At 73.5% G+C, this 57,671-nt stretch carries 44 protein-coding genes and 4 pseudogenes (1 of these 48 running past the window's edge); 19 read left to right on the top strand and 29 right to left on the bottom strand.

What is annotated here, in order from left to right:
- Both LO771_RS22075 and LO771_RS22080 read left to right on the top strand, forming a co-directional pair.
- A partial coding sequence (locus LO771_RS22075) for a transposase (protein WP_230745280.1) occupies positions 1 to 338 on the top strand: 338 nt, incomplete at its 5' end.
- Between the two features lie 243 nt (positions 339 to 581).
- On the top strand, positions 582 to 1,238 hold the full coding sequence (locus LO771_RS22080; RefSeq protein WP_230745299.1) for a transposase family protein: 657 nt from the start codon (positions 582 to 584) through the stop codon (positions 1,236 to 1,238).
- Positions 1,239 to 1,253: 15 nt separating this feature from the next.
- Here LO771_RS22080 and LO771_RS22085 read toward each other — a convergent pair.
- Positions 1,254 to 1,487: pseudogene (locus LO771_RS22085) on the bottom strand (transposase); the annotation flags it as partial.
- A 156-nt stretch (positions 1,488 to 1,643) separates the two neighbouring features.
- On the opposite strand from LO771_RS22085, the pseudogene LO771_RS22090 reads away from it, so the two are divergent.
- Positions 1,644 to 2,913 (top strand): annotated as a pseudogene (locus tag LO771_RS22090) (IS256 family transposase).
- A 25-nt stretch (positions 2,914 to 2,938) separates the two neighbouring features.
- Here LO771_RS22090 and LO771_RS22095 read toward each other — a convergent pair.
- The 5 genes and pseudogenes from LO771_RS22095 to LO771_RS22115 form a co-directional block, all read right to left on the bottom strand.
- Positions 2,939 to 3,537 (bottom strand): annotated as a pseudogene (locus LO771_RS22095) (IS5 family transposase); the annotation flags it as partial.
- Positions 3,538 to 3,683: 146 nt separating this feature from the next.
- On the bottom strand, positions 3,684 to 5,129 hold the full coding sequence (locus LO771_RS22100) for a PIN-like domain-containing protein (protein WP_230745301.1): 1,446 nt from the start codon (positions 5,127 to 5,129) through the stop codon (positions 3,684 to 3,686).
- Positions 5,130 to 5,262: 133 nt separating this feature from the next.
- Entirely contained in the window at positions 5,263 to 10,854 is a 5,592-nt protein-coding gene (locus LO771_RS22105; RefSeq protein WP_230745303.1) for a DEAD/DEAH box helicase, read from the bottom strand.
- A complete protein-coding gene (locus tag LO771_RS22110; protein ID WP_230745305.1) occupies positions 10,844 to 11,794 on the bottom strand; it encodes a hypothetical protein in 951 nt (316 codons plus the stop codon). Before LO771_RS22110 ends, LO771_RS22105 begins: the two co-directional genes overlap by 11 nt.
- Positions 11,794 to 13,887, bottom strand: a complete 2,094-nt coding sequence (locus LO771_RS22115) for a hypothetical protein (protein WP_230745307.1) — start codon at positions 13,885 to 13,887, stop codon at positions 11,794 to 11,796. Before LO771_RS22115 ends, LO771_RS22110 begins: the two co-directional genes overlap by 1 nt.
- Positions 13,888 to 14,437: 550 nt before the next feature.
- Between LO771_RS22115 and LO771_RS22120 the strand changes: the two genes are divergently transcribed.
- Positions 14,438 to 15,187: a transposase gene (locus LO771_RS22120; protein WP_230745309.1), complete on the top strand. Its 750-nt coding sequence runs from the start codon at positions 14,438 to 14,440 to the stop codon at positions 15,185 to 15,187.
- A 187-nt stretch (positions 15,188 to 15,374) separates the two neighbouring features.
- Here LO771_RS22120 and LO771_RS22125 read toward each other — a convergent pair whose 3' ends face one another.
- The 4 genes and pseudogenes from LO771_RS22125 to LO771_RS22140 all read right to left on the bottom strand — a co-directional run.
- Complete coding sequence (locus tag LO771_RS22125) at positions 15,375 to 16,682, bottom strand: hypothetical protein (protein ID WP_230745312.1); 1,308 nt, start codon at positions 16,680 to 16,682, stop codon at positions 15,375 to 15,377.
- A 202-nt stretch (positions 16,683 to 16,884) separates the two neighbouring features.
- Positions 16,885 to 17,100, bottom strand: a complete 216-nt coding sequence (locus tag LO771_RS22130; protein ID WP_230745314.1) for a helix-turn-helix domain-containing protein — start codon at positions 17,098 to 17,100, stop codon at positions 16,885 to 16,887.
- 1,021 nt (positions 17,101 to 18,121) lie between these two features.
- Positions 18,122 to 18,760: a DedA family protein gene (locus LO771_RS22135; protein WP_230745316.1), complete on the bottom strand. Its 639-nt coding sequence runs from the start codon at positions 18,758 to 18,760 to the stop codon at positions 18,122 to 18,124.
- A gap of 343 nt (positions 18,761 to 19,103) precedes the next feature.
- Positions 19,104 to 19,460: pseudogene (locus tag LO771_RS22140) on the bottom strand (hypothetical protein); the annotation flags it as partial.
- Positions 19,461 to 19,619: 159 nt separating this feature from the next.
- Between LO771_RS22140 and LO771_RS22145 the strand changes: the two are divergent.
- Both LO771_RS22145 and LO771_RS22150 read left to right on the top strand, forming a co-directional pair.
- Complete coding sequence (locus tag LO771_RS22145; protein ID WP_230745318.1) at positions 19,620 to 20,294, top strand: hemerythrin domain-containing protein; 675 nt, start codon at positions 19,620 to 19,622, stop codon at positions 20,292 to 20,294.
- A 1,018-nt stretch (positions 20,295 to 21,312) separates the two neighbouring features.
- Positions 21,313 to 22,731: an MFS transporter gene (locus LO771_RS22150; RefSeq protein ID WP_230745321.1), complete on the top strand. Its 1,419-nt coding sequence runs from the start codon at positions 21,313 to 21,315 to the stop codon at positions 22,729 to 22,731.
- A 137-nt stretch (positions 22,732 to 22,868) separates the two neighbouring features.
- Here LO771_RS22150 and LO771_RS22155 read toward each other — a convergent pair whose 3' ends face one another.
- Positions 22,869 to 23,687: an MBL fold metallo-hydrolase gene (locus tag LO771_RS22155; RefSeq protein ID WP_230745323.1), complete on the bottom strand. Its 819-nt coding sequence runs from the start codon at positions 23,685 to 23,687 to the stop codon at positions 22,869 to 22,871.
- Positions 23,688 to 24,324: 637 nt separating this feature from the next.
- Here LO771_RS22155 and LO771_RS22160 point away from each other — a divergent pair.
- The 8 genes from LO771_RS22160 (at position 24,325) to LO771_RS22195 (ending at position 34,814) form a co-directional block, all read left to right on the top strand.
- Positions 24,325 to 25,803 carry a bifunctional cytidylyltransferase/SDR family oxidoreductase gene (locus LO771_RS22160; RefSeq protein ID WP_230745325.1) on the top strand — a complete coding sequence of 493 codons (1,479 nt, stop codon included), beginning with the start codon at positions 24,325 to 24,327 and terminating at the stop codon, positions 25,801 to 25,803.
- Positions 25,800 to 27,896: a hypothetical protein gene (locus LO771_RS22165; RefSeq protein WP_230745327.1), complete on the top strand. Its 2,097-nt coding sequence runs from the start codon at positions 25,800 to 25,802 to the stop codon at positions 27,894 to 27,896. The genes LO771_RS22160 and LO771_RS22165 overlap by 4 nt, the downstream gene beginning before the upstream one ends.
- Positions 27,897 to 27,933: 37 nt before the next feature.
- Entirely contained in the window at positions 27,934 to 29,859 is a 1,926-nt protein-coding gene (locus tag LO771_RS22170; RefSeq protein WP_230745328.1) for a glycosyltransferase family A protein, read from the top strand.
- Positions 29,860 to 30,186: 327 nt separating this feature from the next.
- Complete coding sequence (locus LO771_RS22175) at positions 30,187 to 31,980, top strand: ATP-binding protein (protein WP_255744702.1); 1,794 nt, start codon at positions 30,187 to 30,189, stop codon at positions 31,978 to 31,980.
- 198 nt (positions 31,981 to 32,178) lie between these two features.
- The gene (locus LO771_RS22180; protein WP_230745330.1) at positions 32,179 to 32,598 is read left to right on the top strand and encodes a roadblock/LC7 domain-containing protein; all 420 of its coding nucleotides are present in this window, start codon (positions 32,179 to 32,181) and stop codon (positions 32,596 to 32,598) included.
- Positions 32,595 to 32,954 (top strand): DUF742 domain-containing protein, encoded by a 360-nt coding sequence (locus LO771_RS22185; RefSeq protein WP_230745332.1) that lies wholly within the window; start codon positions 32,595 to 32,597, stop codon positions 32,952 to 32,954. The genes LO771_RS22180 and LO771_RS22185 overlap by 4 nt, the downstream gene beginning before the upstream one ends.
- A complete protein-coding gene (locus tag LO771_RS22190; RefSeq protein ID WP_230745334.1) occupies positions 32,935 to 33,543 on the top strand; it encodes an ATP/GTP-binding protein in 609 nt (202 codons plus the stop codon). Before LO771_RS22185 ends, LO771_RS22190 begins: the two co-directional genes overlap by 20 nt.
- Complete coding sequence (locus LO771_RS22195) at positions 33,540 to 34,814, top strand: cytochrome P450 (protein ID WP_230745336.1); 1,275 nt, start codon at positions 33,540 to 33,542, stop codon at positions 34,812 to 34,814. The genes LO771_RS22190 and LO771_RS22195 overlap by 4 nt, the downstream gene beginning before the upstream one ends.
- A 148-nt stretch (positions 34,815 to 34,962) precedes the next feature.
- On the opposite strand, the gene LO771_RS22200 is transcribed toward LO771_RS22195, so the two are convergent.
- The 15 genes from LO771_RS22200 to LO771_RS22265 form a co-directional block, all read right to left on the bottom strand.
- Entirely contained in the window at positions 34,963 to 36,213 is a 1,251-nt protein-coding gene (locus tag LO771_RS22200) for a cytochrome P450 (protein ID WP_230745338.1), read from the bottom strand.
- Positions 36,214 to 36,375: 162 nt separating this feature from the next.
- Positions 36,376 to 37,365 (bottom strand): hydrogenase expression/formation protein HypE, encoded by a 990-nt coding sequence (gene hypE, locus LO771_RS22205; protein ID WP_230745502.1) that lies wholly within the window; start codon positions 37,363 to 37,365, stop codon positions 36,376 to 36,378.
- Between the two features lie 97 nt (positions 37,366 to 37,462).
- Positions 37,463 to 38,662, bottom strand: coding sequence for a hydrogenase formation protein HypD (gene hypD, locus LO771_RS22210; RefSeq protein ID WP_230745340.1), 1,200 nt, complete (start codon positions 38,660 to 38,662; stop codon positions 37,463 to 37,465).
- Positions 38,659 to 38,949: a HypC/HybG/HupF family hydrogenase formation chaperone gene (locus tag LO771_RS22215; RefSeq protein ID WP_230745342.1), complete on the bottom strand. Its 291-nt coding sequence runs from the start codon at positions 38,947 to 38,949 to the stop codon at positions 38,659 to 38,661. The genes hypD and LO771_RS22215 overlap by 4 nt, the downstream gene beginning before the upstream one ends.
- Positions 38,950 to 39,098: 149 nt before the next feature.
- The gene (gene hypF / locus LO771_RS22220; RefSeq protein ID WP_308188973.1) at positions 39,099 to 41,456 is read right to left on the bottom strand and encodes a carbamoyltransferase HypF; all 2,358 of its coding nucleotides are present in this window, start codon (positions 41,454 to 41,456) and stop codon (positions 39,099 to 39,101) included.
- The gene (gene hypB, locus LO771_RS22225) at positions 41,453 to 42,283 is read right to left on the bottom strand and encodes a hydrogenase nickel incorporation protein HypB (RefSeq protein WP_230745343.1); all 831 of its coding nucleotides are present in this window, start codon (positions 42,281 to 42,283) and stop codon (positions 41,453 to 41,455) included. Before hypB ends, hypF begins: the two co-directional genes overlap by 4 nt.
- A 6-nt stretch (positions 42,284 to 42,289) precedes the next feature.
- Complete coding sequence (locus LO771_RS22230) at positions 42,290 to 42,682, bottom strand: hydrogenase maturation nickel metallochaperone HypA (protein WP_230745345.1); 393 nt, start codon at positions 42,680 to 42,682, stop codon at positions 42,290 to 42,292.
- A gap of 124 nt (positions 42,683 to 42,806) precedes the next feature.
- Positions 42,807 to 42,920 carry a hypothetical protein gene (locus LO771_RS31700; protein WP_374228216.1) on the bottom strand — a complete coding sequence of 38 codons (114 nt, stop codon included), beginning with the start codon at positions 42,918 to 42,920 and terminating at the stop codon, positions 42,807 to 42,809.
- Positions 42,921 to 43,011: 91 nt separating this feature from the next.
- Positions 43,012 to 43,542, bottom strand: coding sequence for a hydrogenase maturation protease (locus LO771_RS22235; RefSeq protein ID WP_230745347.1), 531 nt, complete (start codon positions 43,540 to 43,542; stop codon positions 43,012 to 43,014).
- On the bottom strand, positions 43,539 to 45,038 hold the full coding sequence (locus LO771_RS22240) for a hypothetical protein (protein WP_230745506.1): 1,500 nt from the start codon (positions 45,036 to 45,038) through the stop codon (positions 43,539 to 43,541). The genes LO771_RS22235 and LO771_RS22240 overlap by 4 nt, the downstream gene beginning before the upstream one ends.
- A 41-nt stretch (positions 45,039 to 45,079) precedes the next feature.
- Entirely contained in the window at positions 45,080 to 45,823 is a 744-nt protein-coding gene (locus tag LO771_RS22245) for a DUF6084 family protein (RefSeq protein ID WP_230745349.1), read from the bottom strand.
- Complete coding sequence (locus LO771_RS22250; protein ID WP_374228219.1) at positions 45,820 to 46,506, bottom strand: DUF5947 family protein; 687 nt, start codon at positions 46,504 to 46,506, stop codon at positions 45,820 to 45,822. Before LO771_RS22250 ends, LO771_RS22245 begins: the two co-directional genes overlap by 4 nt.
- Before the next feature lie 68 nt (positions 46,507 to 46,574).
- Positions 46,575 to 47,090, bottom strand: coding sequence for a hypothetical protein (locus LO771_RS22255; protein ID WP_230745355.1), 516 nt, complete (start codon positions 47,088 to 47,090; stop codon positions 46,575 to 46,577).
- Positions 47,087 to 48,880 carry a nickel-dependent hydrogenase large subunit gene (locus LO771_RS22260; protein ID WP_230745357.1) on the bottom strand — a complete coding sequence of 598 codons (1,794 nt, stop codon included), beginning with the start codon at positions 48,878 to 48,880 and terminating at the stop codon, positions 47,087 to 47,089. The genes LO771_RS22255 and LO771_RS22260 overlap by 4 nt, the downstream gene beginning before the upstream one ends.
- Before the next feature lie 195 nt (positions 48,881 to 49,075).
- Positions 49,076 to 50,155 (bottom strand): hydrogenase expression protein HypE, encoded by a 1,080-nt coding sequence (locus LO771_RS22265; protein ID WP_230745359.1) that lies wholly within the window; start codon positions 50,153 to 50,155, stop codon positions 49,076 to 49,078.
- Between the two features lie 329 nt (positions 50,156 to 50,484).
- On the opposite strand from LO771_RS22265, the gene LO771_RS22270 reads away from it, so the two are divergent.
- Positions 50,485 to 51,282, top strand: a complete 798-nt coding sequence (locus LO771_RS22270) for an N-acetylmuramoyl-L-alanine amidase (RefSeq protein WP_230745367.1) — start codon at positions 50,485 to 50,487, stop codon at positions 51,280 to 51,282.
- Between the two features lie 263 nt (positions 51,283 to 51,545).
- Here the strand turns inward: LO771_RS22270 and LO771_RS22275 are convergent, their stop codons facing one another.
- A complete protein-coding gene (locus LO771_RS22275; RefSeq protein ID WP_230745376.1) occupies positions 51,546 to 52,070 on the bottom strand; it encodes a MarR family winged helix-turn-helix transcriptional regulator in 525 nt (174 codons plus the stop codon).
- 102 nt (positions 52,071 to 52,172) lie between these two features.
- Between LO771_RS22275 and LO771_RS22280 the strand changes: the two genes are divergently transcribed.
- The 4 genes from LO771_RS22280 (at position 52,173) to LO771_RS22295 (ending at position 55,895) form a co-directional block, all read left to right on the top strand.
- Complete coding sequence (locus LO771_RS22280; RefSeq protein ID WP_230745378.1) at positions 52,173 to 53,477, top strand: PP2C family protein-serine/threonine phosphatase; 1,305 nt, start codon at positions 52,173 to 52,175, stop codon at positions 53,475 to 53,477.
- Positions 53,478 to 53,739: 262 nt separating this feature from the next.
- On the top strand, positions 53,740 to 54,318 hold the full coding sequence (locus tag LO771_RS22285; RefSeq protein WP_230745380.1) for a hypothetical protein: 579 nt from the start codon (positions 53,740 to 53,742) through the stop codon (positions 54,316 to 54,318).
- A 240-nt stretch (positions 54,319 to 54,558) separates the two neighbouring features.
- A complete protein-coding gene (locus LO771_RS22290; protein WP_230745382.1) occupies positions 54,559 to 55,143 on the top strand; it encodes a sigma-70 family RNA polymerase sigma factor in 585 nt (194 codons plus the stop codon).
- Positions 55,140 to 55,895 carry an anti-sigma factor domain-containing protein gene (locus tag LO771_RS22295; protein ID WP_230745384.1) on the top strand — a complete coding sequence of 252 codons (756 nt, stop codon included), beginning with the start codon at positions 55,140 to 55,142 and terminating at the stop codon, positions 55,893 to 55,895. Before LO771_RS22290 ends, LO771_RS22295 begins: the two co-directional genes overlap by 4 nt.
- Before the next feature lie 402 nt (positions 55,896 to 56,297).
- Here LO771_RS22295 and LO771_RS22300 read toward each other — a convergent pair whose 3' ends face one another.
- Both LO771_RS22300 and LO771_RS22305 read right to left on the bottom strand, forming a co-directional pair.
- A complete protein-coding gene (locus tag LO771_RS22300; protein ID WP_230745386.1) occupies positions 56,298 to 57,104 on the bottom strand; it encodes a DUF1295 domain-containing protein in 807 nt (268 codons plus the stop codon).
- Positions 57,101 to 57,671, bottom strand: partial view of a cyclopropane-fatty-acyl-phospholipid synthase family protein gene (locus tag LO771_RS22305; protein ID WP_230745401.1) — the 3' end only. 854 nt of this gene lie beyond the right edge of the window; only the last 571 of its 1,425 coding nucleotides appear in the window; its start codon lies beyond the right edge, outside the window; it ends in the stop codon at positions 57,101 to 57,103. Before LO771_RS22305 ends, LO771_RS22300 begins: the two co-directional genes overlap by 4 nt.

Consider the following 57,671-nt stretch of genomic DNA (forward strand, 5'->3'; position numbering starts at 1 on the left):
GCCAGGCCCTCATCCCACTGGTGCGCGGCATCCCGCCCATCCGCTCCCGCCGTGGGCCGCGGCGCCGCCGCCCGGCCAAGCTGCACGGCGACAAGGGATACGACTACTCCCACCTGCGCGCCTGGTTACGCCAGCGCGGCATCGCACCCCGGATCGCCCGGCGCGGCCAGGACTCCTCCGAACGCCTGGGCCGGCACCGCTGGGTCGTCGAGCGCACCGTCGCCTGGCTCGGCGGCTGCCGACGTCTCCACCGCCGCTACGAGCGCAAAGCCGAGCACTTCCTCGGCTTCGTCGGCCTCGCCGCAGCACTCATCGGCTACCGCCGACTCTCCAAATGAGACGTCTTGTTAGACCGTGAAGGTTATTCAGAACGGATACGTGGCAGCTGACGGTGGGTACGACAACGGCCCCTGCCGGTAGCGTTCGGGGTTCCTACACCAACCGATGCTGCGAGCGAGGGGCCGTTGCCGTGCCACCGTACTACCGGACTGGACCGACGACAGTTGGAGAGGCTGGTGGATCTCGTCGGCCGCGCCGCTCCGTCTTTCCACCGCCGCCGCGGTCGGCCCCGGGCCCTGCCATTGGCGGACGCCGTCACGCTGGTGCTGTTCGTCCTGCGCAACAACGCCACCCAGCAGCTCGCCGGTGAGCTGTGGGGCGTCTCGCAGGCCACCGCGGCCCGGCTCTGCCGCACCCTGACACCGATGATCACCACTGCTCTGGAGCAGGTCACCCGCCCGGCGAAGGTCATTCGACCGGGGACGGTGGTCCTGGTGGACGGTACGCTCACACCCAGCTGGGAGTGGAAGAACGCACCGGGCATGCACTCCGGCAAACATCGGATGACCGGCCACAACGTCCAGATCGCTGCTGACATCCACGGCTGGCTCCTGGCCGTCGGCCATCCCGCACCCGGGGCCCGCCACGACAGCACCGCTTACACCGACTCCGGCCTCGCCCACGCGATACGCGCCGGCCGCTGCGTCGCGGACCTTGGCTACCTCGGCACCGACTGCCTGATCCCGCACCGCAAGCCTCGGCACCGGCCGCTGACCGACGTCGAGCGGGCCGCGAACCGCCGCCACGCGCGCCTACGCAGCCCGGTCGAACGCGCCGTCGCCCACCTCAAGACCTGGAAGATCCTCTCCACGCCCTACCGCGGCCCACTCGAACGCTTCCCGACCGTCCTCGCAGCCGTCTCGGCACTGGAGATCTACCGCTCACGAGGACCGTTCTGAATAACCTTCCGTGTCCTATGTGGTGAGGCGGAGGAGTCGCTTGTAGCAGCAGAAGGCTGCGGCAAGGCCGAGGAAGGCCACGTAGTTGCGGGGGTGGCGTTCGTAGCGGTGGCTGAGCCGGCGGTATCCGGTGAGCCAGGACATGGTCCGCTCGATCACCCACTTGCGGCGGCCGAGTCGTTCTGACGACTCGATGCCCTTGCGGGCGATGCGGACGCCGATACGTTGCCCGCGGAGCCATGTGCGGATGGCGTCCCGCTGTGTGGTGTAGCCGATCAGGGGTGAGGTGTGCGCGGGCTCGCTCCCGAGGCGTGCACCCGCCAGGGGCGTGTGCTCCCTGCGCATGAGACAGGCCACCGTGCAACTCTCTATCGTGAAAGGGCAGTTCAACGAGGGAGGCACCCGGTGTCCCTGTCCCAGTCTGACCTACAACGCCTGCTGGAGTCACTACGCGCGGCGAACGGACTCGAACTCGTCCGCAGTGTGGCCGAGCGCATGCTCCAGGAACTGATCGAGGCCGAGGCGAGCGCGCGGATCGGCGCCCAGTGGAACGAGCACACCGACACGCGTACCGACTACCGCAACGGCCACCGCGACAAGACCCTGACCACCACCGCCGGCGACCTGGACCTCGCGATCCCCAAGCTCCGCAGCGGCAGCTTCTTCCCCAGCCTGCTGGAGCGCCGCCGCCGCATCGACCAGGCCCTGTACGCGGTCATCGTCGAGGTCTACGTCCACGGCGTGTCCACCCGCTCGGTCGACGACCTGGTCAAGGCCCTGTGCGCGGACACCGGCATCTCCAAAAGCGAGGTCTCGCGCATCTGCGCCGAGCTCGACGAGCCGCTGACCGCCTTCCGCACCCGCCCCCTGGACCACACCCGCTTCCCCTACGTCTACCTAGACGCGACCTACTGCAAGGCACGGGTCAACCACCAGATCGTCTCCCGCGCCGTGGTCATCGCCACTGGGGGCACCCCCGGCCGGAGGCTGGGGGAGCATCACCGAGGACGGCGGTCGCGAGGTGCTCGGGGTGATGGTCGGCGACAGCGAGACCGAGGTGTTCTGGACCGAGTTCCTGCGCTCCCTGCGCGGACGCGGCCTGACCGGGGTCCGCCTGGTCATCGGCGACCACCACAGCGGCCTGGGCAAGGCGATCCGCAAGGTCATGCTCGGCGCGGCCTACCAGCGCTGTCGCGTTCACTTCCTGCGCAACGTCTTCGCGGTAATCCCCAAGGAGGCCGCCGAGATGGTCGCCGCGACCATCCGCACGATCTTCGCCCAGCCGGTCCGGGCCGCGGTCCGCGACCAGCTCGAGACCGTCGCCGACATGCTCGCCGCACAGTTCCCCAAGGTCAAAGCGATGCTCTTAGAGGCCAAGGACGACCTGACCGCCTTCGCGGCCTTCCCCGAACGGCACTGGAAGAAGATCCAGTCCACCAACCCCCTGGAACGGATCAACCGCGAGGTCAAGCGCCGGACCGACGTCGTCCAGGTCTTTCCCAACGACGACGCACTCCTGCGGCTGGTCACCGCCGTGCTCTTCGAGTTGCACGACGAGTGGTTCGCCTTCCCCCGCCGCTACCTCCCCGAGGGCAGCATGGACCGGCTCTACCCCGCCGAGCTCCCCGAAAGCGCTCCCGCGTTCCCCGACACCACCAACACGACCGCCGACTGATCGGCTACACCACAGAGAGGGACATGACCCATGTGCGCAGGTGAGGGACGTCGTAGGCCTTGTCCGCGTGGAGGCGCTGGGGCTTGAGATGACGGCCGCGGTGGGGGTCGTGTCTCGTTCGGTGGCCCTGGACCATGGGCTTCAGGGCTTGGCTGTCGTGGGTGTTGACGGCCGAGAGGCCGACGAGGAGGGGCAGTCCGTTCGCGTCCGGCAGGACGTGCATCTTGGAGCCCGCTTCGCCCTGGTCTACGGGGCTCGGACCGGTGAGTTCGCCCACTTTTTGGCCCTGACGTGCGCGGAGTCCAGGACGACACGGGAGACATCGAGTAGGTCGCCGTCGTCCAGGCGGTGCAGGATCGCCTCGTGCAGCCGGCCCCACACCCCGGCCCTGGACCAGATCAGGAACCGGCGATGGGCGGTCGACTTCGAAACCCCGAAGCAGGGCGGCAAGGCCCGCCAGGCGCAGCCGGACACCAGTACGTAGACGATCGCGGCGAACAGCGTTTCATCAGGCCTGTCCTGCGTCCCGCCACCCTGCGGCCGCACCCGAGAGGGCGGGATCAGCGGCTTCGCGATTTCCCACAACCCATCCGGAGCAATCCAACTCCACACACCCCGCCCCATGACGTTCCCAACGACCGTCTCACTACATAGGACACGGTCTTACGGGGTGCTGGCACTGCTGTGGTTCTCCTTACGCCTGGATCGTAACCCAGGCTTCAAGGACTTCACGAAGATCAGTGCAGCTCACGGTCACTGCCTGGCGGTCGTCAGCTGCCGGAGCGCCTGTTGCTCTCCGCCTGCTGCGCCGCCAGTCGGCGAAGGACTGCGCGGTCGGTCTGCGGGACGGATTCCAACAGGTTTATGAACCATGGTGCGATCCATGACGAGTCCCGGTGGAGCCACTCGCCTGGCGAGAGGGCGGTACCAGAGACCCAGTCCCCGGAGGGCGGCTCGCTGCTTCTCCTGGCTGCAGCAATGCCTACAGTCGGCTCCGATTCTCCCGGAGGCCGCCGCCCGAGCTGAGCTGTCACACCGATCAGCCACCACTGGAACAACCGCTGGGCCGGCGACGCTGACTCCACAGCCGCACGCACGGTCGAAGCGGCCAGCCCCACTGAACTGGCCGCAGCAACCACCAGCCCCTCCGGCGGGTCCTGATGGGGTGCACTCTCCTCCGTGACCACCAGCGGTATGTCCGGCACCTTCGCCTCGAATGCCTCGGACACCCGTGCGATCTCCGCGTACGTGTCCTCGGCGAGCTCGGCATCCAGGAACTCCCTGATCCCACCGAAGAAGTGCGGGGGCGTCTCGATTCTCAAGCCTGCCTGAGCCCTCCGCTTCAGCTCGTCTACAAGGCTCGGCCACGGACGGGAGCTGCTTGAGCCGGAGCGCTGCTCGTACCAGTCCTCCTTCGTGTCGTTCGATACGAACAGCACGCGGCGACCGCTGGGCGATAGCTGGCCGACATGCTCGATCAGCTCCTCCCAGAGGAGGAAGTCACCAGCGGACTTCAGCGGCGTGTCCTTGCCGACGTCGGAGAATCCGGGAGGGATCTTGTTGGGAAACCGGAAGGCGGTCGCCTCTTCTAAACGCCTGCGCAGGACGTCGTCGGTCGGCTGCTCTCCAACGCCTTCTCCGTAGAGTTGCGCAATCCGAGGAAGGATGGGGTCTTCCGCATCGGTGGAGTTCAGCGCTAAGCCGTGGTCGGCCTTCAGCATGTCCAGGTGGCGTTTGAACTCGTGCCGGTACACGTCCAGGTGCGCATCGACTTCGGCATCCGCGACCAGCGCGTCCAACCCAGTTATCTCCTGCTGGGCTCGGGCGTACTTGTCGAGCTGGGCGCATACGATGTCCTTGGCCTCGACAATCGCTTTGCGGGCCGCCATGAGTTTCTTGTTGACCTCTGTGGCGGCGCTTGCGAGGGCCTTCTTGCGGGACTCCAGTGTGCTGCGGCGGCCGCGGACGAACTCCAGGCCGACCTGGTAGGGCATCCACAGCCGTCCTGCGGTCTGCTCGAGCGCCGACAGGACCTCTTCCCTGGAGGTCTCGGTGTACTCATACAGGCTCAGCAGGACGTTCGTGTCCAGCACGATGATGCCGTCTTTGAAGAAGGCGCTGCGCTCCGCGTCCTCGGCCGATGGCCCGGGCTGGAGCCAGGCTGCGAACCGCTGCAGCAGTACCGGCTCGCCCATATCCCCCTCCGGCTCGGCCATGCGCCTCCTTTAGTCGATCATCCTGACACAAGCAACTGGCCGTCGGCAGGCGTATGCGCGGATGCGGCTGCCTCGCTGCTATGGCCCTCTGCTGCTTACGGCCCCGGAGCCGCAAGCAGCAGACCGCAGACCTCTACATGCCGTCGAAGTCGGCGAGCATGGCTGACACCCGCGCCGGGGCCTTGTCGAGGAGGAAGTCGTCGACGAATACCACGTCGGAAACTCCTCGGCTGTCGGCAGCGGCAGCGTCGCGCACGGACCTGATGCGGGGGGAGGACAGCGTGGCGTCAGCCGTTTCGAACGGGCCCTTGGCCGCGACCCAGACCCGCTCCTCGAAGAGGACTGCGGGACCGGTGCCGCCCAAGTCGTCCACGAACTCTGCATCGCTGGAGGGGAAGTCGGACGCCCAGTTCCGCAGCAGTCCCGCGGCCAGACGGCCGCGCTGGCTGCCGACGGCACCCGTGCCTTGGAGGATGGCCAGGAGCTCACCGGCCAACCGCCAGTCCAGGAGGCTGTGGTACGCCATGTTCGTGTAGTCGCGCAGGCACTGGTAGCACGAGCCGCGGCAGTCGCGGCCGTGCACACCGTCCGCGAAGTCGGCCAGCATGCTGTTCGCTGTTGTCATGAGCTGTTCAAAAATCTCCCGTTCGGCGAGGTGTGTGCAGTAGCCGGCGCCGTTGTCCAGGGTGTCGGAGAGGAACGCGAAGGTGCGCGCCTTGCTGCTCCCGGAGCCTGCGCCGTGGATGCCGGACGCAATCTCGTTGGGCTGCACCTGCAGCAGCGAGCCCGCGGCCGTTCGCAGCAGTGCGGCCAGCGAGTACCAGGCCGCCCGCCTGCCCGAGCGGTCGTCGGGGAAGCCGGTGCTCTGCGGCACGGAGGTGAGGTTCAGGCGCAGACCGAGTGCCGGAATCTCGCCTGTCTGCGGTCCGAGTAGGAACAGGTCCGTGCGCTGGGTGGCGCCTATGGCGGTGATCAGTGGTTCCTCGTCGGCTGCGATGTCCTTCGCCAGCCAGGGGAACAGATCAGCCGCCCCGGTCTCCAGGTAGGCGCCGGACCAGCGTGCGGTCGGGCCTACTTTCGCGAAGTTGAAAAGTCGGCCGCCGTTGTCGTTGACGGCGTATCGCTCCCCCTTGCCGGCGTGTACCACCATGCCGGGCGCCGCGATCTTCCGCGGTGCGCCGTGCTCGAGATCTGCCGCGGTGCGGGGGGCGAGCGACCTGGCCCTCCAAGCGAAGTTGCCGTCGAAGTCGCGGGCTTTCCCCGCGGAGTAGAACCCGGCCGGTTCGCGAAGTTCGACCTCGCGGTAGGAGCCGTCGGCCGCTTCGCAGGCGCGGCAGGGTTGCGGCGGCGCGTCCTCCTGCTCTGGCAGTGCTTGCACGTCCTCTGCGAGGTGGCCGCAGGCGCGGCAGATGCCGATGAGGACCGGCCGCCCCAGCGGTTCCTCCACTGTTCGGGGGGATCGTCCGGCCGGCTCGAACGCGACGGCTCCGACCGCCGTGTGGACCTGTCCGTCCTTGACCGTCTCGGCGCCGGGAGCGAACTGCGAGATCGCTATGTCCAGCGACCGGTCGACCACTCCGCTCGGCGGCCAGGGGTAGGAGTCGTAGGGGCGCTTGGTGTACAGGTAACGGGCTGAGGTCGGGAACCCGAACATCGGCAGCAGGCCGGATTCCGCCAGCCGCTGGCTGAGTTCATGGTGGCCGCGGGGCTCGTCGGCGATGCAGGTGACGCGGTTGACGAGCTCCTGGGCCACCCATGCCGCCGCCCGCGCCGGTGGCCAGGTGCTGCGGGTCCGATCGGCGAGGGCCTCGGCGAGGCCGCGGATCTCAGCGTCGTGCGACTTGATCCATAGGCTCACCGCTTCGCTCGCAGCGGGCCAGTCCGCCGTGCGGCCGAATTGGCCGTGGACGTTGCGTGTCGGGTCGGCCGCCGTATCGTCCCCCGCTGCACCCTGGACCGCGTCGAATGCCCTGCGCAGTACCTCGGCAGCGAGGACCCGCTGGTAGATGTCCTTCATGTCGGTGGACAGGTAAGGCGGCGGAGTCGGGTCGTTGGTGATGCGCTGAGGGTCTTGGAAGTAGTGCTCGTCGTGGCTGCGCCCGCGGCACACGGTGAGTGCGAGTGCGACAGGCGAAGTCCGCCGCCCTGCTCGTCCCACGCGCTGCTGGTAGTTGAACCGGGTCGGCGGCATGTTCGCCATCAGGACAGCGGACAGAGGGCCGATATCGACTCCGGCTTCCATCGTGGTGGTGACGGAGAGGACGTCGAGGGTATCGGGAAGCTGATGTTCCTTGCCGTCGAGAAAGATCCCTTGGAAGCGGGCCTGGCGGGCCTGGGCATCCAGGCGGTCCGTCTGGCCGGTGAGTTCGGCGGCGCTTAGGCGGAAATCACCGACCCTCCTGCGCGCCATCCAGGCGTAGTAGTCGGCGTCTGCCCCCTCGAACGGCTCGGGCGCTGCGGGAAGGGGCCGTCGGCACTTCGTGCAGATTCCGACGCCGGGGTGGAGGTGCCGGCGGCGGCAGGCGGAGCAGGTCCAGGACACCTCTCGCCCGTGGCGCAAGGCGACGTGCTCGGGCTGGATAACGTACTTCTTGACTGCGTCTCCCCAGAACCGCTCGGCGGTCTTGCGGAGGTCGTCCGGATCCTGCCCCAGGTGGTCGGCTGCGCTGGCCCAGAAGTCTCGCAACTTCCTGGGCGGTTCGTCAGCCGGGCTGCGCAGTCCTGCGAAACGGCGCATGTGGCCGAGGACCCGCAGGCTTGCTCGGGCCAGCGCAGCGTCGGAGGCGCGCTCGGCTTCGAGCAGTGCTTGATCGGTCGCGAGGGTGAGCCAGCCCAGGCCCAGGGACTCGAAGTCGCGTCCGGCGCTGCCGAACAACCCGTTGAGCAGCTCGCTCGTGAGGGCTTCGCGGATGTCGTGGCGCAGCTGCTCCTGCCGTTCGCTCAGAACCAGGGTGGATTCGTCGCGCACCTTGCCACTGGGAGTCTCGGGCCACTGGTACAGGGAGGCCCAGGGCTGAGGCTGGGCGCCTCTCTGGTAGCTGGTCTGCTGAAGTGACGCCTTCGGGCCGCCTGGGTTGATGCCGCGCTGGACCAAACGTTCGGCGACGGCGGCGCCATGGCTGTCGAGGCTGGGCACGCGGCTGAGGCGGTTGTAGAGCTCGGCTTCTTCTGCCGGGTCGGGGAGGTTGTCGTCGAGGTCGTCGTCGAGGTCCGCGCCCCGAGGCTTTTGGAGCTTCTCCCAGGCGTCAAAGGTTTCCGGGTCGCGGGGGCGCAGTCGGGCGCGTGCGGCCTTGGCCGTCTCCTTGTCCACGGGGTTGTCGGGGGACTTGCGGTAGAAACCCGATACGGCCGCGAGATCGGCGACCGGATCGCCCTGGCCCTCGACCTCTTCGGCGAGCAGCAGGCGCAAGAGGTCCTGGTAGTGGCGCAGCCCCAGACCCGCAGACAGCTTCGCCGCGTCCTGGCGGCTGTCGGAGAAGATCACGGCCTGCCGGTTCGGCAGGAGGGAGAGGATCCCGGTGGTCAGAACCTGGTTGACCTTTTCGAAACCGGTGCGCATGGACCTGACCGGTGTGCGCAGGCGACGCGAGTCCTTCAGACTGAGGCGTTCGCTGCCAACCTGCTTGAGCTCCCAGTCGTCGCCGCAGTTGGGGCATTGGGTCGGAGCCGCGGGGAGGCCCTCCGCCTTGATCCGGGGGCGTCCTTTCTTGGGCTGCGGCACGCTGGTGTGGAAGGACCAGCCGGTGTGGTTGCGCTGGTTGCGGAGGATTCCGGTGCGCGGATCGTAATGGCTGCGCTTGAACTTGAAGTCGGCGCTCAGCGTGCCCTTGTCCGAGGTGGAGCTCCACTCCAGCTTCTCTACCGCGGGGTCTTCCTTGCGCGGCCAGTACACGATGTAGTTGGCCGCACTGGGCCCCAGGGCAGCGGCGTCGGGCAGCGAGTCGAGATCGGGCAGATCCGCGAGCAGGCCGGCTTCGAAGGCGCGTCCCTTCTCCGCGTTGCGGAAGGCCGATGCCGGTGCGTACCCGCCCAGGAATACGTCTCCGCAGTTCTGGCAGTAGAGGAGTTCCAGTACGCGTGCGTTGCAGCTGCAGCGCGGCGTGGGGCGCGAGAACAGCTTGCCGACGGTCCTCTCCATGCCTTCGGGGCGCGGAGCGTAGGGGCAGTGGGGGTCTGAGCAGGCCCAGACGCCGGGGATGTTGCGAAAGAAGAGGTGTCCACGCAGCTTGGGGGTCCGCGGGTCGGCCGAGCGGCGCAGAGCGGTGAGGACTCCGCGCAGTGCCTTCTCCTGAGTGGCCGTGCCGACGCCAGGGAAGAGGCGGGCGGCGATGGCGGTGTCGAAGTCGGCGATGAGCCGGTCGCCGTCGCGCAGGGCGTTGACGAAGGCGTCGCCGGCGCCGGTGTCTGCCAGGAGCTGGTCGGCCTCAGCGGGACCGGAATCGGGGTCCAGGGCGGCGTAGGTATCGGCGTGCTGTGAGATATCGGTGCGAGTGTGTGTCGGCAGCACGAGCTGGCCACCGAGGACTTCGAACCGGTTGCGGTCGACGCCGAAAAACTCCTGCAAAAAGTCCAGGTCGCGCGGGGCTTCGAGGGAGGCGGATGCGGCCAGGATGCGGAACTTGTCCGGCCTATGGTCCAGACCGAGGCGGTGGCGCAGGTTGCGCAGGAGGTAGGCGATCTCTGTGCCTGCGGTGCCGCGGTACATGTGGAGCTCGTCGACAACCAGGGTGAAGCGGGCGTCGGGCACTTCCTCCAGCCAGCGGCGCGTCTTATCGAAGATCTGCGATTCACGCGAGCGCATCAGCATGACATTGAGCATGCTGTAGTTCGTAATCAGGATGTCGGGTGGAGCCTGGATCATGTCCCAGCGGCAGCGCATCTCCGCGCCATCCAGCCGGGGGATGAAATGGCGGCCGTCGCCAGGGGCTTTCTGCGCCTGGCGCGAGCGCTCCTCGGTGGCGGCGAACTCCTTGCGCAGCGTCTTGACACCGGCTGCCGAGCCGATCTCGCCGGGGACGGGGGTCGCTCCGGTGTAGCGGCCGAAGTAGAAGCGGTGGCCCGGCCGCGACCGGGCGAGCCACGTCCTGACGGCGTCGCTGTCCAACGCCCTGCGCAGGCGCATCATCTGGTCGTCGACGAGCGCATTCATCGGGTACAGGACCAGGGCGCGTACTGCTGCGTACCGACCGGCCTCGCCTGCCCGCTGAGGCTGGTAGTCGCCGTCTGGAGAGGCCCACCAGCGGTTTGCCGACAGGGATGCGACCGGCCAGTCGGCCGACTCGCGGACGAGGTCGGCCAGGACGGGCAGCATGAACGACTCCGTCTTGCCCGACCCCGTCCCGGCCGTGACGACCACGTCGCGGCCATCCCGGACAGCGGCGGCCAGGGCCCGGTGCTGGTGCTCGTATAGGGAGGGCACACCCTGCAGGAGCCCGAGCTGCACCAGTTCCGCGAGGTCGGGGTGGGCCCCTGCTGCCTTCACTGATTCCGCGATGCCCACATCCATCTGGACGTAGCGAGGGCGGACTTCCAGCAGGGGACGCCGCCAGGCTCCGCCGTTCACATCGAACAGGTCCTGGCGCTCGCGTTCGAGGTTCTCGTCAGCGAGCCCGAACGGCGTGTTGTAGTAGCGAAAGAGCGCGTCCTTCAAATGCTCGAACGAACCAAGGATATCCACGTCCCGCTCGGCACTGCCGGGCTGCTGCACAGCGCTGTCACTCATCATCGTTCTCCCCCAGGTGTTGTCCGAGCGATTGTGCGATCTTGATGGCGATGGCGTTGGGCACGTTGTCGTAGGCGAGGTTTTCGGCATGGGCGTTGATGCGGGGCCCGAGGCCGCAGCACATCACCGCTACCCGCCGGTGCAGGTCGGGCAGTGGGTATCCCCAGTCAACAAAGAGGGTCCCGAGCCTCTCACGCCCGGAGTCCTTCTCGGGGCGCCAGCGCAGCACGTCCGCTGCCCGGCCCCGGGTCTGCAGCATGAGGTAGACGCCCTGCTCATGACTCGTCTCGTACCACTGGCCGTCGCGCAGGATCTGGCATACGCGCTTGCTGTCGCGCCGCTTGAGCCGGTACAGACTCTCGCCCTGGGGCCGAAGGACGGGGCGGTATTTGCTGCGCTCGAGGTCGTACTGTTCCAGCGGTCTACCGAACTCCGGTGCAGAGGTCGGCGCTCCAGGGCTCAAAGGCGGCAGCAGCGCTGCTGCTTGCAGTGCGAAGCACGGCGTGTACGAGACGCCGAGCTCGGTCGCCCAGCATGCGAGCCCTGCTTCGTCGTCGAACTGGACGATGAGGGATGGGGGCAAGGGGATGTCCCTGGGCGGGCGGGCGCTGGGCACCTGGAACAGTTCCAGCAAGCCGTCCTGCAGCGCTTGCTCTACGCGCGCTTCGAACGCGGCCGTCCGGCTCCCGGTGAGTACCGCCAGCCCCCGCGCCTGCGGCAGGCGGGTCAGGACTGGCGGCGCTGCGCACCAGCGTCTGTTGTGCCAGTCGATGTCCATGTAGGCCAGGGAGACTGCGTCACGCAGCCAGCGGCCCGAGGCACCCGGTTCGATGTCCGGGCAGTACTTGGATGCCAGCCACCACATGCCCTGCTTGATGTCGGACAGCGTGCCAGCGCCCTGCTCGCTCAGCCAGCGCAGCAGCAGGCCTCCTGTGTCCGTCATCAGGCTCCCCGCCTTCCGCTGATCGCTTCTGCTGCCGCTACGTAGTCCAGCCATGCGGGGTCTTGCAGGCGCGGGGCGGCGCTAAGGACAGCGTACGCCCAGGTGTAGTCGTCAGGCTCTGGAGCGGGGGCGGGTATGTGCTCTGCTGCTGCCAGCGCCCTGACCGACCAGCGGGCCGTTGTCCGGTAGACCAGCCAGACATAGCCGTCCGGTACCTCGACCTCTAGGCAGGGGCCGAGCGCCTGCTCGGGCAGGCGGGAGGTCATCCAAGCGGGGACTGGCTGCTGCTTGGCCTGGCGCACTCCACCGTAGGGATCGAGCAGCACGGCTTCCAGGACGCTTGAGCGCAGCAGCTCGATCCGCGGGGTGCGGATGCTGTCCGGCGCCGCCGCACCGCGGATGACGGTCCGAGAGCCTGCTGCGTCGCTCACCTCTGGCCAGGCGGTGCCGTCGCACGGGTACCCGAGCGTTCCGGTACCGGGCGGCAGTCCCTCATGCAGCCCATCGTGCAGCGTGAAGACCTGGCTGCTGTCCGCCGTACCCACACGGTGCTCTCCCTCTTCCAGGGGGACGATGCAGAGCGGGAAAGGCACCCGCGGGTCGCGCCGAAGCTTCTCGGTGCGGCCATCGAGGACGACTTCTACCTGACCGTCGGAAGAATCGCTGGCCGGCAGCAGGAGGTCGGGAGCGCCGCCGCGGAGGAAGTGGCCCGCTACACCCGCACCCGCCCGGTACTCGGGGGCGATGCGCAGCCCGCCGGACAGTGCAGTGCGGTGCCGGATCTGGGGCTGGAGGACGTGCGCGTGGTCTCCGCCCTGGTCGAGGGTGCGGGCGAAGGCCGACCCGTTGACGGCGCGCACGCCCTTGAACAGCTTCCACCCCGGCACCGGCGCCGACGCTTCGCGGACGGTGCGGCCGCCGAGGGCGTTTACCATGGAGCGCACTGCGCTGACTGTAGAGTCAGCGGCCAGGATCCAGTGCTGCTCGCCGGGCTCGAAGTACTCAGTGCTCACCCACTCGCCCATATGCGGGTGCAGCCGCAGCAGCACTACCTGCTGCGGCGCCCACTCAAGGACCAGTTCGTCGCCCTCGAGGCGCAGGCCGTGGCCCAGTTGCTGCCAGGAGGGGTGCAGTGACTCCAGCCCCTCGTAGACGCCCCCGTACCCCTTGTGCAGCGTGAACGTGCGTCCGCCTGGCATGGTGACGTGCGTGTCGTTGATGTCGTCGCACGCCTCGGCGAGCCATTCCAGACGCCTGCCTCGGTCTGCGACTACGAGCCTCAGTCCCAAGGCACGGCGCCGGTGCTCGCGCTCCGGCTCGTGAAGGGTGCCGTCCCAGGCATCAGCGAGCCGCTTGACCAGGCTGGCGATCAGAGTGTCGCTCGTGTCCGGGGCGCTGGCAAGCTCCTCCATGAGCCGGGGCGACAGGCGCCGGTCCCGCCCCGATGTCCATACCCGCAGGCGCCGCAGCAGCTCCCGGCCGGAGATTTCGTCGGGGTTGTGCGGACGCAAGCGGGTGGCGGCAAAGAAGCGGGTGAGGATCTGCCGGTCCGAACCCCGGACCAATGCCTGTGAGATGGGGTAGCCGGTCTTCCAGCGGAACTCGTCGGTGCTGACCGTGCTGGTGCCGTAGAGACCGCATGTCTGCTCGAGCCAGGTGTCGAGTTCCTCCCACATTACTGCGACGTCCTCGAAGGCGTGCACGAGCTTGTTCGCCCGAAAGCTGGAAGGTTGCTCGCCGAACAGCTGGATCCACCGCCCGTAGAAGTTGGTCTTCAGCATGCCGTCGGAGGACTCCATACGGGTAGCCGCCAGCACGGACAGCGCCAGCACCGGAAGGCTCGGAGGCGGGCCCTGAATCCCGAGCTTGGCCCACAACTCACACTCGCGCTGGATGCTGCTGAATAGCGGCCCGTACGGATCGCTCCAGTTCAACTCGTCAGCGACGGCCTGGGGCAGGCCCGTTCCTACACGCTCGGCCAGCTCTCGTTCGACCTCTGCGTCGATGTACAGGACGGTGCTCCGCTGCGCGTTGCCTGCACCGAAAAACTTTGCAGAAAGCACCTCGTGCCACTGCTTGTACTCAGCCCTCATCTAACCTTTCCAGCTTCCCCACCCGCGGTCGCTTGCCGGCCTAGGGCTGCGGACGCACATCCCCGAACCCCCGGTGCGCCCCCACAGGGTATGGCACGGCCTCCAGCCCAGTCTGACCACGTTACTCACGGGGCCTCTTACGCGGTAGGCATGTGTACATGCCCGCCGCCCTTGCGACTTGCTGACGCATCAGTGCCCGCACTCTTCCCTCGGCCAAAGGCGGCCAGGAAGCCCGCAGCCCTTCCTGCATCCGGGCGGTGCCTCGTTCCGCGACTGGACCGGCGATCGGAACTGGGTTGTTCAGCCCGGCTGCGGGTTGCCTTAGCTGTGCCGTAGCAGATGGGGCCTCCCCCTGAGTGGTGGACACGCTGATACTGGATCTGCTTGATCCGGAGGAAGCGAGACACCGCCGATGGCGATGAAGGAGCCGTTTCAGCGGGGGCTCGATCGGGTGACGTCCGAGCAGCGCTGCAGGAGTGCAGAACGGACGAGGCTCCCGGGCGGTTGAGCGAGGTGTCTGACGCCTCAACCCGCCCACCGGGGAGCCTCGATGCTCCTCTGTCCTGCAGCACTGGACCTGCCGCATGCGCTCGTGGAGCGGGTGACCGTGCTCATCGTCACCCGCGAGGGTGACCGGCGGTGCAAGCTCCGCCCCTCCCAGCGGGCCCTGGTCGCGCTGGTGCACCGGCGCAGGCACGACACCCTCGCCCAGATCGCGGCCGGCTTCGGCATCAGCGTCGGCACCGCCCACGCCTACGTCCGCTCCGTCACCGGCCTGCCCGCCCGCCACGCGCCCGGCCTGACCCGCGCCCTGCGCGAAGCGGAGGCCGAGGATGTCGTGGTCGACGGCACGCTCGCCGAATGCGACCGCCTCGGCGACGGCCGGGCCGACTACAGCGGCAAGCACCGCCGCCACGGGGTGAACCTCCAGGTGGTCACCGACCCCCAAGGAGAGATCGTGTGGATCTCCCGGGCGCTGCCCGAGCGCACCCACGATCTGACCTCGGCCCGCACCCACCGCATCATCACCATCTGCGAGCGCCTGGGCATCCCCGCCCTGGCCGACCTGGCCTACACCGGGGCCGGCGGCACCTTCGCCGTCCCCACCCGACGCCGCCCCGGCCAGGACCTCACCGCCAAGCAACGGCCGCTGAACCGAGCCCACGCCCGCCTGCGCTGCCCCGTCGGACGCGGCATGGCCACCCTGAAGAGCTGGCGGATCTTCCGCCACGCCCGCTGCAGCCCCAACCGGCTCACGTCAACCGTCAAGGCCATCCTCACCCTGGAGAGGCAACGCTGAAAGTGCTCACTCGCCTGGAACCGTCCCCCACGACGTCCGCACCGGCTGCGTCGACCCCTCGTCCCCACCTTTCCCGAGCCTGGCGACCTGCCGGCGACTCGACGCGGGACACGGAGGGGGCCATTACCGTATTCGAGGTTTCGAGCGACCTGGCAGGCCTCGCCAAGGGGTGCGAGCGCACCTGGGCCTACGCGGGCAGCGCGGGGAACGCGACTACCGAGCCGTCCTTGTCGCGGGCGATCTCAATCGCCACGTCTGTCGTGCGACTGCTGATCGTGACGCCGTCGCCCAGTTTGTGAATCCGGTGTGCCGCGCTCATGAGGCGATCGACCTCACTGGTCGTGAAGACGGGCAGCAGACCGTTCGGGCGTGCGATCTCCAGTGCCGACAGGCGTACCAGGACATCGGCGATGCCCGACTCCATTTCGTCGAGGCGCTGCTGGTCGCGCTTGAGTGCACGGGTGAAGCTCTCGAACGGATTGCCGGGGTTGCTCTGGGCGTGCTCGACGGCCTGGAGGATGACCACTCGCCGCATCAGCGCGATGGCCAGGGAAGCGAGTTCGATGTGGGTGCGGAAGGCGCCTCCATGGTCGTCGACGCCGGGAAACGACTTTGTCAGCGTGCCGAGTTCGACGGCCTCGCCTTCGGGCAATCTGTCGAGAGCGCTCTGCCATCGGGTCAGGCGGAGGTCAGCCTTGCTCAGTGCCGTGTCGATGGTGTGCACCGCTGAGTCGAGTCCCAGCGAGACGCCGAGCTTGCCCTGGTCGAGCAGGATGGCGGTGGCCTTGTCGATAGCGGCGCGGCAGCCGTTGAGTGCGCTGTGCTCGTCGTCGAGTCTGTCCTGCTGAAGTTGCTCCAGCAGTTCCGTGATGTGTTCGATGGCCTGCTGGCGCTTGTGGTCGGCGTGCGCGCTCACCCCCACCGCCACGGCCATGAGCACGAGCGGAGCGGCCACGGTGAGCGCCGTGCCGCCGGCGGCCGCGGCACCCGCAGTCGCACCGGCCCCACCGACTGCGCCTGCCGCTGCCGCTCCTCCGACCGGTACGAATGTCGCATTGGCGGCGATGCCCGTTGAGTTCATGAGTGCACTGTGGATGCCGCCGACCGCCGCCTTCGACGCCATCGGACGAACGATGCCCTGCCCGAACTCGGCGGCGACCTTGGCCGGGACCACCATGCGATACAGATTTTCGCCGGACGCGGTTGCTCTGGCCGCCGTAAGGGAACCTCGGGTCGATTGCGTGATGAACTGTGACAGATGCTGCGCCAGGGGGCTCGCGGCGTCGAGCGGGATGCCGCGGCTGCGGTCGAGCTTGTCGGGCAGCGGATGCACCTCAAGCGTGACGATCGGCTCGTCGGCCAGGACGGCCAGTACTCCGCGCAGTTCAGCCAGGCGCTCAGCCGTCATCGACTCGCCCGCGGTCAACCCCGGCACTCGGACGTCAGCGGTCGCCAGCGCCCACACGGGCACAGTCGTCTTGCGGTCGTCAGTCATCGTCCCCCCTTGTTCTCCGGCAGGAGCTTACGCCTGACGTCGAACGCGAACGGTCCGTGGTCGTCCTCCGTGGATCACATCGTCCTAGCGTCGCCGACCGCACGGCTCCGGAGCCGGGGCGGCTCCCTCGCATGCCCGGGGCCGAAGTGGGCCCATAGGCTCTTGCCGTGGCTGGGCGGCCCGGTGAAGACGTAGTCTCCGGTCAGCGGTGCGTCGATGCCTGATGTTCCACCCAGGCATCGATGTCCTTCCAGCGGTACCGCAGGTGGCGGCCCACTTTGATGGCGACAGATCCGCGGCGGCGGTAGCTCCAGGCGTACAGGGTCGCTACGGGAACGCCCAGGTAGCCCGACAGCTCCTCCGGAGTGGCGAGCGGTCGCCGGTTGGCCCCGGCAGGCGTGAAGAGTGCTGAGCTCACTGGACCTCCGAACCGGTTGCGGGCGGAGGGAGACCGTATTCGGCGGCCCTGACCTCGCCAAAGAGGGCTTTTCGGGACTGGTCATCGAGGCCTCTTGGCGGCAGGGGTGGGGGCGGTTGCGCTGACGACGCTTCGCCCCAGAGCTCTGGTGACTTTGTGTAGCCACTGCCGACGCGTGGCGGACCGGCGTGCTTGACCCCGACCACCCGGCCGTGGCCCACATCTGCCCCACACGAGGGTGCGAAACGATGCGCAGAGACGGCCGATGCCGAGCGCGTCCGTCTCGCCGAGACAGCGGCCCTCACCTGTAAAGAACCAGCTCAGGGCCACTCTTCCTGCTAATGGGCCAGTGAACCCGGCGTACAGGCCGACTCGTCCGCCGCCACCTGCGACTTTGCCCCGGAGAGGGCCTCCGGCCTGCGTCGGAGGCCCTCTCCGGGCTTTCAGGTGCTTGCCCGGTCCTGCACGGAAAGTCCCTGGGAGGTCCCCAGGACGGGGTGCTGACGCAGTGCCCTCCGAGTGGGTTCGGCACGCCGGTCGTGCTCGGCCTGGGCACCCTCGCCAGAACGGAGAGCGATGCCACGGAGCGCCCCGAACGCGCGAGGGGACGGAGCGGCCAGGGGACGACCGCCTGGAGGCAGGCGCTGAGGAGGCCGCGGGGAGCGGCATCGAGCGGCGGCGTGCCTGCTGGACGGCGTCGACGGGCAGGCGCCCGTCCTGGACGGGGGCTTCCAGCAGGTGCAGGTCGCCGAAGGCGGGGACTCCTTCGCTGCGGGCGACGGCGCGCAGGGCGGCACCGTCCGCTGCCAGGCTGATCCCGCGCTCGCGTGCACGGCGGATCGGCGCGCTCCGAACGCGGTGTCGGGGATCGCCGCGGTCAGCCGCGAGGGCCAGGCGGGATGGCCCGGCCATCGAGGTCACCTCCGGCTCCACCCGTTGACGCGCCGGAGTCGATGAGTCAGCCGGGGAAGGAAGTGCCTCGCCTGCTCGCCCGTGCCGCGCGGCCGGGAAGCCGGGGACATCACGATTCCTTTCGCGCCCGCCTGCGTGCGCGCCACCAGGCGCGCAGCACAAGGCACACGACCGCCAGCAGGACAGCGGCAAGCAGGACGAGCTGGTATCGGAGCGCCTGGCGGTAGAGCGGGCCGATGTCCGTGCCGGCGGTGTAGCCGAGTGCCGTCCACGCCGCGACCCATGCTGCGGCGCCGACGGCGTTCCACAGCGTGAACCGGCGGTGCGGCATCTCGTTCGAACCGGCCAGGAGACCGTTGGTCTGGCGCAGCACGTCGATGAACCTCGCGACCACGACGACCTTGGCTCCACCGCGCCGGTAGAAGTCCTCGGCCTTGGCGTAACGCTCGTGGGTGAGCCGCACATAGCGTCCGAACCGGGTGATCAACCGCGTTCCCTCGCGCCTGCCGAGCACGTACGCGATTTCGGCCCCGGCGATCGCTGCGATGCACCCGACGACGATCACCGCGAAGATGTTCATGCGGCCGGCTCCGGCGTAGACCGCCGCGACGATCAGCAGCGTCTGCCCCGGAACCGGCACCAGCATGTTGTCGAGCGCGACCAGCAGCGCGAGCGCCGCGTAGCCGTAGTGGTCCAGCATCGGCTGCAGCGCGGCCAGCGGACCGGGCAGTCCGCCGGTGTCAACCACACCACTCACCCGGCCGCGCAGGCGGCACGTGCTGGGCGCGTCGGTGTGCTGCCGGCATGTCGGCCTCCAGCCGTCGGCCGGATGGGCGGCGTTCCCGTCCGGGCGGTCCCTGTCGTGCGTTCCGACTCGCTCCGTTGGTACCCGCACATCCCAGGGTGCGCGCCCGACGGCGAAGGAGGCGAGCCTATGGCCGTGTCGCGCGTCAGGCTTTGCGGCCGGTCCCGTTCCTTGCGGGTCCGGCCGATTGCGAAGGAGTCGCGCGGGACACGGAGGGGGCCACAACCGCGTTCGACGTTTCGAGCGACCCGGCACGCCTCACCGAGGAGTGCGAGCGCACCTGCGCCTACGCGGGCAGCGCAGGGAACGCGACCACCGGGCCGTCCTTGTCGCGGGCGATCTCCATCGCCCCGTCTGCCGTGCGGCTGCCGGCCGTGACGCCGCTGCCCGGCTGGTGAACCCGGTGTGCCGCGCTCATGAGGCGATCGACCCCACCGGTCGTGAAGACGGGCGGCAGACCGTTCGGGCCTGCGATCCCCAGTGCCGACAGGCGTACCAGGACACCAAAGATGCCCGACTCCAGTGCGTCGAGGCGCTGCTGATCCCGCTTGAGTGCGCGGGTGAAGTTCTCGAACGGATTGCCGGGATCGCTCTGGGCGTGCTCGACGGCCTGGAGGACGACCACCCGCCGCCTCAGCGTGACAACTGGCGCGTGCGCGCCTCCGGGGACGGCCTCGCCGGCGGCTGCCGACCCGGTACGGCGGGGTGGTCGGCGTTTTCGGGTGGTCACGCAGGCATCCCCTCTCATCACCATAAGTATCAATATTGACAATAGTCATTTCTGATGAATATTGTCCCCTTCATGAAGGCACATACTTCTCCCGAGCCCATGTCGGTCCTCGAGACCCGGCTCGCCCACGGCGTCCACCGCGCAGCGACCACCCTCCTGGCAGAGGCTGCCGCTGACCCCTCGGTGCCGCTGAACGCCCTCGCGCAGCTGCGCGACTTCCTCGTGGCGAACCTGCACCACCACCACGAGACCGAGGACCACGACCTGTGGCCGCAGATCATCGCTGCTGTGCCCGCCGTGGCGGACTCGATGAACGAGCTCACCGGTGAGCACGAGCAGCTGGACGGAGCCCTCGACCGCCTCTCCGCCGTCGCGCTGGACGGCGGGACCGCCGACGGCGCCGCGACGGCCGGCTCCGCCGCAGAGGTCCGGGCCGAGCTGGAGGACGCGGCCGCCGTGGTGCGCGACATCATCCACAGCCACCTGTCCCACGAGGAGCCGATCCTCCTCCCCGCGCTGCGTGAGCACATCAGCCCCGCGCAGTGGAACGACTTCTCCCAGAAGGTCATCGCCACCAGCCCGACGGTGGCCGGGCACCTCATGGTCGGGTTCCTCGACCAGGTGGGCACGCCCGAGGAGGTCGGGCTGATGCTCTCGGCGCTTCCGGCCCCGGTCCAGGAGCTCATGCCCATGATGCGTCAGCAGGCCGCGCAGGACCTGCTGGTCCTCCGCGGGGACCGCGCCTGACCTTCCTCGTCGGCCGGGCGGCCCCGCACGGCGGATGCGCCGACCGCGGAGGCCTCCGCCGCGGCGGCCGCCCGCGGCCGACCGGTTGACCGTTCCGCGGCCGCCGGCGGCCGCCGGCGGCCGTACCGGCTGCGAGGCCGAACCGGTGGGCCCCACCGCCCCGTCCGGTCCTCCGGGGGCCGGAGTGCGGAACCCGGATGCTCCACCCGCCCGACCCTGCGCCCGGGCAGGGCGTCGTCCCGCGGATCCTGTGCACCGGCCGACGGCTCAGCGGCGGTCGGCCCGCGTCCGTCGTCCCGGCGCTCGTCCGGACCGGTGCGGCCCGTCGCCGTGACGGCGGACGCGGGCCGCACCGGGATCGGCCCCCTTCCGCTGCCGCCCGCGCCCGACGGCGGGCCCGGGGCCGCCCGGCAGGACGCCCGACAGGCCGTCCTGCCACCTGCGGCAGGGCGCCCCGCACCCGTGCGTTCCCGAACTGGTCGGGGGACGCCTGGCGGGACCCGTACCGCGGACCGCGCGACGGGACCGCCCGCGCGGTGGGCGGACTGCCCGTGCCGACAGGCCGCCCGTCTCCCCGGTGCCGCCCCGTGCGGTGCCGTCACAGCGGTGCCGACCGCCCGCAGGGGCTGCCTCCCGGCCCTGCCGCTCCGCCCGCCGACGTCCCGGGGGACGTGCGAGAACCTCCGACGAGGTGCACCGTGCCCGCGGGATCCCGTACCCGCCGCGGATCGCGCACTCCCTCGGCCGGCGCCGCCTGCACCGGCCTCCGCGCCCCGAGGCCGGGTGTGCCCTGCCGGGCCCCGCGCAGCGGGACCGGCTGCGGTCCCGGGCCGGCCTCGCCCCCGGAACCGGCGGCAGCACGCCGGCCGCCCGCGCTCAGCGCCGCACCCCCGGTCCGCCTCCGCCGGCCCGGGGCGTCGTCGTGCCTTTCCCCGCAAGAACCAGGAAGCACTGCACCCATGAACCCCCTGCCACGAGTTCCCCCGCGAAGAGTGCTCCACCCCGGGCGGGTCACCGCATGCCGCACCGCTGGCTGATCCTCGCCGTCATAGGTGTGGCGCAGCTCATGGTGGTGCTCGATGCGACCGTCGTGAACATCGCGCTGCCCACCGCGCAGCTGGACCTGCACTTCTCCGATGCGGACCGGCAGTGGGTGGTCACCGCCTACGCGCTCGCCTTCGGCTCGCTGCTGCTGCTCGGCGGCAGGGTGGCCGACCTGTTCGGCCGCAAGAACGCCTTCCTCGTCGGGCTGGCCGGTTTCGCCCTCGCCTCCGTCCTCGGCGGATCGGCGCACGGTTTCGGGACGCTGATCATCGCCCGTCTCGTGCAGGGCGTCTTCAGCGCCCTGCTCGCCCCCGCCGCGCTCTCCCTGCTCACCACGACCTTCACCGACCCGGTGGAACGCGGCAAGGCCATCGGCATCTTCAGCGCCGTCGCCGGATCCGGAGCGTCCGTCGGACTCCTGCTGGGCGGCTTCCTGACCGAGAACGTCAACTGGCGCTGGACGCTCTACGTCAACGTCCTCTTCGCCGCCGTCGCCTTCGCCGGCGGGCTGGTCCTGCTGCGCCGCACCCCGCGGAGCCGCACCCACCTCGACATTCCCGGAACGCTGCTGGCCAGCGCCGGCCTGTTCTGCCTCGTCTACGGCTTCGCCGCCGCCGGGACCCATGCCTGGTCCTCGCCGGACACCTGGGGTTTCCTCGTCGGCAGCGTCGTCCTGCTGGCCCTCTTCGCCCTGTGGCAGACGAGGACCACGCACCCCCTGATGCCCCCGCGCATCCTCCTCGACCGCAACCGGGGCGCGGCCTTCGCGGCACTGCTCGTCCTGGGCGCCGGGCTCTTCGGCATGCTCCTGTTCCTGACCTACTACCTGCAGCAGGTGCAGCACTTCTCCCCGGTCAGGACCGGACTCGCCTTCCTGCCGATGAACCTGTCGATGATGCTCACCGCGGCGAGCGGCGCCGGTGTCCTGGTCCCGCGCTTCGGGCCGAGGCTCGTGATGGGCAGCGGCATGATCCTCAGCGCGGGCGGAGCCCTGTGGCTGACGACCGTCGGCGCCCACACCGGCTACTCCGCGCACGTCCTGCCGGCGCTTATCGTCATGGGGCTCGGCATGGGCGCCGTCCTCGCCACCGCCATGGGGCAGGCCACCACCGGCGTCGCCCCCCAGGACGCAGGAGTGGCCGGGGCCCTGGTGAACACCATGCAGCAGACGGGCGGCTCCCTCGGGCCCGCGCTGCTCAACACCGTTTTCGCCTCCCGTGCCGCGGGCTACCTCGCCCGTCACCACGGCGGCATCCCGGGTGTCCGGTCCGCCGCGACCGTCGAGGGGTACCGGGCGGTCTTCCTCTGCGCCGCGGTGTTCTTCGCCGTGGGACTCGTCGTCGTGGGCCTTCTCTTCCGGCGCCGGAGGCCCGCCGCGGAGCTGTCGGCCTGAACAGCCCCGATCCTCAGTGACGGCCCGCCGTGCTCCCCGGCGGGCCGTTCCGGTTCGCCGGAGGCCGTTCCCGCCGGCCCGGCCGCCCGAGCCGCCTCGGCGCCGCCCGAGCCGTCATCGGGCCGGTCGGGCCGGCCCTACCGTGCGCTCCCGGGGACCAGGGGCACCGGGGTGCCGTGGGGTGCGGTCCGCAGGACGGACGACAGGCCGGCCTCGTGGAAGGCGAGCTCGATGTCCGCCAGTCCCTCGGAGAAGTGGGACCACCCGTCGTAGTGGGCCGGAACGACCACGGCCGCGTTCAGGATCGCGGCGGCGGCTGCGGCCCGGCGGCTGTCGAGAGAGAGCGGGCGGCCGTCGAACTTGGCCGGCACCCGGGCCGCCCCCGCGTGGAGAACGGCCGCACCGATGTCCGGGACGCGGCGGGAGATCTCCGCCACCGTGCGGATCGAGGCGTTGTCGCCGCTCACGTAGACGGTGGGCAGTCCCTCTCCGGAGAGGACGAAACCGATGACCTCGCAGTTGATGTTGCCGTCCGCGTCGCGGGCTCCGTCCTCGGGGCCGTGGACGGCCGGGACCGCCGTGACGGTCAGGTCGCCCCCGCCGTCGGCGCGCGGCACGCGGTGGTGGCTCCACGGGGCGATCCCGCGGGCGGGAGCCCCGAGCCGGCCGGCCGTGAGGGGCCCCGTCAGCACCAGGCCGGAGGACATCGCAAACCGGCGGCCCTGGTCGTCGAGGTTGTCCGCGTGCGCGTCATGGCTGACCAGCACGACGTCCACCGGGCCCAGCGCCTCCTGCGGGAAGGCCGGCCCCTCCGACTTGGTGAGGAAGCCGTGCGGCCCGGGCGGGTCGAACGTGGGGTCGGAGACGAAGCGCAGGCCGCCGATGTCGATGACCACCGTGGGGCCGCCCACAACGGTGGCCGTTCCTTCCTGCCGGGCGAGTCCTTCTGCTTTCATGATTCTCCGTCCGGATTCTCCTGGACATGCCTGCTGCAGGCCATTCTCGCCCGTCCCCGGCACTTCCGCTGCGGCTGCACCGGGCCTCCGCCCCGTCTCCCCGCGCGACCCGCCGGGCGGCGGCCGCTCCGGCGCCCGGGTGCGCACGGTGGGGACGGCCTCCGGCCTCCGCAGGCACGGCCTGCGCGGGCACGGCCTCCGCAGGCGCGGCGTGCCGGGTCCCGGCACGCCCGTGGGGCCCCGTGTCCTGCGCCGGGCCCTCCTCTGCGGACGGCGCCCTCCGGAGGGGGGCGGCCCCCCGGCCGCGGCCCGTGCACCGTCGCCGGCCGGCGGGCGGGGTATCGGCGCCGTCCGGGGCGCAGGGCGGAGGAGGCGCTGTCCGGTGTGATCCTCGTCACCATCGGGTTTCGCCGCCGCGGCGGGCATCGGGGCCCGCAGAAAGTCATAAAAGCCGCATGTCGCACTGCCCGGCGGGGTGTGATGGGCGAGATGGGCGATTGATCGGTTCTGGCACGAACATCTGACATGGAAGCTTTCTGTGCAGCCCGCCGTCACGTCTGTGACCTGCGCGATACGTCGCGTGGCTACGATCCCTCCACCTTTTGTTAACTTTCCTGAGCCCTGGCAGGTAGTGCGCGTGTTCGAAGTACAGGCGTCCGTGAGGACCGTCGCGGTGGTCCTCGCGGGAGGTGTCGGCCAGCGCCTCGGACTGCCGATCCCCAAGCAGTTCGTCAAGATCGCCGGCAAGCCGATCATCGAGCACACGCTCGCGGTCTTCGAGTCCAGCCCGGACGTCGACGAGATCGTGGTCGTCATGACCGGCGGCCACCTCGACGCGGTCGAGGAGATCGTGCGCCGGGCGGGCTTCGCGAAGGTCAGCCGGGTGGTGCAGGGCGGCGCGACGCGCAACGAGTCCACCGAGCGGGCGCTCGCCGTGCTGGGCGACGGGGAGTGCAACGTCCTCTTCCACGACGCCGTCCGCCCCTTCGTGACCCACCGCATCATCGCCGACTGCGTCCGGGCGCTGGCCGCCCACGAGGCGGTGGACGTGGTCATCCCCTCCGCCGACACGATCGTGGTGGCCGACGGCGACCTGCTGTCCGGCATCCCCCGGCGCGCCAGCCTGCGCCGCGGCCAGACCCCGCAGGGCTTCCGCCTCTCCACCATCCGCAAGGCCTACGAACTCGCCGCGGACGACCCCGACTTCGCCGCCACCGACGACTGCGGCGTCGTGCTGCGGTACCTGCCGGACACCCCGATCATGCTCGTCCACGGCGACGAGCAGAACATGAAGGTGACCGAGCCGGTCGACCTCTTCATCGCGGACAAGCTCTTCCAGCTCGCCTCGCACAGCGCCCCCGCGCCGGCCGACACCGAGGCCTACGAGCGGGGCCTGGGCGGTCGCACCCTCGTCGTCTTCGGCGGCAGCTACGGCATCGGCGCCGACGTGGCCGACCTCGCCGAGCGGCACGGCGCCCGCGTCTTCCGCTTCAGCCGCAGCATGAACGGCGTCAACGTCGAGAACCCGGCGGACGTGGCGCGCGCCCTCGCCGAGGTGGAGGCCGAGGCCGGCTCGATCGACTTCGTCGTCAACACGGCCGGCGTGCTGCGCATCGGGGAGCTCTCCGCGACCGACCACGCGGCCATCGACGAGGCCGTGCGCGTCAACTACCTGGGCCCGGTGCACATCGCCCGCTCCGCCTTCCCCTACCTGAGCCGCAGCCGGGGCCAGCTGCTGCTCTACACCTCCAGCTCGTACACCCGGGGCCGGGCGCTGTACAGCCTGTACTCGTCGGCCAAGGCGGCGGTGGTGAACCTGACGCAGGCCCTGGCCGAGGAGTGGGCGCCGCACGGCGTCCGGGTGAACTGCGTGAACCCCGAGCGCACCCGCACGCCCATGCGCGAGCGCGCCTTCGGCGAGGAGCCCGCCCAGTCGCTGCTCCTCTCCGAGGACGTCGCCCGGATCTCCGTCGACACCCTGATCTCCTCCCTCACCGGCCACGTGATCGACGTGCGGCGCGAGGACCCCACCCGCCCCGGGCCGATCCCGGCCCAGCGGACCGCCGACGCCCCCGGGGCGGTGTCCGAGGCCCTCCTCGGGCAGGTGGCCGGATGATCCGCCGCCTGCGCGGGATCCTCCGCATCAGGACCGCCTTCGGGTTCCTGCTCGCCCTGCTGCTCGGCGCCGCCTTCGCGGCGATACCGGTGTGCGCGCTGCTGCCGTCCCTGTGGGGCTTCGTCGCGGCGTCCGCCGTCAGCTACCTCGTCGACGAGTGGCTGCACTCCAGGGAGCCGGAGTTCATCGCCCGCCTGGCGGCCTTCCGGCTCAACCGCATCATGCGGTTCCTGGCCCGGTCGGCCATGCTGCTGGTGCTCGCCGACCGCCTCGACGCCCCCGACCCCCTGGTCATCGGCGGACTGGTCGTCTGCGGGGCGCAGTTCTCCCTCCTCATGCTGTACACAGCGCTGCACCGCAGCATCCGGCTGAGCCGGGTCCTGCCGGTCGTCGTGCGCAACATGGACATGAGCGCCCTGCGCCTGCCGAAGAGCCCGCCGGCGTTCCTGTACCACCGCTACCTGCGCAAGCTGCTCCACTTCGACCTGGCCTTCCACGCCGGCCTGCTCGCGGGGCTGGCCACGGGGGAGTGGGAGCTGGTGAAGGCCGGGTACGCGCTGACGCTCGCCCTGCCGGCCCTGGCCCTGCTCGCCCTGTCGTTCCAGTTCCGGCGGGCCCGCAGGACCCCCGGCCGCGAGCGGATCATCGCCGAGGTCAACCGCCAGCTGGCCGTGCAGCGTCCCGAGGTGGCCCTGTACTTCAGCTTCGCCGCGGTCTCCCAGGACTTCATGTACCAGGTCAACATGTGGATCGAGACCCTGGAGAGCCTGGACCTGCGCCCGCTGATCATCCTGCGCGAGCGCGCCTCCTTCCGCTTCCTCAGCCGCACCCGGGTGCCGGTCGTCTGCGTTCCCAAGGCCGACGACCTGGCCGAGCTCGACCTCCCCGACCTCAAGGTCGTGCTCTACCCGGGCAACGCCGGCAAGAACGTCCACATGCTGCGCGTGGCGGAGGCCAAGCACGTCTTCATCGGCCACGGCGACAGCGACAAGCTCGCCAGCAGCAACCGCGTCAGCAAGGTGTTCGACGAGATCTGGGTCGCCGGCCGTGCAGGCCGCGACCGCTACCAGCGGGTCCGCCACGCCATCAGCGACGACGCGATCGTCGAGGTGGGCCGCCCGCAGCTGGCGCCGATCCGGCTCCACGCCGACCACCGCCCCGGCCCGGTGCCCGTGGTGCTCTACGCGCCGACCTGGGAGGGCTGGAGCGACGACGACTGCCACACCTCGCTCATCCCGATGGGCGTCACCCTGGTCCGGATGCTGCTGGAGCAGGGCGTCCGGGTCATCTACAAGCCCCACCCGCTGACGGGACGGCGCTCCGCGAAGGCCGCCGCCGCCGACCAGGCGATCCAGGCGATGCTGCGTGCGGACAACCGCTCCCGCGAGGCCAAGCGGACGGCCGCCGCGGTCGCCGAGGCCAGGCCCCGCCTCCAGGCCCTCCAGGCCCGGATCGACGCGCTCTCCGGCCGCATGCGCACGGGCGACGACGCGGAGCAGACGCGTTCCGCGCGGCCCGCCGGCCACGAGGGCTCCGACGAGTGGCACGAGCTCCACGCCGAGTGGCACCGCGTCTTCTGGGAGACCCGCGGCCCGGTGCGGCACAACGTCATCCTCAAGACGCTGCCCACCCTGTACGAGTGCTTCAACCAGGCCGACATCCTCATCAGCGACGTCTCCAGCGTCGTCGCCGACTTCGTCGCCAGCCTCAAGCCCTACGTGCTGACCAACGCGGACAACCTGCCCGACGACGAGTTCCGCGCCGCCTACACCACCGCGGGCGGGGCCTACCTGCTCGACCGGGAGTGCACGCGCCTGCCGCAGATCCTGGACTCCGTCCGCGCGCCCTGGCACGACCCCATGCGCCCGCACCGGCGGACCCTCAAGGAGTACGTGCTGGGCCCCGACCAGCCGACGTCCATGGAGCGCTTCAACGCCGCCGTCAACGCGCTGGCCAACAAGGCCGCCGTGCAGCGGTGGGAGCGGTACCTCGGGGGCGGTCCCCAGCACCACGACTTCCCGGAGGAGGCCGCCGTCGCCGGCCTCTCCTTCGGCTGGTTCAGCAGGGAGCCCGGCTACCCCGAGTCGATGTGAGCGGCCTGACCCGGCCGCCGGAAGCGGAAGGTTGAGCATGACCGTCAAGGTCACCGTCGTCGTCCCCGTGTACAACTGCGGGGACGGCTACCTGCCCGCCCTGCGGTCGCTGCGCGACCAGACGATGGCGCGCTCCGACTTCGAGGTGGTCTTCGTCGACGACGGGTCCACCGACTCCACCCTGCAGTCGCTGAGGGGCGACACCGCCTTCGACCGGTGGGTCCGCGTCGTCGAGGCCGAGCACACGGGCGGCCCCGGCCGTCCGCGCAACGTGGGCCTGGACCACGCCCGGGGCGAGTTCGTGCTCTTCATGGACGACGACGACCGGCTCGCCCCCGAGGCGCTCGCCCGGCTGTACGACCGCGCCGTCCGGTACGACGCGGACATCGTCCTGCCGCGGACGGCCGGCCACGGACGGCCGGCCCCGCGCGAGGCCACCGCCGCGCCCCTGGACCGCGGGCACCTCCTCACCCACCCGGTCCTGCTCCGGTCGATGACGGCGCTCAAGCTCTTCCGCCGCTCGTTCCTGCTGGAGCACGGCCTGCGGTTCCCCGAGGGCCGGGTCCCGCTGGAGGACCACCTCTTCACCCTGCAGGCGCACCTGCTCGCCCGCTCGGTGAGCGTCCTGCACGACTACACCTGCTACCACTGGGTGCGCCCCGAGGACCCGGGCCCGCCGCCGCACGCCGGCACCGGCCTCGCGGACCACTGCCGCTCGGTCGCCGCGATCCTCGACGTCATCCGCCGGCACGTCCCGCCCGGGCCGGACCAGGACCGCCTCGTCGCCCGCTGGTACCAGGTCAAGGTGCTCAGCCGGCTCGACGAGCGGATCCTCGGCCAGCGCGACGACGCCCTGCGCCGGACGCACCGGACCCTGCTGGACCTCGTCGAGCAGTGCATCCCCCCGGCCGTCGACGAGCACCTGCCCGCCAACCTGCGGGTCCGCTCCGCGGTGCTGAGGGCCGGCGGCACGGACACGCTCAGGTCCCTCGCCCGCCACGAGGCGGGTGTCACCCACCAGACGCGCGTGGAGGCGCTGGACTGGGTCGACGGACGGCTCACCGCGACGCTGACCAGCGACCTGGTCCACCTGGGGAAGGACGGGAGCCGCCGGCCGGTCCGGTTCGTGCTCGACGGGGAGCGCATCCGCTGGGACCTGCCCGCCGACGTCCTGGCGGTGCCCGGCGCCGCCGCCGCCTCCGACGTCACCGACGTCCTCGGCGCGGCGTCCGTGCGCGGCCTGGTGCGCCTCCGCGACGACAACACCGACCTCTACGTCCCCACCCGCCACCGGGCGGTCAGCCTCCCCCTGGGGCGCAACGCCGCGGGGCTGTCCACCGTCGCGCTCCGCCTGGAGGCCTCCCTGGCCTTCGACCCCGCCGCCGCCGACCACGGCAGCCCGGTCACGGGCCTGTGGGACCTCAGCGTCCTGGTGGAGGCCTGCGGCTGGTCCAAGGCCCGGCGCGTCGGCGAGGACCGCAGCCCGCTGGCCGACGCCGGGCTCCGGCCCGCCTTCGGGCCCGACGGCACCTTCAGCGCGCCGTACTGGACCAAGAGCGGCAACCTCAGCGTCCGGGTGGCCCCCGCCTCGCTGGGCGCGCTCAAGGGCGCGGTGCGCGAGCCCGGCCGCTCCTGGGTCCGCGGCGCCGGCGACCTCGTGGAGGTGGCCGTCCCGGTCGAGGTCGGCCCCCTGCACCACCCGGTGCCGCTGACGGTCTCCCTGGCCGGGGAGTCCGCCGAGCCCCTCGACCTCCCCGCCCTGATCGGGCCCAACGGCGCTCCCGACCTGGCGGTGCTCACCTTCGCGGTCCCGGCGTCCGCGGCCGGCGCGGACCCCGGGGCCTCCCGCTCCTGGCGGCTCCGCGTCCGCCAGGAGCACCGGACGTCCGCGGACGCCGACCTCGGGCTGACCCTGGGCCGCCACGCCTCCGGGCACTGGTCGGTCCACCGGCCGGCCGGCTGACCCCCGTCCGCCCGTCCCGGCCCGCGCCCCGACGGCCCGGCCGCACCGCGCGAACCGCCGGAGGAAGGGCCGACGGGGCACCAGGACTGCCCCGAAGTGCCCGCGGGGCGGGGCGGAGTGTGGTGAATTGCCGGACATCGGCGGGGAGTTCGCAAACCTCCGCTGGACCTGGTGCTCCGCCACATGGGTAACATGTTCATGCCCGCGCGCGGTCTGACACTACGTCAATCGGCGTGGTCTGTGACGTGTCCAGCCGCGAAGACCCGGCAGCAGGAACCCCCGCGCGACCAGCCCGCTGCCGCACCCTCCCCCGACGAGGACCTCCTGATGCCATCCTCCCTCGCCACCCGTCGGCCGGGGGCCCGTCCGCCCGTGCGGCGGGTGCTGCCCGTGCTGCTCCTGGCGGCGGCCGTCACCGGCGTCGCCGTCCTGTGTGCGGCCCTCGCCGCCGCCGACGCGGCCAGGGCCGCCGTCGCCGTGACCGCCGCCGTCGCGGCGGTCCTGCTGACCGCCGCCGCCACCGCCGCCGCCCGTGCGGCGCAGTCCGCGCAGGAGCTGAGGCTGCGCGCCCGGACCGCGGAGGAGGAGGCGGCCCGGTCCCGCGCCGAGCTGGCGCAGACGCAGTCCGACGCCTTCCGGCTCCGCGACCGCCTGGCCCACCTCGACGCGGAGACGGCGCGGCTGCGCTCGCACACGGCCCAGCTGGACGCCCACGCCGCCGTGCTGGCCGACGACCTGCTGCCGTCCCTGGTCAAGCGGGTCCGGGACGGCGCCTCCGCCGGGACGGCGCTGGCCGAGCTGCACCTGCCCGCCGACACCGCCCACCGCCGCGTCCTGGAGGTGGTGGCCCACGAGCTCTCCGTGAGCGAGCGGTCCCGCGCGGCCGCCATGTCGGCGTGCGCCAACGCCGCCGGCCGCGTCCAGGCCCTGGCCACGAGCATGCTCGCCGACCTGCGCCGGATGGAGGAGCGCCACGGCGAGGAGGTCATGGGGGACCTCATGAAGCTGGACCACGCCACGGCGCAGGCCGGCCGCCTGGCGGACAGCATCGCGGTGCTGACGGGCGCGCGCTCGGGCCGCCGCTGGACCAAGCCCATCGTCATGGAGAGCATCCTGCGCGGGGCCATGGGCCGGATCAGCGCCTACCAGCGGGTGCGCCTGCACTCCACCTGCTCCGCCGCGGTGGCGGGCTACGCCGCCGAGGGCGTCATGCACGCCCTGGCCGAGCTGATGGACAACGCCACCAGCTTCTCCGCGCCGACGGAGGAGGTGCACGTCTACGTCGAGGAGGTCGCGGCGGGCGTGGTCGTCACCATCGAGGACGGCGGCCTGGTGATGAACCCCGAGAAGCTGGGCCGGGCCCAGCGGGCCGTCTCCGCGACCGAGCCGCTGGACTTCACCACGATGTCGAGCACCCGGCTGGGCCTGGCCGTGGTGGGCTGCCTGGCGCGCAAGCACCGGCTGACGGTGTCCTTCCGGCCCTCCTCCCGCGGCGGCACCGGCGCGGTGGTCCTCATCCCGCGCGAGCTGGTGACCCAGCAGCGGCAGGACCAGGGCGCCGCCCCCGCGGCCGTGCCCGCCCCGGCCGCCGCCCGCGCCGTGCTGCCGCGGCCCGCCACGGGCGAGCCGCGTGCCGAGCGGACCCCCCGGGCCCCGCAGGCGTCCCGGACGGCCCCGGCCCCCCAGGCGCCCCCGATGCCCCGGACGGCCCCGGCCGTCCCCGCCCCGGCCGACTCCGCTCCCGTCGCGCCCGCCCCGGCCGCCGCCCGCGGCGTCGAGGGCGCGGAGGCGGAGGTGCACGGCCTGCCCAAGCGGCCCCGGGGGCAGACCCTCGCGGCCGCGTCCCGCCACGAGCGGCCGTCCGAGCCCGTCCGGCAGCAGCCGCGCCCGGGAGCGGGCGAGCGCTTCCGCGCCTTCCGCCAGGCCGTCAGGGGCGGCGGCTCCGAGGACACCGGTTCCCACGCCCTCGGCCCCGGCGGCACGGGCCCGCACACCTTCGGCTCCCGCGACGCCGGGGTCCGCGCCACCGGCTTCGACCCCACCGGCTTCGACGACACCGGCTTCGACGACACCGGCTCCCACGGCGGACCCCGCGACGGCGGCCCCGCCGGCCGGGAGTGACCCTTCCTTCCCGAGCGGACTTCCCTCCGGGCGTCCCGGGGCCTGGCGCCCGCGGACGTGACGCCCTTCGACGCCCGCCGGCCCGCCCCGGAGGAACCCGGGGACCCTCCGGGACGGGACCGGCACCGGACAACAGATTGGAGGCGGGGGTCGGACCCGCCCGGCGGCACGTCCGCCGGGCCCGGCCCCGTGACACCCATGCAGACCACTGACCGCGACCTCGACTGGTTGCTGCAGAACCTCCTGGAGAAGACTCCGGGCACCCGGCACGCCCTCGTGCTGTCGAGAGACGGCCTCAAGCTCTGCTGGTCGCCCGGCCTGTCGACCGACCAGGCCGACCAGCTGGCGGCGATCGCCTCGGGCATCCAGAGCCTGTCGCACGGTGCGTCGATCGAGTTCGGCGACGGCACCGGCGGCGTCCGCCAGTCGATGACCGAGTTCCACGGCGGCCTGCTGTTCATCGTGGAGGCCGGCGAGGGCGCGCACCTCGCCCTGGTCGCCGCCGAGGACGCCGACCCGGGGATCATCGGCCACAACATGGACGAGCTGGTGGAGCAGCTCGGCGAGCACCTGAGCGCGCCGCCGCGCATGCCGGACGCGTCGAGCGGGACGCCATGACCCGACGACCCGTCCACAGCGAGGACCCGGACCGGCTCTACACCGTCACCGGCGGGCGGAGCCGGGCCGACGACAGCGCCTTCGACCTGGTCACGCTCATCGTGAGCGAGTCCGAGCCGTCCGCGGGCATGCAGTCCGAGCACGTCCGGATCCTCACCCTGTGCCGGCGGCCCACGGCGGTCGTCGAGGTCGCCGCGGAGCTCGGCCTGCCCGTGGGCATCGTGAAGATCCTGCTCGCCGACCTCCACGACACGGGCCGTGTCAGCGCCCGCCATCCGAGGGCGGCCCACTCCCGGGCGGACCTGCCCGACCCCGAACTCCTGAAGCAGGTGCTCGTTGGACTCCAGAACCTCTGAGCGCGCCGCCCGCGTCCCGCTGCCGGCCACCGCGGACAACGCTCTCAAGATCGTCATAGCCGGCGGCTTCGGCGTGGGCAAGACCACCATGGTCCGGTCGATCAGCGAGATCCGCCCGCTGAACACCGAGGAGACCATGACGCAGGCCGGCCTCGGCATCGACGAGACGGCGGGGGTCCGGTCCAAGACCACCACCACCGTCGCGTTCGACTTCGGCCGGATCAGCCTCAACGAGCAGATGGTCCTCTACCTGTTCGGCGCCCCCGGCCAGGAGCGGTTCTGGTTCCTCTGGGACCGGCTGTTCGCGGGCACGCTGGGGGCCGTCGTCCTCGTCGACACCCGCCGGCTGGAGGACTCCTGGTACGCCATCGACCGGCTGGAGCACCACGGCACGCCCTTCATCGTGGCCCGCAACAACTTCGGCGACCCCACGCACTCGCTGGAGCAGGTGCGGGACGCGCTGTCGCTCTCCGACGACATCCCGCTGGTCGACTGCGACGCCCGTGACCGGGAGTCCAGCAAGGCGGTGCTGATCGCCCTCGTGAACCACCTCTACGCCCTGTCCTCCGTCCGGGAGATGACCCGATGACCGACAGCCTCACCCCCGCCGGCGCCCCGGCCGCCCCCGCGGGCTGCCCGGCCCACGACGGCGCCGTGGTGCTGAGCGGGCTGCAGTTCCAGCAGGCGCCCGCCGACCTGTACCGGGACCTGCGGCGCCGCCACGGCGCGGTGGCGCCGGTCGAGCTGGACGGCGGGGTGCCCGCCTGGCTGGTGCTCGGCTACCGCGAGGTGCACTACGTCACCAGCAACGACGAGCTGTTCGCCCGCGACTCGCGGCGCTGGCACGCGTGGGACGTCATCCCGGAGGACTGGCCGCTGCTGCCGTACGTCGGCTACCAGCCGTCGGTGCTGTTCACCGAGGGCGCCGAGCACCGGCGCCGCTCCGGCGCGATCAGCGACGCCCTCTTCGGCGTCGACCAGTTCGAGCTGCAGGCGACCTGCGAGCAGATCGCCGACGAGCTGATCGACGCCTTCTCCGGGCGCGGCCACGCCGACCTGATGGCCGAGTACGCCCACCAGCTGCCGCTGCTCGCCGTCGTCCGGATGTGCGGCCTGCCCGGCGGGGAGACCGACGCCCTGGTGCGCGACCTGGCGGCCTCGCTCGACGCGGGGCCGGACGACGACCCGGTGGCGGCGTACGGGCGCGTCCAGGAGCGCATCCAGCTCCTGGTGGAGGAGAAGCGCGAGCGGCCCGGCGCGGACATCCCGTCCCGGCTGGTCCTCCACCCGGCGGGCCTGACGGACGAGCAGATCGTCCAGGACCTCATCTCGGTGATCGCCGCCGCCCAGCAGCCCACCGGCAACTGGATCGGCAACACCCTGCGGCTGATGCTCACCGACGAGCGGTTCGCGGTGAGCCTGTCCGGCGGCCGCCGCAGCGTCGGCCAGGCCCTCAACGAGGTGCTGTGGGAGGACACGCCCACGCAGAACTTCATCGGCCGCTGGGCCGCCCGCGACACCGAGCTCGGCGGCCGCCGCATCCGCCAGGGCGACCTGCTGATCCTGGGCCTGGCCGCCGCCAACACCGACCCGCAGGTGCGCCCGGACGCCGCCGCGGGCGCGGCCGGCAACCAGGCGCACCTGTCGTTCAGCCACGGCGAGCACCAGTGCCCCTACCCGGCGCCCGAGCTGGCCGAGGTGATGGCCAAGGCCGCCGTCGAGGTGCTGCTGGACCGCCTGCCCGACGTGGTCGTGGCGGTCGACGCGGACGAGCTGGTGTGGCGTCCGTCGGTGTGGATGCGCGGACTGGCCGCCCTGCCGGTGGAGTTCTCCCCCGCGCCGGCCGCCCGGACGCACTGACACCCGGCGCACCGGCACCGGACGCCCCGGCACTGCGTGCCCCGGCCCCGCGTGCGCCGGAACCCGAAGCGCCGACACCCCCCGGGCGGCCGCCGTGCCCGCGCCGGCCGCCCGGGGCCGGTGGCCCCGGCCCCGGGCGGCCCGCCCGCTACTGCGCGGCGCCGGCCGCGCCGGTCCGGCCGACGGGCGTGAAGCGCACGGGCACCGACTGGGGCCCGCGGGTGAAGACGCCGGTCTCCACGGGGGTGAAGCCGTCCGCGAGGCGGATGTCGGGCATGGCGTCGAGCAGCTGGTCGACGCCGACCTCGACCTCCGCCTTCGCGAGGAGCGCGCCCACGCAGAAGTGCCGGCCCAGGGCGAAGGCCAGGTGGTCGGCGGCCGCGGAGAACGCGTTGGTCGCCGTCAGGTCCTCGCGGAAGATGTCGAAGCTGTCCGGGTCCGCGTAGCGGCGGTCGTCCCGGTTGGCCGCGCCGATCAGGCAGGTCACGGTGGAGCCCGCGGGTATGGTGCCGCCGCTGACCTCGACGTCCGCCGACACCTGGCGCATGATCATGTGCACCGGCGGGGTGTAGCGCAGCGTCTCGGCGAACGCCCGCGCGATCAGGCTGCGGTCCTTCTGCACGGCGGCCAGCTGCTCGGGGTGCTGGAGCAGGTTCGCGAAGATCGAGGCGATCGCCTTGTCGGTGGTCTCGCCGCCCGCCGCCAGCAGCAGGCTGCAGAACGCCTTGACGTCCTCGTCGCTCATCCGGGTGCCGTCGACCTCCGCCGCGCACAGCGAGGAGAGCAGGTCGTCACCGGGGTTCTCCCGGCGCTCCTGGATGATCGGCAGCATGTACTCGGCGAACTCCTCGCGGGTCCGCAGGCCGGACGCCGTCACCTCCGGGTCCTGGCTGAGGTTGCCGAGGAAGGCGATGACCGAGGTGTACCAGCCGTGGAACCTGGCGTGGTCGCCCTTGTCCAGGCCCAGCATGTCGGCGATGACGTTCACCGGGAAGTGGGTGGCGTAGTCGGTGACCAGGTCCGCCTCGCCGGTGTCGCGGAAGCGGTCGATGAGGTCGCGGGAGTTGCCCTCGATGACCGGGAGGAACTTCTCCTGCAGGGCGCTGCCGCGGAAGGCGGGGGCCACCAGGGCACGGCGCACGGAGTGCTCCCGGCCGCTGAGCTGCAGGATCGTGCGGCCGTGCACCGGCTCCAGCTGCCAGCCGTAGTTGTCCGTCGTCCAGGCGGACTCCTTGTCCTTGAACGCGCGCTCGACGTCCTCGTACCGCGAGACGATCCAGCTCTGCATGGGCTCGTGCCAGATCAGGGGGAACTCGTCCCGCATGATGCGGTAGGCCGCGTAGGGGTCGGCCGCGAAAGCGGGGGAGAGGATGTCGGGAGCCTGCTGAGCAGTGGTCATGTGACTTACCCCAGGGAATGGTTGGGACCGTCCCACCAGGGTAGGCAGGCAAGATCATGCTGGTCTAGTCCGGCCCGACCCCGAATCTCCACGATCCGTCCCCGCGGTGTGCGCGGACGGCGGGACCCCGCCGGGCGCGCCGGCGGGGTCCGGGGCCGTCCCTCAGCAGATCCGCGGCAGCTGCTCGCCCAGCGGCAGGTCCACCACCCGCGTGCCGCCGAGCCCGGTCCGGGCCACCACCATGCCCGGGTGGTCCGCCGTGCACTCGCCGACCACCGCCGCGCCCGCGCCCAGCGGGTGCGCCCGCATCGCCGCCAGCACCGCGTCGGCCTCCGCCCGGGGCACGAACGCCACCAGCCGCCCCTCGTTGGCGACGTACCAGGGGTCCAGGCCCAGCATCCCGCAGGCGTTGGCCACCTCCGGCGGCACCGGCACGCTGCGCTCCTGCACCACCACGCCGACGCCCGCCGCCGCCGCGATCTCGCACAGCGCGGCCGCCAGGCCGCCGCGGGTCGGGTCGCGCAGCACGTGCAGGTCCCGGGTGGCGGCGAGCATGGCCTCCACCAGTCCGCCGAGGGCGGCGCAGTCGCTCTCCACCTCCACCCCGAACTCCAGGCCCTCCCGCACGCTCAGCACCGCCACCCCGTGCAGGCCCACCGGGCCGCTGACGATCACCACGTCGCCGGGGACCGCCCGCTGCGGGCGGATGTCCACGCCGTCCGGGACCAGCCCGATCCCGGACGTGCACAGGTACACGCCGTCGCCGTGCCCGGCCTCGACCACCTTGGTGTCCCCGGTGGCGACCTGCACGCCCGCCGTGCGGGCGGCGGCGCCGACCGCCTCGGCGACCCGCGCCACCACCGCTGTCTCGACCCCTTCCTCCAGGACGAAGGCGCAGGACAGGTACGCGGGGCGGGCGCCGCTCATGGCCAGGTCGTTGACGGTGCCGTTGACGGCCAGGTCGCCGATGGAGCCGCCGGGGAAGAAGAGCGGCCGCACCACGAAGGTGTCGGTGGAGAACGCCAGCCGGGCCCCGCCCAGGTCGAGCACCGCCGAGTCGGCCAGGGCGGCGAGCGTCCCGTTGCCGTAGGCGGGGGCGAAGACGTGCCGCACCAGCTCGGCGGAGAGCGCCCCGCCGCCGCCGTGGCCCATCACGACGCGGGGGTGGTCGCGCAGCGGCGCCGGGCAGGTCCAGCCGGAGACGTCGGGCGCTCCGGCCCCCGCGGGGGCGGCGGGGGCGGTCTCGGTGTCAGACAACGGGGCTCGCCTCCACGGACGGCGTGACGGGGGACGGTGCGGCGGGGGACGGTGTGCCGGGGGGAGGTGCGGCGTGGGAGGACGCGGCGGACCGGGCCGCCGGCCCGCCCAGGCGCCGGTACAGGTGGTACGCCGCGCAGGCGCCCTCGCTGGAGACCATCGTGGCGCCCAGCGGGGTGCGCGGGGTGCACGCGGTGCCGAACGCCTCGCACTCGTGCGGCTTGATCAGGCCCTGCAGCACCTCGCCGCTGCGGCACTCCGCCGGCTCGCGGGTGGCGATGCCCTCCACGGCGAAGCGCGCCTCGGCGTCGTACGCCCGGTACCGCTCCGAGAGCCGCCAGCCGCTGTCCGGGATGGTGCCGATGCCGCGCCACGCCCGGTCGACGACCTCGAAGACGTCGGCGAGCACGGCCCGCGCCGCCGGGTTGCCCTCGGGCCGCACCGCGCGGGCGTAGGCGTTGTCGACGGTGTGCTCCCCGCGCTCCAGCTGCCGCACGGCCCGCCGGACGCCCTCCAGGATGTCCAGCGGTTCGAAGCCCGTGACCACGACCGGAACCCGGTACCGCTCCGCCAGCGGCGGGTACTCCGCCACCCCCATGACGCTGCACACGTGCCCGGCCGCGAGGAACGCCTGCACCCGGCAGGAGGGGGAGCGCATGACCGCCTCGATGGCGGGCGGCACCCGCACGTGCGAGACCAGCATGCTGAAGTTGCGGACGCCGAGCCGGTGGGCCTGGAGCACCGCCATGGCGTTGGGCGGCGCGGTGGTCTCGAAGCCGATGCCGAAGAAGACCACCTCGCGGTCCGGGTTCCGCCGCGCGATCCGCAGCGCGTCCAGCGGCGAGTACACGACGCGGACGTCGCCCCCCTCGCCGCGCACCCGGAACAGGTCGCGCCCGGTCCCCGGCACCCGCAGCATGTCGCCGAAGGAGCAGAAGAACACCCCCGGCCGGGAGGCGATCTCCAGCGCCTTGTCGATGACCTCCAGCGGCGTCACGCACACCGGGCAGCCGGGGCCGTGGATCAGCTCGACCTCCTCCGGCAGCAGCTGGTCGATGCCGTGCCGGATGATCGAGTGGGTCTGCCCGCCGCACACCTCCATCAGCGCCCACGGCCGGGTCACCGCCGCCCTGATGTCCTCCAGCAGGCGCCGGGCCGCCGCCGGGTCCTGGAACTCCTCGACGTACCTCACGCCTGTGCCTCCCCCTCGTGCTCGCGCGCGGCCTGCTCCCAGGCGTCGCCGAACTCCTCCTCCAGCAGCCCGAGGCCCTCGAAGAGGGCGAGCGTCTGCCGCGCCGACTCCTCGTCCAGCCGCTGCAGCGCGAAGCCGACGTGCACGATGGCGTACTCGCCGACCCGCAGGTCCGGCAGGTACTCCAGGCAGACGTCCTTCACCACACCGCCGAAGTCGACGGACGCCATCCGCACGCCGTCCCGCTCCTCGATCTCCAGCACTCTGCCGGGTACCGCCAGGCACATCGGGCTGTCTCCTCTCGTCCGCCGGGGCGTCCGGTCGTTCCGTCGCCGTGTCGTGTCGCGTCGTGGTGTCGCTGTCGCTGTCGTCCCGTCGTCGGGCGCCGGGCCGCCCGGCCGTCCGGGGCCCCCGGGAGACCCGGGGCCCCGGCCGGTCAGGCCGTGCGCGCGGCGACGACCAGCTGGCCCAGGGCCAGCCCCCCGTCGCCCGGCGGGACCAGGCGGTGCCGCAGCACCGTGAAACCGTCGCGGCGCAGGCCCCGCGCGCAGTCGGCGGCCAGCAGCGCGTTGGCGAGGACACCCCCGCTCAGCGCCACCGTGTCCAGCCCGTGCCGGGCGCGGGCCTCGGCGCAGACCCGCCGGACCAGGCCCGCCACGGCGGCGTGGAAGCGCACCGCGACCACCCCCGCCGGCGCGCCGCGCCGCAGGTCGGAGACGGCGGCCGCCAGCACGGGCGCCGGGTCCGCGGCCAGCGGCCGCCCCGGGCCCGGCGCCCGCAGCGCGAAGCGGTACCCCGGCCCGGCCGGGCCGCCCCAGGCCGCCGCGGCGGCCTCCAGCTCCAGGGCGGCCTGCGCCTCGTACCCGGCCCGGTGGCACACCCCGGCCAGCGAGGAGACCGCGTCGAAGAGGCGGCCCATGCTGGAGGTCGGCACGCAGCCGGTGCCGCGCTCCAGCTGCCGCGCCAGCACCGGCCGCTCCTCCTCCGGGCAGGCGGCGGTGCACGGCAGGTCGGCCGCCCAGGGCAGGCCCGCCGCCCGCAGGTGAGCCAGCGCCATCCGGTACGGGCGGCGCACCGCCGCGTCGCCGCCCGGCAGCGGCACGTACGCCAGGTGCGCGAACCGCCGGAAGCCCACGTAGTCGGCCAGCAGGAACTCGCCGCCCCACACCGCGCCGTCGTCGCCGTGGCCGGTGCCGTCGAAGGCGACGCCGATCACCGGGCGGGCGCCGTCCAGGCCGTTCTCCGCCATGCAGGCCGCGACGTGCGCGTGGTGGTGCTGCACCAGCCGCAGCGGCCGGCCCGCCGCCCGCTCGCGCGCCCAACGCGCCGAGCGGTAGCCGGGGTGCCGGTCGGCGGCCAGCAGGCCGGGGGAGACGCCGGTCAGGGCCTCCAGGTGCCGCTCGGCGGCACCGAAGGCGGTCAGGGCCGCCAGGCCGTCCATGTCGCCGACGTGCGCCGACAGCCAGGCGCGGCGCCCCTCGCCGAGGCAGAACGCGTTCTTCAGGTCCCCGCCCACCGCGAGTGCGGGCGCCACCGGTACCGGCAGCGCCACCGGCAGCGGCGCGTACCCGCGCGAGCGGCGCACCGGTAGCGCCTCGCCGTCCACCACCCGCACCACCGAGTCGTCGCAGGGCACCGCGATCGGCCGGTCGTGGACCAGCCAGGCGTCGGCGATCCCCGCCAGCCGCTCCAGCGCCTCGTCGTCGCCGGTGGCGATGGGCTCCCCGGCGCGGTTGCCGCTCGTCATGACGAGCAGCCGGGGGCCGGGCGGGTCGCCGGGCAGGCCCAGCAGCAGGTGGTGCAGCGGCGTGTACGGCAGCACCACCCCCAGGTCGGCGCTGCCGGGCGCGACGGCGTCCGCCACCGGGGGCGCGTCGGCGGGGAGGGCGGCGCCGGTGCGGCGGCGCAGCAGCACGATCGGGCGGGCGGCGCCGCTCAGCAGGGCGCGCTCGGCGGGTCCGACGCGGACCAGCCGCTCCACGTCGGCCAGGTCACGGGCCATCAGGGCGAACGGCTTGTCCCCGCGCGCCTTGCGGCGGCGCAGCAGGGCCACGGCCGCCCCGTCGCCGGCGTCGCAGGCCAGGTGGTAGCCGCCCACGCCCTTGACCGCCACCACCGCGCCCCGCGCCAGCAGGCGCCGGGCCTGCGCCACCGGGTCCGCCCCGGGCACCGCGCCCGGGCCCACCAGCCGCAGCCGGGGGCCGCAGTCGGGGCAGGCGACCGGCTGCGCGTGGAAGCGGCGGTCGGACGGGTCGCGGTACTCGTGCGCGCAGCGCGGGCACATCGGGAAGCCGGCCATGGTCGTCGCCGCCCGGTCGTACGGCAGGCCGGTGACGACGGTGAAGCGGGGCCCGCAGTGCGTGCAGACGGCGAAGGGGTGCCGGTGGCGCCGGTCCGCCGGATCGCGCACCTCGGCCAGGCAGGCGTCGCAGACGGCCGTGTCGGCCGGGACGAGGGTGCGGGCGGCGCCCCCGCCGCGGGAGGCGGCGACGGCGAAGCCGGCGGCGCCCGTCGGGGGCAGCTCCTCGTGGACGACGGACTCCACGGCGGCCAGCGGCGGCGCCTCCGCGCCGATCCGGGCGCAGAAGGCGGCGACGGCCTCCGGCGGGCCCTCCACCTCGGCGACGACGCCCTCGGCGGTGTTGGCGACGTGGCCCGACAGTCCCAGTCCGACGGCCAGCGCGTGTGCGAACGGCCGGAAGCCGACACCCTGCACCACCCCGCGCACGGTCACCCGCCGCCGCTCGGCCGCGGCGGGTGCGACGGCGGGGGCGGCTCCCCCGGCCCCCGTCACGGCCGGGTGCGGGCGGGGTCGTCGCGGACGGCGGAGCCGTGGTGGTCGCCCTGGTCGTGCCCGCGCCCGCGGTCGTGGCCGTGTTCGTGGTCGCCGCCGTGCCCGTGGCCGGTCCCGTGCCCGTGCGCCCCGCCCACCGCCAGGCGGGCCATCACCGGCCGGTGCGCCGGGACGCCCCGCTGCACCGCGACCGCCCGGTCCAGCAGCAGCCCGACCCCCTCGCCGCGTCGTACGGAGGTGAACACCACCTCCACCCCCGGGTTGACCTGCTGCACCGCCGCCAGGAACGCCTCCCGGTCGAAGCCGGCCGGACCGGCGAGGTCCGCCTTGGTGACCACCACCAGCTGGGCGAGCCCGAACGCCGTCGGGTACTTCAGCGGCTTGTCCTCGCCCTCGGTCACCGACGCCAGGACCACCCGCAGCGACTCGCCCAGGTCGTAGGAGGCCGGGCAGACCAGGTTGCCGACGTTCTCCACGAACAGCAGCCGCACGCCGTCCGGCAGCCACCCGTCCAGGTGGCGGCCGAGCATGCCCGCCTCCAGGTGGCACAGCCCGTCGGTGAGCACCTGCTTCACGGGCGCGCCGGACCGCGCCAGCCGCCGCGCGTCGTTCTCCGTGGCCAGGTCCGCGGTGAGGGCCGCGACCGGCACCCCGCGCTCGCGCGCGCGGGTCAGCTCGGCCTCCAGCAGCGCCGTCTTGCCGCTGCCGGGACTGGAGAGCAGGTTGACGACGGCGGTCCCGCGCGCGGCCAGGGCGGCGCGCAGCCGCTGCGCGCCGCGGTCGTTCTCGGCGAGCACGGCCTGCTGGAGTTCGGCGACACGGCACACGGGGGATCAGCCCTCCTCGGGGACGGTGGGACGGGCCGGGCGGTCGGCCCAGTGCACGGCGGCGATCTGCAGCTCCCGCCCGGACAGCAGCTCCGCTGCGCCGCCGCCGCACCGCGGGCAGCCGAGCCGCGGCGGCATGCCGGTGTCCCACTCCCCGCCGCAGGGGCCGCAGCGGGCCCGGCCGGGCACGGCCTCGGTGCGCAGCTCGGCGCCCTCCAGGACGGTGCCCTCGCAGGCGAGCGAGAAGCAGAAGTGCAGGGAGTCGGGGACCACCCCGGCGAGTTCGCCGACCCGCAGGTGCACGCGCTCCACGGCGCGGCCGTCCGCCTCCGGCCCCCCGGCCCGCGCCGCCTCCTCGACCTGCCCCACCACGGCCAGCGCGATCGACATCTCGTGCACGGGGGATCGGCCTCTCTGCGGTGGGCGGCCCGACCGGTCCATTACAGGCCGGACCCGCGGGGGGCCCGTCCCGCCACGCCGCCGCCGGGCGGCGGCGTCCGCCGTTCGGGCCCGGGGCGGCGGCTCACATCGCACGCATCCTCAGGTAGCGCCTCAGGTCCGGCAGGTTGACGGCGACGACGGCCGCGACGGCGGCGACGGCCGCCAGGGCGGCCACGGCGACGGTGGGCTTCCGCATGGTGCTCTGCTCCTCGGTCTCGTCCGGTACGGAGGTCCCGTCCGGTGGTGTCCCGCCGCGGCCGGACCGCGGTCCGGCCGCCCGCGGGCCGTCAGCCGGCGGCGGGCGCCGGCCGGCGCAGCTCGTCCCGCACGACCCGCAGGACGAGGCGGACGGCCTCGTCCACGGCCGCGGCGACGGGTGCGCTCAGGCCGATGCCCTCCTCCAGGCAGGCGGGTTCGCACCCCACGACGAGCACCCGGCGCGGCCTGCCGCAGCCGGTGCCCGCGCTGAGGGTGTCCAGCAGCGACAGGACGGCGTCCGGGGTCATCCGGTGGCCGTCCAGGACCGCGCCCGGGGGCCCGGCCGCGCCCTCGGCGGAGGCGTCGACGAGGCGGAGGGTGCCCGGGGGGCCGCCCCGCGCGAGGGCGTCCACCAGGACCGCCGTCCGGCAGCCGTCGAGCAGCCGGTACGCCAGGTGGACGCCGCGCACCCCGGTGTCGACGACCTCGACGCCCTCCGGCAGCCGCTGCGCGGCCAGCCGCCGGACCACCTCCACGCCGAAGCCGTCGTCGCCGAGGAAGACGTTGCCGATGCCCGCGACCAGGACCTCCCCGGCCGCGCCGGTGCCGTCGGTGCTCACGCGTCCTCCAGGGGGGCCACCTCGTCGGGCCGGAAGTACAGGAAGCGGCCCTGCATGCGGCGGAGCTCCGCCCCCGGGTCGCCGTCGACCGTGACCGCCAGGTGCACGCCGCCGTCCACGTCGTGCACCACGGCCTCGACCAGGGCGCCCCGGCCGTGCAGGAAGAGGTCCTGGGCGTCGGTGCGCCGCCGCCCGGGGCGGATCACCACGCGGCTGCCCGCGGCCACCGCCACGCCGTCGACCAGCACCCGGTCGCGGGACGGGTCCACGGAGCGGTCGGCCGCCGGGTCCCACCACGGCACGCCGGGCGGGGGCCCGGGGGCACCCGGGGGGCCGTCCGGCGCGGGCGGCGACGGCTGCCGGGGCCCGGTGGCCTCCCGCAGCGCCCGCACCGCGCCGTGCAGCCGGTCCAGCACCTCGGGCGGCAGCGAGTCGGCCAGGTCGACGGCGGCCGCCGCCCGGTCGTCGGTGCCGCGCGCCTCCCGCTTCTCCTGCTCGGTGAGGGCGGCGGTGCGCAGCGCCAGGATCTCGTCGATCTCGGTCGCGTCGTACAGCGCCCCGGGGCTCTCCGGGGCGATCCGCGGGTGGTCCTCCAGGACGATGGGGGAGGCCAGCACCACGTCGGCGGTGCCCCCGGTGCCCGCCAGGACCGGCCAGGCGTGCTCGTTGCGGCACTCGGCGACGGCCGCCCGCGCCCACTCCGGGGGGTCCGTCGGCGAGACGAAGGAGCCCGCCGTCAGGCCCAGCACCAGGTGGGCGGAGACCAGGGAGCGGGTCAGCGCCTCCTCCCGGCCGCCGTCCGCGGTGTTCCGGCCCCCGTCCTCCGCGCCGCCGTACCCGCGGCCGTACCCGCCGCGGTCCACGCCGTCCCCGTCACCGGTCCAGTCGGAGGTGTTCTCCACCGACGCGGTGACCCGGAGCACCCGGCAGGGGCCGGGCACCTCCACCGCGCCCAGCCGCAGCACGCCGTCCACGCGCTCGCGCCGCCGCAGCAGCCGCCCGGCCACGGCGCCGGAGGCGTCCCGGACGGTCTCCGCCTCCTCGCCGGCCTCCCGGCGGAACGGCAGGACGGCGCCCTCCTCGCAGAGCCCGGCGACGTCCACCCGCACCTCGACCCGCTCCTCCACGCCCTCGTCCCAGGGCACCAGCACCCGGTCCGGCAGCTCCAGCGCGTCCGTGTCCTCGAAGCCGCCGCCGGGCAGCGCCCGCTGGACGGTGCGGCGCCGGGCGTGCAGGAACCGCAGCTCGGCGTGGAGGACCGCGCCGCGCCGCGGCTCCGCGAGGACCTCGGTGCGCAGCGCGGAGTGCTCGCCCGAGTCCGTGCCCCCGGCCCAGGCCGGGGGGACGAGCACCCCGAACTGCCAGCGCAGCCGGTTCTTCGCCGCCGAGGCGCGGTAGGGATAGAGGACGTAGCCCTCCAGGAGCACGGCGTCGGCCACCGCGCGGGCGGCGGCGAAGCAGGGAGCGGGGGCCCCGGTCCGGCCCGGCGCGGTCACGGCGCCGGCTCCGGGCCCGGCGGGCGGCAGGTCGGCGGTGGTCACGGTGCGGTCCCCTCGGCGGCTGCGGCGACGGTGGCGGTGGCGGGCGGTGCGGCGGGCGGTGCGGCCGATGCGGTCGCCGGTGCCGCCGCGGGTGCGGCGGCGGGCCGGTCCGGCCCGTCGGCCGCGTCGAGCAGGGCCCCGACGGCGGCCTCCCAGGACGGGAGGGCCCGCCGGGAGCGGTAGGCGAGCAGGGCGTCCAGGGCGGCCCGGGGGAGCCGGATCCAGCCGCAGTCGGGGAAGTGCAGGTCGACGGCCTCGCGCCACACCCCGGACGGCATCCGGCAGACCGCCTCCCGGTCCCACGGCACGGGGTGCACCCGGAAGCCCCCGGGACCGCTGAAGGCCGTGCCGGAGAAGAGGAGCAGCAGCGGCGCCTCGCCGTCCTCCAGGGCGGCGAAGTACCGGGCGGACGCCACGTCCATGTCGTACGTGCAGGGCACCGGCAGGTCCACCTCGGTCTCGCCGGTGAACCCTGGCACCACCACCGACACCTGCGCGAAGTGCAGCGGCCGCAGGGTCTCGCCCCACCGCTCCCGGCCGCCGAACAGGTCGTGCAGCCGGTCGGCCTCGGCGGGGGAGTAGCGGCGGCGGGCCGGTTCGATGCGGATCTGGCAGCGCAGGGCGAGGGCGTGCACCCGCTCCCCGCCGGTGGCGGTGACGCGCAGCCGGAAGACCAGGGTGGGCCCGGCCGCGTACCGGTCGGCGTGCACGCCGGTGCAGGCGAAGTCCAGTGCGGTCACGGCCGCCCGCCCTCCCGCCCCGCCGGGGCGCTCTCCCGTGCCGCCCCGTTCCGCCCTGCCGCCCCGTCCTCCCGTGCCGCCCCGTCCTGCCGCGTCACGGCGACGGCGCGCTCCGCCAGCCGGCCGAAGTACGCGTCGAGCTCCGCGCGGGCCTCGGCGCCGCCGTCGAAGCCCCGCCAGTGCAGGCGCATCCGGCCCACCAGCCCGTACGCGTCGTCGACCGGCACCAGGTAGCAGTCGCCGCGGTCGCCGGTGCGGCGGACCAGCAGCGCCTCCACGTCGGGCTGGAGCAGCCCGGCCAGCGGCGAGGAGCCGAGGACGGCCTCCCACGCCTCCGGGTCCGGCTCGCCCTCGGTGGCCCCGGCGGGGCTGGGATAACAGGCCACCAGACGGCCCAGCGCGGAGTTGCGGAAGAAGAACGCCACCGCGACCGGGACGCCCAGCGCCTCCCAGGCGGCCGCGTCGAGCCGGATTCCTGGGTCGGCGAGCCGGCGGTCGGGCACGGTGCGGAACCGGCCGCCCCCGGCCCCCGGCCGGTCGAAGAGCAGCGCGCAGGCCGTGCAGGCGCACGCCAGGGCGCGCCGCTCGGTGTCGGCCAGGTGCCGGTGGTCCTCCGCCAGGCGGCCGCCGCACAGCTCGCACCGCGGCGGTCCCGACGGCCGCGGCGCGGTGAGGCGGCGCAGCACGCCCAGCCCGGCGCCCGGCCCCGCGCCCCGCCGGACGGCCGGGGGGCCGGGGGTGCGGTGCCCCGTCACGGCGCACCCGCCGGGCGGCTGCCGATCTGCAGCAGGGCGGGCTGCCGGCCGGCGGGCCGCAGCTCCACCGCGGCCACCTCGGGCGCGAAGCACGCGAGCGCCTCCTCGATCCGCTGCCGGGTCGCCTCGGCGGTGCTCGGGCAGCCGCAGCCGCCGCCCTCGCGCGGGGCCAGCCGCAGCACGCCCTCCGCCTCGTCCAGCGACTCGACCTCGACCGCCGTCGCGGCGCGGGCCGCGCGCAGTGCCCGGCCGACGCGGGCGGCGGTGTCCTCGGGGTGCAGGTCGTGCAGGACCAGCAGGGCGGAGACCAGGTCGTCCTCGAGCAGCGCGGGCGGCAGGGCGCCGTCCGGTCCGGAGAGGAGCGCCACGGCGCGGGCCAGGCCCGCGCCGTAGAACCCGGTCAGGGCGCGGACGAGGTCCTCCCCGGCGGCGGCCGCCGCCGGGCCGCCGTCCGCGGCGAGCCGGTCCAGGGCCTCCTCGACGCGCCGCCCGGCCGCCTCGGCGGCGCTCATCCGGCCATTCCGCTCAGCCCGGTGGGCACGTGGAGCTTCTCCACGGTCCGGCCGCCGCCGACGTACATGTGCACGCCGCACGGCAGGCAGGGGTCGAAGCTGCGCACGGCCCGCATGATGTCGATGCCCTTGAAGTCCTCCGGGGGGTTCTCCTCGAAGATCGGCGTGTTCTGCACCGCGTCCTCGTAGGGGCCGGGGGTGCCGTAGGTGTCGCGGACGCTGGCGTTCCACGGCGTCGGCGGGTACGGGTGGTAGTTGGCGATCCTCCCGTCGCGGATCACCATGTGGTGCGAGAGGACGCCGCGCACGGCCTCGGTGAAGCCGCAGCCGACGGCCTCGTCCGGCACCTCGAACCTCTCCCAGGTCTGCGTGCGGCCCGCCCGGACCTCCTCCAGCCCCTTCTCGGCGAAGTGCAGCGCCATCGCGGCCGCGTACGCCTGGAAGTAGGTGCGGGCCCGGTTGCGCTCCAGGGCGTTGCTCCAGCGCGGGATCCTCCACTCGAAGGTCGTCTCCGGCTTGGTCATGGTCCGCGGCAGGTTGATGACGACGCTGCTGCCGGTGGCCTTCACGTACCCGGTGTCGACCAGCCCGGACAGGGCGGTGGACCAGAGCCGGGCGATGGGGCCGCCGCCGGTGTCCAGCGCCAGGTGGTCCTTGCCGTCGAACCAGCGCGGCGACATCACCCAGCTGTACTTCCCGTCGAAGTCGCGCTTCTGCGGCTGGGGGATGGTGTGCTGGTTCCACGGGTGGCGCGGGTCGACCGGGTTGCCCAGCGGGTCGTGGGTGACGAACAGCTCCTGGCCCTCCCAGTCCTGGTAGTAGGAGCTGCCGAGCAGGATGCGGATGCCGAGGTTGATCTCGGTGAGGTCGTTGGTGACGAGCTTCCCGTCGACGACCACGCCCGGGGTGACGAACATCCTCCGTCCCCAGTCGGACATGTTCCGGTACGTGAAGTCGCAGTGCTCCGGGTCGTTGAGCGAGCCCCAGCAGCCGAGCAGGATCCGGCGGCGGCCGACCTCCTCGTAGCCGGGCAGCGCCTCGTAGAAGAAGTCGAAGAGGTCGTCGTGGAGCGGCACGACGCGCTTCATGAACTCCACGTACCGCATCAGCCGGCTGAGGTAGTCCGTGAAGAGCTGCACGGACGCCACCGTGCCGACGCCGCCGGGGTAGAGCGTGGAGGGGTGCACGTGGCGGCCCTCCATCAGGCAGAACATCTCCCGCGTGTACCGGCTGACCTGCAGCGCCTCGCGGTAGAACGCGCCCTCCAGGGGATTGAGCGACCGCATGACGTCCGCGATGGTGCGGTACCCGTGCTCGGCGGCGTGTGGGGCCTCGGTGCGCTCGGCCAGCTCCAGGACGCCGGGGTTGGTCTCCCGGACCATGCGCTCGCAGTAGTCGACCCCCACCAGGTTCTCCTGGTAGATGTTGTGGTCGAACATGTACTCGGCCGACTCGCCCAGGTTGATGATCCACTCGCCGAGGTGCGGCGGCTTCACCCCGTAGGCCATGTTCTGCGCGTACACCGAGCAGGTGGCGTGGTTGTCCCCGCAGATGCCGCAGATGCGGCTGGTGATGAAGTGCGCGTCGCGGGGGTCCTTGCCGCGCATGAAGACGCTGTAGCCGCGGAAGATCGACGAGGTGCTCCAGCACTCGGCGACCCGCTTCTGCTTGAAGTCGATCTTCGTGTGGATGCCGAGGCTGCCCACGATCCGGGTGATGGGGTCCCAGGACATCTCGGTGAGGCCGTCGGCGCCCGCGTGCGGCGTCGTCTGCCGCGTCGTCTGAGTCATGTCTGCTGTTCGTCCTTCGTCGAGCGGGCTTCCACTGGGCTGGTCGGTGCCGGGCCGGCCGGCGCCGGGCGGATCGGCGCGGCGTGGCCGGTGCCGGCGGTGGTCGGCGTCGTCGGCGGCCGGTGCCGGCGGGGTGGTGCCGGCGGGGCGGGCCCGCCGGTCCCGAACCGGCGGGCCGTCAGGTGCGGCGGAGCGTCACCAGGGCGGCCGGTAGCCGGTGGTGAGCCGGTGGCCGGTCCGCCGCCACCTGGGCTCCTTGTCCACGGTGTCGAGCGTGATCCCGCGCAGCCGGCGGACCGCCGCCCCGTACGCGCCGCTCAGGGCGCTGGAGACCTTGGCCCCGGGCGGCTCGTCCATGAAGGGCATGAACTTGTCGGGGAAGCCCGGCATGGTGCAGGCGATGCAGATGCCGCCCACGTTGGGGCACCCGCCGATGCCGTCCATCCAGCCGCGCTTGGGCACGTTGCACTTCACCACCGGCCCCCAGCAGCCCAGCTTCACCAGGCAGGTGGGGGAGTCGTACGCGTCGGCGAACTGCCCCTGCTCGTAGTAGCTGCCGCGGTCGCAGCCCTCGTGGACGGTGGCGCCGAAGAGCCAGGTCGGGCGCAGCTTGTCGTCCAGCGGGATCATCGGGGCGGACCCGGCGGCCTGGTACAGCAGGTAGGTGAGCGTCTCGGCGAAGTTGTCCGGCTGGACCGGGCAGCCCGGCACGCAGACGATCGGGATGCCCGCCCGGGACCTCCAGTTCCAGCCCAGGTGGTCGGGGACGCCCATGGCTCCGGTGGGGTTGCCCTCCATGGCGTGGATGCCGCCGTAGGTGGCGCAGGTGCCGATGGCGACCACGGCCAGCGCCCTGGGCGCCAGGCGGTCGAGCCACGCGCTGCTGGTGATGGGCTGCCCGGTCTCCGGGTCGTCGCCGAAGCCGCTCCAGTACCCCTCGGACTTGATCTCCTCGTTGGGGATGGACCCCTCGACGACCAGCACGAACGGGTCGATCTCACCGCGCTCGGCCTTGAAGAACCACTCGATGAAGGTGTCCGCGCCCCCCACCGGGCCGGACTCGAAGTCGATCAGCGGCCAGTGGACGGCGACCGGCGGCAGCCCGGGCAGGGCGCGCAGCGCGATCTCCTCGATGCTGGGCTGGGTCGCCGCCGTCAGCGACACCGAGTCGCCGTCGCAGCTCAGGCCCGCGTTCATCCAGAGGATGTGGATCGGGGCCTCCTCGCCGGAGGCCGCGGGGGCCGGGGCCGGCGGGGTCGAAGGTGCTGCATCCATGCGGATGCCTCCTCGGGGAGGGGAGCGCCGGAAGGCGTGCACCGGCGCTTTCCCACCCTTGTTACCCCGGCGCCGGGGGAGCGGCAGGTCGAGGGCGCCCGATCCGGTGACGCGCCCCCCGAACGGCCCGTCCGCGCCTCCGCGGCGCCGGGCCGGCCGGGCCTCCCCCCGAACGGACCGGGGGGCGCGCGCGTCGTTCCGTGCACGGACCACCGCTTCCGCGCGCCGGGCCCGCCGCCTCGTCGGCGGGCCGTGGCGGGGAACGATCTCCGTGTGCCGGGCCGCGGGCCCGGCTCCCCCCGTCGAGCACCACGCGAAGGGACCGAGCCATGGTCCGCATGCCCGGAGCGCAGTGGCGCCCCGTCGTCAACGTCCATCCCGACGGCGTCCGCGAGCGCCGCGGCCTCGTCCTGCACGTCCAGGACGACACCGGGAGCCCGTACGGCTGGTTCGACAACCCCGCGTCGCAGGCCAGCAGCGACTTCTGGGTGCGCCGCGACGGCCACGTCGAGCAGTACTGCGACACCGGCACCGACTACGCCTGGGCCCAGGGGGCGGGGAACCCGTACTACGCCTCGGTGGAGACCGAGGGCCACCCCGACACCGCCCTCACCGCCGCGCAGGTGGAGGCGGTGGCGCACATCTACGCCTGGGGCCACTCCGTCTTCGGCTGGCCGCTGGCCGTCGTGGACTCCACCACCGAGCACGGCTTCACCTACCACGGCGTCGGCGGCCGGGCCTGGGGCAACCACCCCGGCTGCCCCGGGGCGCTGCGCCGGGCGCAGCGCCCCGCGGTCATCGCCCGCGCGGCGGAGATCCTCGGCGGCGGCGCCGGGGGCGCCTCGGTGAGCCTGGCGCACGTCGTGGACGCGGCCCGGCGCGACCCGGCGGCCGGACAGGGGCACACCACGCACCGGGCCGAGGTCCTGGTGGTGGAGCGGGCGCTGCGGGCGGAGGGGCTGCTGGCGGCGGCCTGGGTGGACGGCAGCTTCGGCACCCGGACGGTGACGGCGTACGCCGCGCTCCAGCGCCGGTACGGCTACAGCGGCGCCGCCGCGGACGGCATCCCGGGCCGGGACAGCCTGACCCGGCTCGGCCGGGCGCACGGCTTCGAGGTCACCGCCTGAGGGCCGGGGCCGTGGCCCGGGGGCGGCGGCGCACCCTGCAGTCCGAGCGGGAGGGCCCCGCCGCGCTATTCGTGCCATAGGGCAACTAATTGCGAGAGTCCTGGCCCTGCTGTTCGGGAGTGACTCGCTTGGACCGTTGCCCTAGGTAAACTATAGCCTTCCCCCATGTTCACAGCTGGTCAGGAAGCGAGGCGGCACGGGGCCCCACAGGGCGCCCGACGCCTCCTGGTGCGCGCGGCGCACCGCGCGCCCCTCGGTGGCGCTCAGGCGGGTTCCCGGTCCGCCACGGCCCGGTCGGTGCCGGCGGCGGGCTCCGGGACGGGGACGCCCTCCGCCACCCGGTGGAACTCCTCCAACCCCACCAGCAGCGACGCCCGCGCGGACGGCGGCATGCCGGCCAGGGTGGCGCGCAGGTCCTCGCGCCGCAGCTCCCGCAGCTCCGCCAGCAGTTCGGCGCCCTCCCGGGTCAGGTGCAGGATCACCTGCCGGCGGTCCGACTCCCCGGCGTCCCGGTCGATCAGCCCCGCCGCCTGCAGCCGGTCGCAGAGCCGGCTCGTCACCGAGGCCGCGGTGCCCAGCTCCTCCGCGAGCCTGCGCAGGTGGATGCCGCGGTGCCGGTCGATGGCGATGAGTGCGCGCATCTGCGACGTCGAGACCGTGGTGCCCAGGGCCTCGTGCGCCCTGCCCCACAGCACCACCAGGGACTCGACCGCGGCCAGCATGGCGGCGGCCACCTCGTCCGGCGACGTCAGGTGGGCGGTCCGTGAGCCGGGGCGCAGGTACGTCATGCGGGAACACTCCTCCCAACTCCGAGCTTTGCACAACAGTGTGCCTCACCCGTCCGACCGCTCCGCGGCAACCGCCCCAGCGCGCTCCGCCCGGGAGGGGCGATGACCGTCCACAACCGGGTCTGCACCGCCCGGCGCGCGCTGCAGGACGCGGCGCCCGACGTCCTGGCGGGCGCCCTCGACGGCGTACTGGCGGAGCACTACCAGGCCGCCGGGAGCCGCCTGCTGCTCGTCGACCACAGCATGTCACTCCTCTGCCCCGTACGGTCCGGCGACCCCCGCGCCCCGTACGGCGGCACCCTCCTCGGCGGCCCCGCCGCGGGCGGCCCCGCCGGCCGGGGACTCCGGGCCGAGGACGCGCCCCCGCCCGAGGAGGCCGGGTCCCGCGGCGTGCCGGAGGGGGCCCAGCCGGTCAACGACTCGCCGGCCGGCCGCGTCTTCTCCTCCCAGCGGCCGGAGGTCCTCCGGGACCCCGCCGCCGGCCCCGCGGCGCACACCGTGCTGCTGCCGGTCACCGTCCGCGGCGACCGGCAGGGGGTCCTGGAGGTGCGCCTGCCCCGGCTCCCCGGCGCCGCCGACCTCGCCGACCTCGCCGAGACCGCGACCGCCCTCGGCCACGCCCTGGTCGTGGCCGACCGGGACACCGACCGCTACCTGCGGACCCGCCGCCGCAGGCGGCTCACCCTCGCCGCCGAGATGCAGTGGCAGCTCCTGCCCCCGCGCTCCTGCGAACGCCCCGAGTTCAGCCTCGGCGCCCACCTGGAGCCCGCCTACGGCGTCCACGGCGACCACTACGACTGGACGGCGGAGGCCGACCGGCTCGTCGTCGCGGTCACCAACGGCATGGACCGCGGCGAGCGCGCCGCCTCCCTCACCGGCCTGGCCGTCGGGGCCCTGCGCAACGCCCGCCGGCTGGGCCCCCGCGTCCCCATCGCCCACCAGGCCAGCCTCGCCGACCAGGCGATCTTCGGCATGCACGGCGGCAAGAGCCACGTCTCCACGCTGCTCATCCAGTTCGACCTGGCGACGGGCCGGGTGACGGCGGTGGACGCCGGCTCGCCCCGGCTGCTGCGGCTGCGCGACGGCCGGGTGGAGGTCCTGGAGCTGGAGGCGCAGCTGCCCCTCGGCATGTTCGAGGAGACGCCCTACATCTCCCAGGAGCTGCCGGTGCTCCCCGGTGACCGGCTCGTGGTCGTGAGCGACGGCGTGCACGGCGCGCGCTCCCCCCGCGGGGAGGTCTTCGGCGACCGGGTGCTCCTCAACACCATCAGCGGCAGCCGGATGGCGCCGCCGGTCGAGGCCGCCCGGCTGATCGTCCGCGAGGTCGCCGCGCACGAGGCGGCCGAGCCCGCCCGCGGCCCGGCCGACGACGCCGTCGTCCTCGTCGTCGACTGGCGCGGCCGCTGAGGGGCCTCCGGGCGGAGCGGCCCGCCCGGGGCGCCGGGCCCGGGCGGCAGGAGCCGGAGGGACGGCAGGAGCCGGAGGGACGGCAGGAGGCAGCGGGACGGCAGAACGGCGGAGGGCGGGCGGCGGGCGGCCCGGGAGCGGGGTGCCGGTCACCCGAAGGACGCTGCCGCGTCGCGGCGGCGTCCGCCCGGTGCGAGGTTGGGGCCGAGTCGTGCACCCGCCGGGCGCACCCCCGCGCCGGCCCGTCCCGGGAGGACATCCGATGCCCCGATCCCGCCGCCTGCCCGCCCTCGTCGCGGCGCCGCTCCTCGCGGCGCTGCTCCTCGTGTCGGGCTGCTCCAGCTCCGGCTCGTCGTCGTCGGGCAGCAGCCCCGGGGCCACCTCCGCGGCCAACCCCGCCTCCCCCTCGCCGACCGGCAGCCAGGAGAAGGTGAAGCTGGCCAAGGCCAAGTTCGTCGCCAACGCGGGCCTGGCCGCCGGCGCCACCTACCAGTGGCTGTACAAGCCCTACAAGGCCGGGAAGTTCAAGAAGGGCGCCGACGGCCGTAAGCTCGCCCTGGTCAAGGCCGGCCTGGCCGGCGCCTTCACCTACAACCGGCTGAAGGCGGCGATCAACGACGCCAAGGGCGACCCCCTGCTGTCCAAGGCCGTCGCCCCGCTCACCGCGGGGGTGGAGAAACTCAAGCAGACCGCCGCGAACATCCGCAACGGCAGCGACCCGGAGGGCGGCGCCGGCCAGTTCCAGGGAGTCATCGACAGTTTCAAGCAGGCCGGCCAGTCCGCCGGGGCGACCGTCACCGACCAGGTGCCGTCGACCGGCCAGCTCACCTCGGGCGGCTGACCCGGGGATCCGCGGGCGGCCAATCCGCAGGCGGACCGGCCCCGAATACAGGGGGAGCGGCGGGCCCGTGCCACGGCACGGCCACCGCGCCCCCTGCCCGCATCCGACCGGTCCGACGTCCCGGAGGGACAGCATGCCGCCCCACCGCCACCACCCCGCCCGGCGCCGCGCCGGCGGCCCGGCCCATCCGTCCGCCGCCCCCCGGCGCACCGCGCCCCGCCTCCGCGGGGAGGCCGCGCTGTGAGCGAGGTCGTGCACCTGGCCGGACCCAGCCGCAGGGGGCCTGGTCTGGAGGAGCTGGTCGGGCGGGTCTCCCGTGGGGACCAGCAGGCCTTCGAGCAGGTCTACGACGCGGTCGTGGGCCCCGTGCTCGGCCTGGTCCGGCGCATCCTGCGCGACCCGGCGCAGTCCGAGGAGGTCGCCCAGGAGGTCATGGTCGAGCTGTGGCGCACCGCCGCCCGCTACGACCGCGACAAGGGCACCGTGATGGCCTGGGTGATGACCCTCGCCCACCGCCGCGCCGTCGACCGGGTCCGCAGCGCGCAGGCCGCCGCCGACCGCGAGCAGAAGGCCGCGGCCCTCGGCCACTCCACCGCCTTCGACGAGGTCGCCGAGCAGGTGGAGTCCCGGCTGGAGCGCGAGCAGGTCCGACGCTGCCTGCGCGGCCTCACCCAGCTCCAGCGCGAGTCCGTCAACCTCGCCTACTACCGCGGCTGCACCTACCGGGAGGTCGCCGAACTCCTCGGGGTGCCGCTCGGAACCGTCAAGACCCGCCTGCGGGACGGCCTCATCCGCCTCCGCGACTGCCTGGGGGTGACCGCATGAACCACGCGCCCGACCTGCACACCCTGACCGGCGCCTACGCCGTGCACGCCCTCGACCCCGAGGAGCGCGCCCGCTTCGAGGAGCACCTCGCCGGGTGCGAGGCCTGCGCCCAGGAGGTCCGCGAGCTCGGCGCCGCCGCCGCCCGCCTCGGCGAGGCCGAGGCCGTCTCCCCGCCGCCGGACCTGCGCCGCCGGGTCCTCGCCGAGATCGCCACCGTGCGGCAGATGCCGCCGCAGGTCCCGCAGACCGGCCTCGACGAGCGGCCGTCCGGCGTCCTGCCGCGCCTCGCCCGGCAGTGGCCGCGCCTGGCGCTCGCCGCCTCCGTCGCCGGAGCCGCCGTGCTGGGCGGCCTCGCCTGGCAGTTCCACCAGGACGCGGACCGCGCCGACCGGCGGGCCGCGGTCGCCCGGCAGCAGCAGGACGACTTCGCCCGGCTGATGGCGGCCCCCGACGCCCGTACCGCCACCGCCCGCACCGGCGGGGCGTCCGCCGCCGTCGTCTGGTCGGCGGGGGCCAACCGCGCCGCCTTCCTCACCAGCGGCCTGCCCCACCTGCCCGAGGGCAAGGTGTACGAGCTCTGGTACAACGACGCCGGCACCATGCGGCCCGCCGGTCTGCTGCCGCCGGGCGGCGCCGCCCGGATGCTGGACGGCGCCGTCGACGGCGCCGCCGGGATCGGGGTGACCGTGGAGCCGTCCGGCGGCTCCGCCCGCCCGAGCGGCCAGCCGGTGCTCCTGCTCCCCTTCACCTGAGCCGACCGGCCCGACCCGCCCGGCCCGATCCGCCCGCTCCACCCGGCCGCCCCCGGTTCCCCCCGGGGGCGGCCGACGCGTGTCCGGGGCGGCGCCCCCGGAGGCCCGGCACCCTCCCGGCGGCCCGCCCGCCCGCTGGTACGGGCCCCGCGCCCCGACCAGCCACGGACCAGGGCGGCCCGCCCGCCCGCGCGCGCCCGGGCACGGGCGGGCCGCCGCTGCCGGGGCCGTCCGGCGGGCCGCCGCCCCGGACGGGCGCAGGCGCGCGCGGGTCCGGCCGGTGCGTCCGTCCCGCCGTTCCGGACCGGCCCCCGGACACGCGTCGGCCCCCGCCGCGGTGGCGGGGGCCGACGGTCCGGAACGGCCCGGAACGGTCCGGGAACCGGCGGTGCGCGGCGCGGGTCAGGCGCGGCGCGGCGGCAGGGGGAAGAAGCCGCTGGTCCGGGCGACGTACTCGGCGTAGCCGGGCTTCGTCGCGTGCATCTGCTTCTCCAGCATCGGCTTGCCGCTGCCGTTGACCAGCAGGTACGTCATCACCAGCACCGAGGGCAGGGTGGCCCACCCCGCCGGCGCGTCCGCCGCGAGCAGGAACAGGCCCCACCACACGCACGCGTCGCCGAAGTAGTTGGGGTGCCGGGTGAACCGCCACAGGCCGCGGTCCATGACCTGGCCGCGGTTGGCCGGGTCGGACCGGAAGCGGGTGAGCTGCCAGTCGCCCACCGCCTCGAAGAACACCCCGACCGCCCAGACCGCCGTGCCGGTCCAGGCGAGGACGCCCGGCGGGTGCGGCACGTAGCAGGCGAACTGCACGGGCAGCGAGACGAACCAGACCAGCAGCGCCTGGAGCCCGTAGACCATCCGCAGGGCGTACGCGGTGCGCCGCTCCGGCGGCGCCTTGGAGAGCAGCTTCTCGTACCGGGGGTCCTCGCCGTGGCCGCGCGAGCGGGCCGCGATGTGCCCCGACAGCCGGAGCCCCCAGACCAGGACGAGCACCAGGGCCAGGAGCCGCCGCCCGTCGTCGCCGTGCCCGGCGGACAGCGCGTACGAGACGCCCGCCACCGCGCAGAAGCCCAGGCCCCAGGCGATGTCCACCACCCGGTGCAGGCCCTTGCGGACACCGAACGCGGCGGCGCCCAGCAGCACCACGAGCGCGGCCCCGGCCGACGCGGCGACGTTCACGGCGAACGCGCCGCCGTCGACCCCGCTCACGCGGCGCCCTCCCCGGTGCCGCTGCCCGTGCCGGTGCCCTTGCCGCTCCCGCTCCCGCTGCCGGCCCCGGCCTCGGTCCCGGAGCCCCGCCCGCCGCCGTACGCGGCGCCGTGCCAGCCGCCCGGCGTCGCCGGGAAGGTGCTGGTGCCGTCCGCGGCCGGCCGCACCGCGAGGATCTGGTCCACGCCCATCCGCCGCTCGGCGAACGCCAGCGCCCCGCCGACCAGGTAGAGCCGCCACACCCGGCAGGTCTCCTCGCCGACCAGCGCCGCGAACTCCGCCCAGCGCTCCTCCAGGGTGCGCCGCCAGGCGTCCACGGTGAGCACGTAGTGCTCCCGCATCGCGTGGACCTCGCGGACCTCCAGCCCGGCGTCCTCCAGCAGCGCCACCGTGTCGCCCACCGGCCGCATGTGCATGTCGGGGGCGATGTACGTCTCGATGAACGCGCCGCCCCCCGGCGCCCGCGACCCGCGCGACATCTGCTGCACCAGCAGCCGCCCCCCGGGCCGCAGCAGCCCGCCGAGCTGCCGGGCGAACGCCGGGTACTGCGCGTCGCCGACGTGCTCG

This window comes from Streptacidiphilus sp. ASG 303 (assembly GCF_020991365.1).
Taxonomy (GTDB): Bacteria; Actinomycetota; Actinomycetes; order Streptomycetales; family Streptomycetaceae; genus Peterkaempfera.

What these genes read in the sequence shown, in the direction of transcription:
- LO771_RS22100 (WP_230745301.1), bottom strand. Translation starts at nt 5,129, where the DNA reads ATGGCCGAGCCGGAGGGGGATATGGGCGAGCCGGTACTGCTGCAGCGG.
- LO771_RS22105 (WP_230745303.1), bottom strand. Translation starts at nt 10,854, where the DNA reads ATGATGAGTGACAGCGCTGTGCAGCAGCCCGGCAGTGCCGAGCGGGAC.
- LO771_RS22110 (WP_230745305.1), bottom strand. Translation starts at nt 11,794, where the DNA reads ATGACGGACACAGGAGGCCTGCTGCTGCGCTGGCTGAGCGAGCAGGGC.
- LO771_RS22115 (WP_230745307.1), bottom strand. Translation starts at nt 13,887, where the DNA reads ATGAGGGCTGAGTACAAGCAGTGGCACGAGGTGCTTTCTGCAAAGTTT.
- LO771_RS22120 (WP_230745309.1), top strand. Translation starts at nt 14,438, where the DNA reads ATGCTCCTCTGTCCTGCAGCACTGGACCTGCCGCATGCGCTCGTGGAG.
- LO771_RS22125 (WP_230745312.1), bottom strand. Translation starts at nt 16,682, where the DNA reads ATGACTGACGACCGCAAGACGACTGTGCCCGTGTGGGCGCTGGCGACC.
- LO771_RS22145 (WP_230745318.1), top strand. Translation starts at nt 19,620, where the DNA reads ATGAAGGCACATACTTCTCCCGAGCCCATGTCGGTCCTCGAGACCCGG.
- LO771_RS22150 (WP_230745321.1), top strand. Translation starts at nt 21,313, where the DNA reads ATGCCGCACCGCTGGCTGATCCTCGCCGTCATAGGTGTGGCGCAGCTC.
- LO771_RS22155 (WP_230745323.1), bottom strand. Translation starts at nt 23,687, where the DNA reads ATGAAAGCAGAAGGACTCGCCCGGCAGGAAGGAACGGCCACCGTTGTG.
- LO771_RS22165 (WP_230745327.1), top strand. Translation starts at nt 25,800, where the DNA reads ATGATCCGCCGCCTGCGCGGGATCCTCCGCATCAGGACCGCCTTCGGG.
- LO771_RS22170 (WP_230745328.1), top strand. Translation starts at nt 27,934, where the DNA reads ATGACCGTCAAGGTCACCGTCGTCGTCCCCGTGTACAACTGCGGGGAC.
- LO771_RS22175 (WP_255744702.1), top strand. Translation starts at nt 30,187, where the DNA reads ATGCCATCCTCCCTCGCCACCCGTCGGCCGGGGGCCCGTCCGCCCGTG.
- LO771_RS22180 (WP_230745330.1), top strand. Translation starts at nt 32,179, where the DNA reads ATGCAGACCACTGACCGCGACCTCGACTGGTTGCTGCAGAACCTCCTG.
- LO771_RS22185 (WP_230745332.1), top strand. Translation starts at nt 32,595, where the DNA reads ATGACCCGACGACCCGTCCACAGCGAGGACCCGGACCGGCTCTACACC.
- LO771_RS22195 (WP_230745336.1), top strand. Translation starts at nt 33,540, where the DNA reads ATGACCGACAGCCTCACCCCCGCCGGCGCCCCGGCCGCCCCCGCGGGC.
- LO771_RS22200 (WP_230745338.1), bottom strand. Translation starts at nt 36,213, where the DNA reads ATGACCACTGCTCAGCAGGCTCCCGACATCCTCTCCCCCGCTTTCGCG.
- hypE (WP_230745502.1), bottom strand. Translation starts at nt 37,365, where the DNA reads ATGGGCCACGGCGGCGGCGGGGCGCTCTCCGCCGAGCTGGTGCGGCAC.
- LO771_RS22215 (WP_230745342.1), bottom strand. Translation starts at nt 38,949, where the DNA reads ATGTGCCTGGCGGTACCCGGCAGAGTGCTGGAGATCGAGGAGCGGGAC.
- LO771_RS31700 (WP_374228216.1), bottom strand. Translation starts at nt 42,920, where the DNA reads ATGCGGAAGCCCACCGTCGCCGTGGCCGCCCTGGCGGCCGTCGCCGCC.
- LO771_RS22255 (WP_230745355.1), bottom strand. Translation starts at nt 47,090, where the DNA reads ATGAGCGCCGCCGAGGCGGCCGGGCGGCGCGTCGAGGAGGCCCTGGAC.
- LO771_RS22260 (WP_230745357.1), bottom strand. Translation starts at nt 48,880, where the DNA reads ATGACTCAGACGACGCGGCAGACGACGCCGCACGCGGGCGCCGACGGC.
- LO771_RS22265 (WP_230745359.1), bottom strand. Translation starts at nt 50,155, where the DNA reads ATGGATGCAGCACCTTCGACCCCGCCGGCCCCGGCCCCCGCGGCCTCC.
- LO771_RS22270 (WP_230745367.1), top strand. Translation starts at nt 50,485, where the DNA reads ATGGTCCGCATGCCCGGAGCGCAGTGGCGCCCCGTCGTCAACGTCCAT.
- LO771_RS22275 (WP_230745376.1), bottom strand. Translation starts at nt 52,070, where the DNA reads ATGACGTACCTGCGCCCCGGCTCACGGACCGCCCACCTGACGTCGCCG.
- LO771_RS22280 (WP_230745378.1), top strand. Translation starts at nt 52,173, where the DNA reads ATGACCGTCCACAACCGGGTCTGCACCGCCCGGCGCGCGCTGCAGGAC.
- LO771_RS22285 (WP_230745380.1), top strand. Translation starts at nt 53,740, where the DNA reads ATGCCCCGATCCCGCCGCCTGCCCGCCCTCGTCGCGGCGCCGCTCCTC.
- LO771_RS22295 (WP_230745384.1), top strand. Translation starts at nt 55,140, where the DNA reads ATGAACCACGCGCCCGACCTGCACACCCTGACCGGCGCCTACGCCGTG.